The 55,613-nt window shown below is 66.8% G+C and carries 57 protein-coding genes, 4 tRNA genes and 3 pseudogenes (2 of these 64 running past the window's edge); 27 read left to right on the top strand and 37 right to left on the bottom strand.

Going from position 1 to position 55,613, the window contains the following annotated elements; genetic code table 11:
* A protein-coding gene (gene purD, locus EU513_RS04315) for a phosphoribosylamine--glycine ligase (RefSeq protein ID WP_129624653.1) crosses the window boundary here: on the top strand, positions 1–211 show its 3' portion. 1,049 nt of this gene lie to the left of the window's left edge; the window shows 211 of its 1,260 coding nt (coding positions 1,050–1,260); the start codon falls outside the window, past its left edge; the stop codon is at positions 209–211.
* Positions 212–273: 62 nt separating this feature from the next.
* Here purD and EU513_RS04310 read toward each other — a convergent pair whose 3' ends face one another.
* The gene (locus EU513_RS04310) at positions 274–471 is read right to left on the bottom strand and encodes a CsbD family protein (protein ID WP_129624652.1); all 198 of its coding nucleotides are present in this window, start codon (positions 469–471) and stop codon (positions 274–276) included.
* A gap of 129 nt (positions 472–600) precedes the next feature.
* Between EU513_RS04310 and EU513_RS04305 the strand changes: the two genes are divergently transcribed.
* Positions 601–1,485, top strand: a complete 885-nt coding sequence (locus tag EU513_RS04305) for a phosphoribosylaminoimidazolesuccinocarboxamide synthase (protein WP_129624651.1) — start codon at positions 601–603, stop codon at positions 1,483–1,485.
* 3 nt (positions 1,486–1,488) lie between these two features.
* On the opposite strand, the gene EU513_RS04300 is transcribed toward EU513_RS04305, so the two are convergent.
* Complete coding sequence (locus EU513_RS04300) at positions 1,489–2,301, bottom strand: spermidine synthase (RefSeq protein WP_129624650.1); 813 nt, start codon at positions 2,299–2,301, stop codon at positions 1,489–1,491.
* A 23-nt stretch (positions 2,302–2,324) separates the two neighbouring features.
* On the opposite strand from EU513_RS04300, the gene EU513_RS04295 reads away from it, so the two are divergent.
* Positions 2,325–2,696 carry a sterol carrier family protein gene (locus EU513_RS04295; protein WP_370447340.1) on the top strand — a complete coding sequence of 124 codons (372 nt, stop codon included), beginning with the start codon at positions 2,325–2,327 and terminating at the stop codon, positions 2,694–2,696.
* 137 nt (positions 2,697–2,833) lie between these two features.
* Here the strand turns inward: EU513_RS04295 and EU513_RS04290 are convergent, their stop codons facing one another.
* Entirely contained in the window at positions 2,834–4,792 is a 1,959-nt protein-coding gene (locus tag EU513_RS04290; RefSeq protein WP_129624648.1) for a hypothetical protein, read from the bottom strand.
* A 92-nt stretch (positions 4,793–4,884) separates the two neighbouring features.
* On the opposite strand from EU513_RS04290, the gene EU513_RS04285 reads away from it, so the two are divergent.
* The 3 genes from EU513_RS04285 to purM are packed head-to-tail and all read left to right on the top strand — an operon-like array spanning position 4,885 to position 8,011.
* Positions 4,885–5,220, top strand: a complete 336-nt coding sequence (locus tag EU513_RS04285) for a hypothetical protein (protein ID WP_129624647.1) — start codon at positions 4,885–4,887, stop codon at positions 5,218–5,220.
* A gap of 24 nt (positions 5,221–5,244) precedes the next feature.
* Complete coding sequence (purF, locus tag EU513_RS04280) at positions 5,245–6,858, top strand: amidophosphoribosyltransferase (protein ID WP_129624646.1); 1,614 nt, start codon at positions 5,245–5,247, stop codon at positions 6,856–6,858.
* A gap of 40 nt (positions 6,859–6,898) precedes the next feature.
* Positions 6,899–8,011 carry a phosphoribosylformylglycinamidine cyclo-ligase gene (gene purM / locus EU513_RS04275; RefSeq protein ID WP_129624645.1) on the top strand — a complete coding sequence of 371 codons (1,113 nt, stop codon included), beginning with the start codon at positions 6,899–6,901 and terminating at the stop codon, positions 8,009–8,011.
* A gap of 131 nt (positions 8,012–8,142) precedes the next feature.
* On the opposite strand, the gene EU513_RS04270 is transcribed toward purM, so the two are convergent.
* From EU513_RS04270 to EU513_RS04245, 6 genes are all read right to left on the bottom strand, one after another.
* Positions 8,143–8,349: a DUF3073 domain-containing protein gene (locus tag EU513_RS04270; protein WP_129624644.1), complete on the bottom strand. Its 207-nt coding sequence runs from the start codon at positions 8,347–8,349 to the stop codon at positions 8,143–8,145.
* A 146-nt stretch (positions 8,350–8,495) separates the two neighbouring features.
* On the bottom strand, positions 8,496–9,284 hold the full coding sequence (locus EU513_RS04265; RefSeq protein ID WP_129624643.1) for a copper resistance CopC family protein: 789 nt from the start codon (positions 9,282–9,284) through the stop codon (positions 8,496–8,498).
* Between the two features lie 112 nt (positions 9,285–9,396).
* Positions 9,397–9,469: transfer RNA gene (locus tag EU513_RS04260), tRNA-Phe, on the bottom strand.
* A 63-nt stretch (positions 9,470–9,532) separates the two neighbouring features.
* Positions 9,533–9,609 (bottom strand) — tRNA-Asp (locus EU513_RS04255).
* Between the two features lie 25 nt (positions 9,610–9,634).
* A tRNA-Glu gene (locus tag EU513_RS04250) sits at positions 9,635–9,707 on the bottom strand.
* Positions 9,708–9,839: 132 nt separating this feature from the next.
* A complete protein-coding gene (locus EU513_RS04245) occupies positions 9,840–10,874 on the bottom strand; it encodes a PHP domain-containing protein (RefSeq protein ID WP_129624642.1) in 1,035 nt (344 codons plus the stop codon).
* A 43-nt stretch (positions 10,875–10,917) separates the two neighbouring features.
* On the opposite strand from EU513_RS04245, the gene EU513_RS04240 reads away from it, so the two are divergent.
* Positions 10,918–11,382 (top strand): hypothetical protein, encoded by a 465-nt coding sequence (locus EU513_RS04240; RefSeq protein WP_129624641.1) that lies wholly within the window; start codon positions 10,918–10,920, stop codon positions 11,380–11,382.
* Here the strand turns inward: EU513_RS04240 and EU513_RS04235 are convergent, their stop codons facing one another.
* On the bottom strand, positions 11,383–12,432 hold the full coding sequence (locus EU513_RS04235) for a hypothetical protein (RefSeq protein WP_129624640.1): 1,050 nt from the start codon (positions 12,430–12,432) through the stop codon (positions 11,383–11,385).
* Positions 12,433–12,632: 200 nt separating this feature from the next.
* Here EU513_RS04235 and EU513_RS04230 point away from each other — a divergent pair, with 200 nt between their 5' ends.
* Positions 12,633–13,874 carry a hypothetical protein gene (locus tag EU513_RS04230; protein WP_129624639.1) on the top strand — a complete coding sequence of 414 codons (1,242 nt, stop codon included), beginning with the start codon at positions 12,633–12,635 and terminating at the stop codon, positions 13,872–13,874.
* A 33-nt stretch (positions 13,875–13,907) separates the two neighbouring features.
* Here EU513_RS04230 and EU513_RS04225 read toward each other — a convergent pair whose 3' ends face one another.
* The 4 genes from EU513_RS04225 to EU513_RS04210 form a co-directional block, all read right to left on the bottom strand.
* Positions 13,908–14,216 (bottom strand): DUF1330 domain-containing protein, encoded by a 309-nt coding sequence (locus tag EU513_RS04225; protein ID WP_129624638.1) that lies wholly within the window; start codon positions 14,214–14,216, stop codon positions 13,908–13,910.
* The gene (treZ, locus tag EU513_RS04220; RefSeq protein WP_129624637.1) at positions 14,213–16,000 is read right to left on the bottom strand and encodes a malto-oligosyltrehalose trehalohydrolase; all 1,788 of its coding nucleotides are present in this window, start codon (positions 15,998–16,000) and stop codon (positions 14,213–14,215) included. Before treZ ends, EU513_RS04225 begins: the two co-directional genes overlap by 4 nt.
* A complete protein-coding gene (gene treY / locus EU513_RS04215; protein ID WP_129624636.1) occupies positions 15,997–18,399 on the bottom strand; it encodes a malto-oligosyltrehalose synthase in 2,403 nt (800 codons plus the stop codon). Before treY ends, treZ begins: the two co-directional genes overlap by 4 nt.
* 164 nt (positions 18,400–18,563) lie before the next feature.
* Positions 18,564–18,842, bottom strand: coding sequence for an antitoxin (locus tag EU513_RS04210; protein WP_370447338.1), 279 nt, complete (start codon positions 18,840–18,842; stop codon positions 18,564–18,566).
* Positions 18,843–19,109: 267 nt separating this feature from the next.
* Here EU513_RS04210 and EU513_RS04205 point away from each other — a divergent pair, with 267 nt between their 5' ends.
* Positions 19,110–19,337, top strand: a complete 228-nt coding sequence (locus tag EU513_RS04205) for a helix-turn-helix domain-containing protein (RefSeq protein WP_240795914.1) — start codon at positions 19,110–19,112, stop codon at positions 19,335–19,337.
* A gap of 122 nt (positions 19,338–19,459) precedes the next feature.
* Here EU513_RS04205 and EU513_RS04200 read toward each other — a convergent pair whose 3' ends face one another.
* From EU513_RS04200 to EU513_RS04160, 11 genes are all read right to left on the bottom strand, one after another.
* A complete protein-coding gene (locus EU513_RS04200) occupies positions 19,460–21,979 on the bottom strand; it encodes an AAA family ATPase (RefSeq protein WP_129624635.1) in 2,520 nt (839 codons plus the stop codon).
* On the bottom strand, positions 21,976–22,143 hold the full coding sequence (locus EU513_RS15730) for a hypothetical protein (RefSeq protein ID WP_168990137.1): 168 nt from the start codon (positions 22,141–22,143) through the stop codon (positions 21,976–21,978). The genes EU513_RS04200 and EU513_RS15730 overlap by 4 nt, the downstream gene beginning before the upstream one ends.
* A gap of 167 nt (positions 22,144–22,310) precedes the next feature.
* Positions 22,311–22,547 (bottom strand): hypothetical protein, encoded by a 237-nt coding sequence (locus EU513_RS16625; RefSeq protein WP_370447337.1) that lies wholly within the window; start codon positions 22,545–22,547, stop codon positions 22,311–22,313.
* A 153-nt stretch (positions 22,548–22,700) separates the two neighbouring features.
* Positions 22,701–24,455 (bottom strand): ThiF family adenylyltransferase, encoded by a 1,755-nt coding sequence (locus EU513_RS04190; RefSeq protein ID WP_129624634.1) that lies wholly within the window; start codon positions 24,453–24,455, stop codon positions 22,701–22,703.
* The gene (locus EU513_RS04185) at positions 24,452–25,447 is read right to left on the bottom strand and encodes a cyclic GMP-AMP synthase DncV-like nucleotidyltransferase (protein ID WP_129624633.1); all 996 of its coding nucleotides are present in this window, start codon (positions 25,445–25,447) and stop codon (positions 24,452–24,454) included. The genes EU513_RS04190 and EU513_RS04185 overlap by 4 nt, the downstream gene beginning before the upstream one ends.
* A complete protein-coding gene (locus tag EU513_RS04180) occupies positions 25,444–26,541 on the bottom strand; it encodes a CBASS cGAMP-activated phospholipase (RefSeq protein WP_240795913.1) in 1,098 nt (365 codons plus the stop codon). The genes EU513_RS04185 and EU513_RS04180 overlap by 4 nt, the downstream gene beginning before the upstream one ends.
* Positions 26,542–26,641: 100 nt before the next feature.
* Positions 26,642–26,911, bottom strand: coding sequence for a hypothetical protein (locus tag EU513_RS04175; RefSeq protein WP_129624632.1), 270 nt, complete (start codon positions 26,909–26,911; stop codon positions 26,642–26,644).
* 61 nt (positions 26,912–26,972) lie between these two features.
* On the bottom strand, positions 26,973–27,128 hold the full coding sequence (locus EU513_RS15725; RefSeq protein ID WP_168990136.1) for a hypothetical protein: 156 nt from the start codon (positions 27,126–27,128) through the stop codon (positions 26,973–26,975).
* 86 nt (positions 27,129–27,214) lie between these two features.
* Positions 27,215–28,231: an ImmA/IrrE family metallo-endopeptidase gene (locus tag EU513_RS04170; protein WP_129624631.1), complete on the bottom strand. Its 1,017-nt coding sequence runs from the start codon at positions 28,229–28,231 to the stop codon at positions 27,215–27,217.
* 11 nt (positions 28,232–28,242) lie between these two features.
* Positions 28,243–28,908, bottom strand: a complete 666-nt coding sequence (locus EU513_RS04165) for a helix-turn-helix domain-containing protein (RefSeq protein WP_129624630.1) — start codon at positions 28,906–28,908, stop codon at positions 28,243–28,245.
* Positions 28,901–29,440, bottom strand: a complete 540-nt coding sequence (locus EU513_RS04160; protein ID WP_205744666.1) for a sigma-70 family RNA polymerase sigma factor — start codon at positions 29,438–29,440, stop codon at positions 28,901–28,903. Before EU513_RS04160 ends, EU513_RS04165 begins: the two co-directional genes overlap by 8 nt.
* Before the next feature lie 346 nt (positions 29,441–29,786).
* On the opposite strand from EU513_RS04160, the pseudogene EU513_RS04155 reads away from it, so the two are divergent.
* The 5 genes and pseudogenes from EU513_RS04155 to EU513_RS16305 form a co-directional block, all read left to right on the top strand.
* A pseudogene (locus EU513_RS04155) lies at positions 29,787–30,020 on the top strand (type VI secretion protein); the annotation flags it as partial.
* Positions 30,021–30,109: 89 nt separating this feature from the next.
* Positions 30,110–30,555, top strand: a pseudogene (locus EU513_RS16315) (single-stranded DNA-binding protein).
* Between the two features lie 18 nt (positions 30,556–30,573).
* Positions 30,574–31,203, top strand: coding sequence for a hypothetical protein (locus tag EU513_RS04145; protein WP_129624629.1), 630 nt, complete (start codon positions 30,574–30,576; stop codon positions 31,201–31,203).
* Entirely contained in the window at positions 31,200–31,637 is a 438-nt protein-coding gene (locus EU513_RS16310) for a hypothetical protein (RefSeq protein ID WP_240795912.1), read from the top strand. The genes EU513_RS04145 and EU513_RS16310 overlap by 4 nt, the downstream gene beginning before the upstream one ends.
* A gap of 58 nt (positions 31,638–31,695) precedes the next feature.
* A pseudogene (locus tag EU513_RS16305) lies at positions 31,696–32,487 on the top strand (recombinase family protein); the annotation flags it as partial.
* Positions 32,488–33,325: 838 nt separating this feature from the next.
* Here the strand turns inward: EU513_RS16305 and EU513_RS04130 are convergent.
* Positions 33,326–33,398: transfer RNA gene (locus EU513_RS04130), tRNA-Lys, on the bottom strand.
* Positions 33,399–33,510: 112 nt separating this feature from the next.
* Between EU513_RS04130 and EU513_RS04125 the strand changes: the two genes are divergently transcribed.
* The 3 genes from EU513_RS04125 (at position 33,511) to EU513_RS04115 (ending at position 37,068) form a co-directional block, all read left to right on the top strand.
* Entirely contained in the window at positions 33,511–36,075 is a 2,565-nt protein-coding gene (locus EU513_RS04125; RefSeq protein WP_129624628.1) for an RNA helicase, read from the top strand.
* A gap of 9 nt (positions 36,076–36,084) precedes the next feature.
* The gene (locus EU513_RS04120) at positions 36,085–36,720 is read left to right on the top strand and encodes a hypothetical protein (protein WP_129624627.1); all 636 of its coding nucleotides are present in this window, start codon (positions 36,085–36,087) and stop codon (positions 36,718–36,720) included.
* An 87-nt stretch (positions 36,721–36,807) separates the two neighbouring features.
* Entirely contained in the window at positions 36,808–37,068 is a 261-nt protein-coding gene (locus EU513_RS04115; RefSeq protein ID WP_205744665.1) for a hypothetical protein, read from the top strand.
* 238 nt (positions 37,069–37,306) lie between these two features.
* Here EU513_RS04115 and pstB read toward each other — a convergent pair whose 3' ends face one another.
* The 8 genes from pstB to EU513_RS04075 form a co-directional block, all read right to left on the bottom strand.
* Positions 37,307–38,083, bottom strand: a complete 777-nt coding sequence (gene pstB / locus EU513_RS04110; RefSeq protein WP_129624626.1) for a phosphate ABC transporter ATP-binding protein PstB — start codon at positions 38,081–38,083, stop codon at positions 37,307–37,309.
* Positions 38,084–38,116: 33 nt separating this feature from the next.
* The gene (gene pstA / locus EU513_RS04105) at positions 38,117–39,025 is read right to left on the bottom strand and encodes a phosphate ABC transporter permease PstA (RefSeq protein ID WP_129624625.1); all 909 of its coding nucleotides are present in this window, start codon (positions 39,023–39,025) and stop codon (positions 38,117–38,119) included.
* A complete protein-coding gene (pstC, locus tag EU513_RS04100; protein WP_129624624.1) occupies positions 39,022–40,035 on the bottom strand; it encodes a phosphate ABC transporter permease subunit PstC in 1,014 nt (337 codons plus the stop codon). Before pstC ends, pstA begins: the two co-directional genes overlap by 4 nt.
* 83 nt (positions 40,036–40,118) lie before the next feature.
* Positions 40,119–41,273: a phosphate ABC transporter substrate-binding protein PstS gene (gene pstS, locus EU513_RS04095; RefSeq protein WP_129624623.1), complete on the bottom strand. Its 1,155-nt coding sequence runs from the start codon at positions 41,271–41,273 to the stop codon at positions 40,119–40,121.
* Positions 41,274–41,494: 221 nt separating this feature from the next.
* A complete protein-coding gene (locus EU513_RS04090; RefSeq protein ID WP_129624622.1) occupies positions 41,495–42,445 on the bottom strand; it encodes an NUDIX hydrolase in 951 nt (316 codons plus the stop codon).
* A complete protein-coding gene (locus EU513_RS04085) occupies positions 42,442–44,748 on the bottom strand; it encodes an RNA degradosome polyphosphate kinase (protein ID WP_205744664.1) in 2,307 nt (768 codons plus the stop codon). The genes EU513_RS04090 and EU513_RS04085 overlap by 4 nt, the downstream gene beginning before the upstream one ends.
* A gap of 13 nt (positions 44,749–44,761) precedes the next feature.
* Positions 44,762–45,631 (bottom strand): mycothiol synthase, encoded by an 870-nt coding sequence (gene mshD, locus EU513_RS16090; RefSeq protein WP_129624620.1) that lies wholly within the window; start codon positions 45,629–45,631, stop codon positions 44,762–44,764.
* Positions 45,632–45,663: 32 nt separating this feature from the next.
* Positions 45,664–46,395, bottom strand: coding sequence for a response regulator transcription factor (locus tag EU513_RS04075; protein WP_129624619.1), 732 nt, complete (start codon positions 46,393–46,395; stop codon positions 45,664–45,666).
* Between the two features lie 122 nt (positions 46,396–46,517).
* On the opposite strand from EU513_RS04075, the gene EU513_RS04070 reads away from it, so the two are divergent.
* Entirely contained in the window at positions 46,518–46,751 is a 234-nt protein-coding gene (locus tag EU513_RS04070; RefSeq protein ID WP_129624618.1) for a MoaD/ThiS family protein, read from the top strand.
* A gap of 10 nt (positions 46,752–46,761) precedes the next feature.
* Entirely contained in the window at positions 46,762–47,583 is an 822-nt protein-coding gene (locus EU513_RS04065) for a hypothetical protein (RefSeq protein WP_129624617.1), read from the top strand.
* 22 nt (positions 47,584–47,605) lie between these two features.
* Here EU513_RS04065 and EU513_RS04060 read toward each other — a convergent pair whose 3' ends face one another.
* Complete coding sequence (locus EU513_RS04060) at positions 47,606–48,109, bottom strand: FABP family protein (protein ID WP_129624616.1); 504 nt, start codon at positions 48,107–48,109, stop codon at positions 47,606–47,608.
* A 45-nt stretch (positions 48,110–48,154) separates the two neighbouring features.
* Entirely contained in the window at positions 48,155–49,309 is a 1,155-nt protein-coding gene (locus tag EU513_RS04055) for an LCP family protein (protein ID WP_129624615.1), read from the bottom strand.
* Between the two features lie 43 nt (positions 49,310–49,352).
* On the opposite strand from EU513_RS04055, the gene EU513_RS04050 reads away from it, so the two are divergent.
* From EU513_RS04050 to manA, 8 genes are all read left to right on the top strand, one after another.
* Entirely contained in the window at positions 49,353–50,384 is a 1,032-nt protein-coding gene (locus EU513_RS04050; protein WP_240795911.1) for a folate-binding protein, read from the top strand.
* A 79-nt stretch (positions 50,385–50,463) separates the two neighbouring features.
* Positions 50,464–50,808: a helix-turn-helix domain-containing protein gene (locus tag EU513_RS04045; RefSeq protein WP_129624613.1), complete on the top strand. Its 345-nt coding sequence runs from the start codon at positions 50,464–50,466 to the stop codon at positions 50,806–50,808.
* A gap of 56 nt (positions 50,809–50,864) precedes the next feature.
* Positions 50,865–51,485: a hypothetical protein gene (locus tag EU513_RS15720; RefSeq protein WP_168990135.1), complete on the top strand. Its 621-nt coding sequence runs from the start codon at positions 50,865–50,867 to the stop codon at positions 51,483–51,485.
* Positions 51,486–51,569: 84 nt separating this feature from the next.
* The gene (locus EU513_RS04035) at positions 51,570–52,532 is read left to right on the top strand and encodes an asparaginase (RefSeq protein WP_129624612.1); all 963 of its coding nucleotides are present in this window, start codon (positions 51,570–51,572) and stop codon (positions 52,530–52,532) included.
* On the top strand, positions 52,532–52,957 hold the full coding sequence (gene dtd / locus EU513_RS04030; protein ID WP_129624611.1) for a D-aminoacyl-tRNA deacylase: 426 nt from the start codon (positions 52,532–52,534) through the stop codon (positions 52,955–52,957). Before EU513_RS04035 ends, dtd begins: the two co-directional genes overlap by 1 nt.
* A gap of 40 nt (positions 52,958–52,997) precedes the next feature.
* Complete coding sequence (locus EU513_RS04025; RefSeq protein WP_239701062.1) at positions 52,998–53,318, top strand: DUF2516 family protein; 321 nt, start codon at positions 52,998–53,000, stop codon at positions 53,316–53,318.
* Positions 53,315–54,103, top strand: a complete 789-nt coding sequence (locus tag EU513_RS04020) for an alpha/beta fold hydrolase (protein WP_370447336.1) — start codon at positions 53,315–53,317, stop codon at positions 54,101–54,103. The genes EU513_RS04025 and EU513_RS04020 overlap by 4 nt, the downstream gene beginning before the upstream one ends.
* Positions 54,100–55,236: a mannose-6-phosphate isomerase, class I gene (manA, locus tag EU513_RS04015; protein WP_129624609.1), complete on the top strand. Its 1,137-nt coding sequence runs from the start codon at positions 54,100–54,102 to the stop codon at positions 55,234–55,236. Before EU513_RS04020 ends, manA begins: the two co-directional genes overlap by 4 nt.
* On the opposite strand, the gene EU513_RS04010 is transcribed toward manA, so the two are convergent.
* Positions 55,237–55,613: the final stretch of a class I SAM-dependent methyltransferase gene (locus tag EU513_RS04010; protein WP_129624608.1), read on the bottom strand. The gene runs 418 nt beyond the window's last position; 377 of the gene's 795 nt are visible here — the last part of the coding sequence; its start codon lies beyond the right edge, outside the window — the gene reads right to left on this strand; it ends in the stop codon at positions 55,237–55,239.

Below are 55,613 nucleotides of genomic sequence, written 5' to 3'. Positions count from 1 at the left end.
CGATGCGTACGTCCTGCATGCCGGCACGTCGTCGGACGACGGTCGTCTGCTGTCGGCCGGAGGGCGCGTGCTCTCGGTCGTCGCCTTGGGTGACGGTCTGGCGCAGGCTCGGCACAACGCGTACGCAGCGATCGGCCGAATCGGCATGCGGGGCGGCCAGTTCCGTACCGACATCGCGCTGAAGGCCGAGCGCGGCGAGATCTCCGTCTGAGCGGTCAGGACACGACGAGGGCCCGGATCCGTGCGGATCCGGGCCCTCGTCACGTCTCCGGGTCAGTTGCCGGTGACGGAGTCCTTGGCGTCGCCGAGCGAGTCCTTGGCGTTCTCGCCGGCCTGCTTCATCTTGGCCCCCGACTGCTCGGCCTGGCCCTCGGCCTGCTGGCCCGGGTCGTTACGAGCGTCGCCGATCTTCTCCTGGGCTGCGCCCTTGAGCTCTTCGGCCTTGTTCGAGATCTTGTCTCCGATACCCATGCTCGGTCCTTTCCCTCTGACGACCTCACGGCGATTCCGTAGCCGTCGTTCCTTCCATCTTCACCCGCGGAATCGCAGATTTGGGCAGTCGGCGTCATCGGATTCGGTGGCCTCGGGAAGAATGTCGACATGAGTCTCGACCTGCCGGGATACGCCCACGCCTACTCGGGAAAGGTGCGCGATCTTTACACCCCCCTTGTGGGTGACATCGCCCGCGACGACCAGATCCTGCTGGTCGCCTCCGACCGCATCTCCGCCTACGACTTCGTGCTCGACTCCGTCATCCCCGACAAGGGAAAGGTGCTGACCCAGCTCTCGCTGTGGTGGTTCGAGCAGTTGGCCGATCTCGTGCCCAATCACGTGATTTCCACGAATGTGCCGGACGCCGTTGCCGGTCGGGCGGTGTTGGTGGAGCGGCTGGAGATGGCGCCGGTCGAGTGCGTGGCTCGCGGTTACCTCACCGGGAGCGGACTGGCTGACTATCAGCGCGCCGGTGTGGTCTCCGGTGTCTCGTTGCCGGATGGATTGGTCGACGGATCGCGTCTGCCCGATCCCATCTTCACGCCCTCGACCAAGGCGCCCCTCGGTGAGCACGACGAGCCGATCTCCTACGACGAGGTCGTGGCCGAGGTCGGAGCGCCACTCGCTCAGCAGTTGCGGGACTTGACGATCGCGATCCTCAAGCGAGGCAACGAGATTGCGGAGAAGCGCGGGATCATCCTCGCCGACACCAAGGTCGAGTTCGGGCAGCGCCCGGACGGCACGTTGGTGCTCGCCGACGAGGTGCTGACGCCCGACTCCTCGCGCTTCTGGCCGGCGGACTCCTACGCGCCCGGGGGGCCGCAGCCGTCCTATGACAAGCAGTTCGTCCGGGACTGGCTGACGTCGCCGGCGAGTGGCTGGGACAAGAGTTCCGGCGAAGCGCCTCCGCCGTTGCCCGATGAGGTCGTCGACAAGACGCGTGCCAAGTACGTCGAGGCGTACGAGTCTCTCACCGGACGCCGATTCGACTGACACTCAACGGAACCGGAGGGTGCCGCTCGTCTCGGGCGGTGGTGCTGGATCCTCGTCCGGGTCGGCGATCGGCTTCGCCGAGCGTGCCCAAGCCGCAGTCTCGCCGGCGCGGACGAAGGCTGTCGGGAAGTCGGACGCGGCAGCGCGGCGTCCGAGTGCGGCCTCGTCGAGCGTCGATGCCGCGATCAGGACGTAGTTGCCGAAGCGCTTCTTCTTCATGACCTCGGTGGTGGTCAGGAGTGCCATCGTGTCGAAAGCCGTTGCGGCAGTAGCCAACACCCGCTTGAGGAAGGCGCGCTCCGGTCGGTCGGCGATGTTGAAGAGCAGGACACCGTTCGGTTTCAACACGTGCGAACACCGGTGCAGTGAGGCGGTCGTCACCAGGTCGCCGGGTACCCGGCCTTCGTCGAAAGCGTCGATGACGACGGCGTCCGCGCTCGCGTCGGCCAGCTGCTGCAGACCGGTCCAGCCGTCCGTCGGGCGCACCCGAATGCGGTGGCCGCGGGGGAGCGGCAACTTCTCGCGCACGGCCTGAGTGAGCTCGGCGTCCGGCTCGAGGACGATCTGCGGTGAACCCGGTCGGGTGTGCTGGACATACCTGGGCACCGTGAGTGCTGCCCCGCCGACATGGGTCACAGCGAGCGGTCCGGCGGGTAGTAGGTCGAGGACGCTCGCGAAGTGCTGGACGTACTCGAACGCCAGGAGCCCCGGGTCGCCGACATCGACGTAGGACTGCGGGTGCCCGTCACGCAGCACGGTGACACCACCGCGTTCGTCGTCTCGGAACTCGATGCGAGCGCTGTCGTCGGAGGGCACGGTGAGAGCCTAAGGGGGTGGCAGTGCGACGAATCGACCCGAGTGCAGGTAGGCAGGCCGTCCAGGACTGGTGTGCTGACCCGCAGGTGCCGCGTCCGACGCTCGCCACGGCGGTCCGTTACACGCTGGAGGAACTCGGTCTGCAGGCGCCGGGGCGGTCGGTCGAGGTACGCGTCCCGCCGTTCGGTGCGGTGCAGGTGATCGAGGGAACGACGCACCGTCGGGGTACGCCGCCGAACGTCGTCGAGTTGTCCGCTGCGACCTGGCTGGCAATGGTCGTCGGTGATCTGGCCTGGGCGGATGCCGAGGAGAGTGGCGACTTGCGTGCGTCCGGTGGGCGAGCGGATCTCTCTGCCTACTTGCCTTTGCTTCCGCGTCGACCGGTGCGTTCGTAGAGCCCGGACGCAGGCGCCTCCGCTTGTCGGAGCCCACGCACGCGGGGTGAGACGGGCGAGTTTTCGGCGCCAGATGTGCCGAACCCCGCCCGGGGTCGTGGGCGGGGCTCGATCAACAACTCGATCGACGAACGCGGTCAGCGCTTGGACGCGTCCCAGTGGCGGAAGCCCGCCGACGCCGCGATCTGCTCGTCCTTGAAGTAGACCTCGGCCTCGGTGTCGGCGTACGCCGGGGAGTCGGTCGTGTGGAAGAGCATCGAGTCGGCGTTGCCCTTGATCCAGCCGGTCGGGCCCGATCCGTCCTCCTCGGGCATCGCAGAACCCGGACCGAAGGGACCGTCGGCGGGACCGTCGGCAACCTCGGTCGACGCGGGGTCGGCCGGCGCCGCGGTATCGGAAGCAAAGACGCCGTCCGACGGCAGGTTGGGCTGCGCCGCGCGGGGAGTTCCCTGAATCTCACCGCTGCGCTGGTCATCCCGCATCGGGGCGACCTTGCCGCTCGGGTGCTGCTCCTCGAAATCCCCCAACGGCAGCGCGGGGGTCGACCATTCGCCGTCCCGCGACGCGGATGCATCTCCGGCCGGGTCATGGGGGTCGACGGCCGGTGTGGCACTCGTCGACGACCTTTGCTCGGCAGGTGCTTCTGTCGCGGGGCCAGCATCCTCGGCCGCCTTCGACTCGGTCGGTTCCTTCGGTTCCGCGTCCGCCTGAGCTGCCTTCGGCTCCTCGACAGGACCGTCTACTGCGGATGCTGCGGGTGCGTCGTCCAAGGGCGGGGGCGGGGTGGCCCAGTCGTCGCCGCCGGTCGCTGCGGGTGCCTCGGTCGAGGTGGGCTCAGCCTGCTCGGACTCCGCGGCGGGTTCGGTTTCGGACTCCGTCTTGGGTGCCTCAGCCGGTTCGTCCTTCGGCGCCTTGGCGGCACGTTCTTCCGTCGCGTGGCTCTCCTGTGCGGATGCTCCGGTGTCTGCCGGTTCGGCAGACTTCGCCGGCTCCGTCTTTTCAGCGGCTGCGGCTTCGGGTGCGTCGTCCAGGGGCGGGGGCGGGGTGGCCCAGTCGTCGCCACCGGTCGCAGCCGGCGCCTCGGCGGGCTTGGGCTCAGCCTGCTCGGACTCAGCCTGCTCGGACTCAGCCTTGGTTGCTTCGGCAGGTTCGGTCGCCTTCGGCCCCTCGACGGGTTCCGCAGTCGTTGCCGGCGCGGTCGTCTCGGCGGCGGGGGCAGCAGGAGCGTCGTCGAGCGGCGGGGGAGGGGTGCCCCAGTCATCGCCACCGGACGCTGCCGGCGCCTCGGCCTGCTTCGGCTCATCGGCGGCCTTGTCGGTCTTCGCCGTTTCGGCGGGAGCCTTGGCCGACGCATCGTCCAACGCGGGTGGTTCGGAGTCCCAGTCGTCTGCGCCCGATGCGGCGGCGGGGGCCGCCTTCGGTTCGTCGGTCGTCGAGGTCTTGTCCGCTGTGTCGTCGGTGACGGGCGCGGGTTCGGTGTCCCAAGCATCACCGGACGTAGCAGCCGCCGCAGCAGGCTTGTCCTCCACGGCGGGAGGCTCGGCGTCCCAGTCGTCCCCCCCGGATGTGGCAGGAGCCTCGGCCGGCTTCTCGTCGGCCACGGGCGCAGGGTCGGCGTCCCAATCGTCACCGCCGGACGAAGCAGCCTGCTCTGCCGGCTTCTCGTCGGCGACCGGAGCAGGGTCGGCGTCCCAGTCGTCGGCCGCACCAGCAGCGGGCTCGGCGGGTTCGGACTTCGTGGGCTCATCCTTCGTGGCGGCGTCGTCCTTCGCGTCCGACGTCGCAGCAGCGACCGCTCCGGTGGCGCCGACGGCTCCTGCGGTGGCGGTGCCTCCGGCAGCGTTCGAGGGACCGGAGTCCTTCGCCGGCTGCTCGGTCTTCGCCGTGGCTTTCTGCGGAGCCTCGCTCTTACCCGCCGTGACCTCCTCGGCGGGGGTCTGCTCGGTCTCTTCGACCTCGGGCTCAGGCGAGCCGACCTTCTTGTCGGAGTCGACACCATGGATACCGACCGACCCGCCGCGCTTGGGATCGCGCAGCACGATGATCGCCAGCTGGATGAGGATGATGATGACCAGGACGAGAATGACCCACTTCATGGGCACTCCTTCGCAGTGCAGAGAACGTGCAGGAACAGTGCAGGAACAAGACCTGTCGGCAACCCTAGCCACCGGTCGCATACCGTAGGCACGTGTCACAGCAAGTGCCCGACGAATCCGACGACGTCACCGACGTGACTGCCGGCCCGGGGGTCACCCACCAAGCAGCCAGGGAAACCTCCGACGAACCTACCGGTGAGTCACCCCAGCTGATCCCGGTGCGGCGTCGCCCGAACGTCCTGATGTTCGTCCTGACCGGGGTCGTGCTCGGAATCATCGCCGCGGTCGTCGTCGCGAACCTTCCTACCGACGATGCCAACTACTCGATGATGACCACCTTCGGTTACTTCGCGGCCATCTTCGGTCTCCTCGGCGCCATGCTCGGCGGCATCGTCGGCGTCCTGCTCGACCGCCGCGCCGGACGCTGAACACCTGCGTGGGAGGATCGTGACGTGGCTCGCTCCGACGGACGTCTCTCCCATGATCTGATCCCCGGCGAGAAGGGCCCGCAGGACGCCTGCGGAGTCTTCGGCGTCTGGGCCCCCGGCGAGGAAGTCGCCAAGCTCACGTACTTCGGTCTGTATGCATTGCAGCACCGCGGCCAGGAGTCGGCCGGCATCGCGACCAGCGACGGGCGCAGCATCCTGGTCTACAAGGACATGGGTCTGGTGTCCCAGGTCTTCGACGAGTCGAGCCTGGGCAGCCTGCGCGGTCACATCGCGATCGGCCACACCCGTTACTCCACGACCGGCGGCAGCACCTGGGAGAACGCCCAGCCGACGCTCGGCGGCCACGCCGGCGGCACGGTCGCCCTCGCCCACAACGGCAACCTGATCAACACCGTCGAACTGCGCGAGATGGTCGACAGCGAGCACGCAGGCCGCACCGTCCGCGGCGAGATCGCCCGCGGTAACACCTCCGACACCGCGTTGGTGACCACGCTGCTCGCCGCTGACGAGGACAAGTCGCTCGAGGAAGCCGCGCTCGACGTGCTCCCGAACCTCGAAGGTGCCTTTTGCTTCGTCTTCATGGACGAACACACCCTGTACGCCGCCCGTGACCCGTACGGCGTTCGTCCGCTCGCGCTCGGACGCCTCGAGCGCGGCTGGGTGGTCGCGTCCGAGACCGCGGCGCTGCAGACCGTCGGTGCGAGCGTCGTCCGCGAGGTCGAGCCCGGCGAACTCATCGCGATCGACGAGAACGGCCTGCGCAGCCACAAGTTCGCTGAACCAAAGCGCAAGGGATGCGTCTTCGAGTACGTCTACCTCGCCCGTCCCGACGCCGTGATCAGCGGACGCGTGGTGCACGAGGCCCGCGTGGAGATGGGGCGCCAGTTGGCCCGCGAGCACCCCGTCGAGGCCGACATGGTGATCGGAGTACCGGAGTCGGGAGTTCCGGCAGCCACGGGTTACGCCCAGGAGAGCGGAATCCTGTTCGGACAGGGGTTCGTCAAGAACGCCTACGTCGGCCGTACCTTCATCCAGCCGAGCCAGACCCTGCGTCAGCTCGGAATTCGGTTGAAGCTCAACCCTCTGGAGCACTCGATCCGCGGGAAGCGCATCGTCGTCATCGACGACTCCATCGTGCGCGGCAACACCCAGCGGGCGCAGATCAGGATGTTGCGCGAGGCCGGCGCCACAGAGGTCCACGTCCGGATCTCCAGCCCGCCGGTGCAGTGGCCGTGCTTCTACGGGATCGACTTCGCAACCCGCGCCGAACTCATCGCGACCGGGCTCGGCGTCGAGGAGATCCGGGCATCGATCGGTGCCGACTCGCTCGGCTACATCTCCACCGAGGGCATGATCGCCGCGACGAATCAGCCGCCTTCCCAGTTGTGCGCGGCCTGCTTCACCGGCGAGTACCCGATCGAACTGCCCGAGGACGGCCGCATCGGCAAGCACGTCCTGGAGACCCTGCCGATCGAGATCGCGTCCGGCCACGACCGCAGCATCACCCTCGCTCCCGAGGACCGCGGCGATCGTTCAAGCCGCTCCGGTGGTTCGGACGCCGAAGGTGTCGGCACCGGGGTCAGCGGCGGCGGGTCGGGCGCCCTCGACCACCCGTGAGCCGCACTCACCTCCCACTCAGCGCGAACGAGAGCAGACGATGAGCGACACCCCGATGACCTACGCCGACGCCGGCGTCGATGTCCATGCCGGTGACAAGGCGGTCGAACTGATGAAGGCGTCCGTGCGCCGCGCGCAGCGCCCGGAGGTACTGGGCGGACTCGGCGGCTTCGCGGGCCTGTTCGACGCCTCGATGCTCACCCGTATGCAGCGTCCGGTCCTCGCCACTTCCACCGACGGTGTCGGGACGAAGGTCGCGGTCGCCCAGGCGATGGACAAGCACGACACGATCGGTTTCGACCTGGTCGGCATGGTCGTCGACGACATCGTCGTATGTGGCGCCGAGCCGCTGTTCATGACCGACTACATCGCCACCGGCAAGGTCGTGCCCGAGCGCGTCGCCGCGATCGTCGGTGGCATCGCGGCCGCCTGTGAGCAAGCGGGTGTCGCCCTGGTGGGCGGCGAGACGGCAGAGCACCCGGGCCTGCTGGAGCCTGACGAGTACGACGTGGCCGGTGCGGCCACCGGCGTGGTCGAGTACGCCGACCTGTTGACCTCCGACCGTGTCCGGGTCGGCGACGTCGTCCTGGGCATCCCGTCGTCCGGACTGCATTCCAACGGACTGTCGCTGGTGCGCAAGGTCGTGGCCGGCGCGGGATGGGGGTGGGATCGTGAGGTGCCGGAGTTCGGTCGCACGCTCGGCGAGGAGGTGCTGACCCCGACCCGGGTCTATGCCGCCGACCTGCTGCGCCTGATCCGCACCGACGGCGTCGACATGCACGCGCTCTCGCACGTCACCGGAGGAGGCCTGGCGGCGAATGTCGCCCGCGTGTTGCCGCAGGGCGTCACCGCTGTCATGGACCGCTCCACCTGGACACCAGCACCCGTCTTCACCGTCATCGGCGAACTCGGTCGCGTGCCGCAGGCCGACCTCGAAGCGACCCTGAACATGGGGGTGGGGTTCGTCGCGGTGCTTCCACAGGAGTCGGTGGAGACCGCCCTGGAGGTGCTGGAGTCGGTCGACCTGCCGGCGTGGCAGATGGGAACGGTCATGTCCGCCGAAGACGCAGACACGACCCGCGGTGAGGTCATCACCGGCGCGAAGGGTGTGGACGCCGGTGGCGCCCAACTGATCGGCACCTACGCACGCTGAGCGGACGTCGAACGCACACTGACACCGCCTCGAAGCATTCTTCGAGACGGTCACCGGTGGTCGGGACAGATCACCTGTGCGAGGTCAGCGATGCGTACTGCTGGTCACCGAGAATTCGGTCACCCGACGAATCAGCGGTTGTGGGAAGCCCAATCCGCGTAGTCGTCGTAATCGTCGTCATCACCCTTTTCGTCGTCTGCGGCGGAACTCTCCGCAGATCGGGTGGAAGACGAAGCGCGAAGTTCGCGCTCCAGAGCGGTGAGGTCGGTGTCGGGAGAGAAGTACTTCAACTCCCGGGCAACCTTCGTCTGCTTTGCTTTGGCCCGGCCGCGCCCCATGGCGAGACCCCCTCGTGTGTGTTGCCGGTGTGCCCGTAACGAAGAACCCTCGAGCCGAAGCCCGAGGATCGATCATCCGGAGACCCCGGGATCTTTGGTATCTGTCGTGGGGTCAACGGTACATCAGGGAACGACCCACCGATGCATCAGTCACGAGGATGCTCGTCCGAATGCTGGTCACGCGGTCCGGACTCGTCGTCATCGCCGGAATCGGGGGAGCTGGTGGAACCAGTGTCGGTGCCGGAATCCGCTTCTGCGCGGCCTGAATCAGCGATCTTCTCGTCGGGTTCGTTCGCCGCCTGGGTCGGGGAGGACTCATCAGCACTTGCTTCGTCGGTGCGCGTGTCGACGTCGTCGTCCTTGAGGCGTCCCTTGGTCAGGAAGGCGCCACCGGCGATCAGCAACAGGGCGAGGGCGGCAGCGGCGATGATCAGCGGTGCGTTGTTGTCGGTCTCGGACGTCGGCACCTCCTGGGCGGGCGGCGTCGGCTTCGAGGACGAAGGCGCGATCGTGGCCTCGGAACTGGCGTCGGCGCTGCGCGACGATGCGGCGGCGTCGGCGGGATCGCTCGCGCCCTCGACGGTGAAGTCGAACGTGCCCGAGATGGGGTGACCGTCGGACGAGACCACGCGCCAGACGACCCGGTAGCCACCGTTCGCGAGCGGCGTCTTCAGGTTCTGGGTCACGCGGGCACCGCTGACGGCCGGCGTTCCCTGCGCGACGGTGCCTGCGGGCCCGTCGACCCGGACCGCGGCGCCTGTGCCAAGCACAGCATTGTTGAAGACCAGCGAGACCGCGTCGATCGGTTCGGTGCGAGCGCCTGCCTTCGGGACCGAGTCGGTCAGCCTGTCATGAGCCATCGCCTGCCCCGGGTTGATCAGCAGCAGGGGCAATAGCAGCAGTGCGAAGGTGACTCGCGTCAGGATCCGGAGCATGGGTTCATTCTGCCCACCACAGGATTCGCGGCATGTTGCGGGTTCATCCGGCTCGCGCTGCCACTCAGCAGACGCAGAAACCCGCTGCCATGGGCAGCGGGTTTCATCGATGTGGCCAGAGACGGGGTCGAACCGCCGACCTAGCGATTTTCAGTCGCTCGCTCTACCAACTGAGCTATCTGGCCAACTCCGCCCGGTGAAAAAAGCCCCACCGAACCTTTCGGCTCGGCAGAGCCTCGTCACCGAACTGGCGACCCCGACGGGACTCGAACCCGCGACCTCCGCCGTGACAGGGCGGCGCGCTAACCAACTGCGCTACGGGGCCTTGCTGTTGCAAGACCTGACTTGCGTATCCCCAACGGGATTCGAACCCGTGCCGCCGCCGTGAAAGGGCGGTGTCCTAGGCCGCTAGACGATGGGGACCTGTCCTGGTCAGTTCCACCGCCGAGCGAACTCGGCTCGGATCCGTTGAGGACCTGCGCAACTATAGGGGAGTCTTCGGAGGATTTCCAAAACGACCCCGGACGCCGGCCGATTCGAACGCATTTGTGCAGGTCAGCGCCTCGCGGCCCACTCCACGAGCCGGTCACGTTCCCAGGTGTTCACGATGCGTTCGATCGGGATGTCGAACTGCTGCGCGCGGGCGCAGCCGAACTGCAACAGGTCGAGCTGACCGGGTGCGTGGGCGTCGCTGTCGATGCTGAACAGGCAGCCGGCATCCCGAGCCAGGACGATTAGGTCGTCGGGCGGGTCGCAACGCTCCGGGCGCGAATTGATCTCGACGGCGACATCGCTGTCAGCGCATGCCTCGAAGACTGCCTTCGCGTCGAAGCAGGACTGACCTCGCGTGCCACGTGAACCACCGGTGAGACGTCCGGTGCAGTGCCCGAGGACGTTCGTGCGCGGGTTCTGGACGGCGGCGATCATCCGACGGGTCATCGGCGCGGACGCCATAGCAAGCTTGGAGTGCACGGACGCGACGCGCAGGTCGAGCTGATCGAGCATCTCCTCGGTCTGGTCGAGTCCGCCGTCATCGAGGATGTCGACCTCGATCCCCTTCAGCAGGGTGAACGAGTCGGCGAGGTGGGCGTTGATGCGGTCGACGAGTTGCAACTGCTCGGCCAGGCGCGCCGCGGACAGTCCGTTCGCCACTCGAAGTCGCGGCGAATGATCAGTCAGCACGAGGTACTCGTGTCCGAGTTCCATTGCGGTAGCGACCATTTCGGGAATCGGTGATCCGCCATCGCTCCAGTCGGAGTGGCTGTGGCAGTCGCCGCGCAGCGCGGCCCGCACCTCTTCACCACCGTCCACCATCTTGTCCGGGTACTTCGCCTCGACGGTCGCCAGGTACTCCGGCCGCTCGCCCGCGAGCGCCTGCCGGATGACGGCTTCGGTCGACTTCCCGATCCCGGGAAGCTCGGCCAGGGTTCCGGCCTCCGCACGCTGTCGCAGTTCCTCGCGAGGCGTCGCCACCACCGTCGAAACCGCCTGACGGAAGGCCTTGACCCGGTAGGTGCCGGCTCGCGCACGCTCGAGCACGAAGGCGATCCGGCGTAGGGCGTCGACGGGTTCGATGACGGGTTCGGCCATACGGCGAGACTAAGGGGCGACGGGCGCCGCTATCGTCACCTGCGTGAGAGCCGGGCTATTCGTCGCACTGCTGGCCGTGTCGTTGGCCTGGATGCTGTGGGCCCAGGCGCGGATGCAGCACCGTGTCCTGTCGTTCCTGGTGGGGCGCGCGGGGGGGAGTTCATCGCGCGGAGCACGGGTGACCCACCTGGTCCAGGCGGCCGCCGCGTTCATCGCCGTCCTGGTCCTTGCTGCAGCAGTGCTTGTCGAACTGCGCTGGAACGCGGTCTACCTGCGGGTGCCGCTCGCCGCGTCCGTCCTGCTGGTCTACGTGCCCTTCGCGGCCACTCTGGGGCGCACCAAACTGCGCAAGGTGCGCAGGACCGTCGAACAACGGATGAAAGAACTGGGCGCCCCGCCGGACGTCACAACTGCGATCGCCCGGGCGGGACGCCCGTGGAGCCTGTTCGGCTCGCTGGTCATGCTCGCGGCGGTGCTGATCCTGACCTGGCACCACCTGCGTAACTGACTAGCTCTTCTCGTCCTCCGTGGACAGGTCGGCGGGGTTGGGCTCGTCGACATCGTCGACGGTCGTCTCGGCCAGCTGCTGCTCGAACAACGAGGGACGGTGACCCGAGGCGTCCGAACCGTCGGTGGCGCCGTTGTTGCCCGTACCGAACGCGTCCGAGCCGTGGTCGGCGTGCTGGGTGGACGGCCCGTCCGAGTTGTCACCTGCGGCCCGGTTCGAGCCCTCGTCGCTGTTGTCCGTCGACGCGCCGAGGTTGTCGGTGACGTTCTTCCAGATGGGGGTGTCCTCGACGTCGCCGGCCGGGGCAGCACCGGGAGCGTCCGATGCGCCCTCCGCAGTGGCGGAACCGGCAGCCGGACGTGACGCTTCGGCACGTAGGGCGTCAGAGCCACCTGTGCCGGTGGCCTCGTTCGAGGCCTTGTCGCTTCTGTCCTGGCCGTTGTTCGTGCTCTGGTCGGCGCTGCCCACGGTGGACTTGTTGTCCGAGGATGCGGACGCCGTGGTCGCAGGAGCGAACGAGGAACGCGCGACGGCCGGCTTGGCGGTGCCGGCAGTGACCTGGCCGGCCGAACCCTGCTTGCCGGCCTGCTTCTCAGCCAGCTTGGACGCTGCCGTGTCGGCCGTACGCGCGGCCGCATCCTGGAAGGACTTGATCGCGAAGACCAGGCCCACGGCGGCGACGGCCATCCAGATGCGCGGGTGCCGCACACCCTTCTTCAGCAGGTAGTTCTCGGCCTTGGCGTCGAGCTTGAGCCCGATGCCGGAGCTCAGCAGGCTCAGACTGCCGGCGGCCGCAGCGATCGCGGAGCCGGAGGTGACGGCGACGTCACGCTTGGTGTGGACCGGCTTGAGGCCGAGCGCGTCGGAGTTCTCGGCGGCCTTGTCGGTCATGAACAGCGAGCCGGCCGTGCCTGCGGTGTTCGCGACCGTGAGGCCCCGACGGGCCCAGGTGGGGATCCTGGCCGGGCGGGCAAGAACGCCCAGACCGGCGACGGCGGCAGCGAGCAGATTCTGGGCTGCGGGGGAGCGGAGAGCGGAGTTGTTCGGCATGGCTCCCACTCTAGGAGCCGACACCACCCGCGCGGCGGGCATCGGACGGTTCAAACAGAACCCAGGACTTGGCAAACGATCGGCAAACCCTGGCGTGGGGGCTTGGGTATGGCGCCGAGGGCTGGCACGGTGTTGAACGTCCAACCGGACGACGCACAGGGGCGTCCAGGGTTAGAACGCAGTTTCAGGGGGAATATCGAATGTCTCGCACCGTCCGCCGTCGATCCGTCATCGCAGCGGGGTTCGCGGCCAGCACGCTGGCCGCCTGCAGCGGGGAGGACAAGGCCGATCCCAAGCAGCCCGGCAAGAACCCGGACGCCGAATCGTCCAGCACGAGCGCCCCAGGCAAACCGTCGGGCAAGCCGAGTATCGACAACCCGCGGCTGATCGGTGACGGATCGACCGCGGACTGTGGTCCGCAGCCGCACCAGCCCGAACCGGAGAAGCTGAAGCCGGGACAGGCCCCGCCGCAGTTCGTGGTGATCTCCTGGGACGGCGCGGGCGAGAACCAGGACATGCCGCCGCTGTTCGAGCGCTTCCTCGAGGTCGGCAAGAAGTACAAGTGCCAGCAGACGTGGTTCCTCACCGGAATCTTCCTGCTCCCCGAGTCGAAGCGAACGCTCTACAAAGGTCCGGGCTTCAAGGCGGGTGCTTCCGATGTCGGATTCCAGAAGGACGCCGAGATCCGCCGGACCATCGAACTGCTGCGCCGGGCCTGGCTCGACGGCCACGAGATCGGCACCCACTTCAACGGCCACTTCTGTGGCGACAACGGTGTGGAGACCTGGTCCGAGGCGGACTGGCTGGACGAGATCCGCCAGGCCAAGAACGTCGTGCGGACCTGGAAGACGAACACCGGGTTCACCGACCTACCGCCGCTGCCATTCGATTACGAGAAGGAACTGGTCGGCGGACGCACTCCATGCCTGCAAGGGGTGAAGAACGTCCGTAAGGCGGCGAGCAAGCTCGGCTGGCGTTATGACACGAGTGCCGGGAACAACCAGGTGTGGCCGAAGAAGGACGGCACGCTGTGGGACCTGTCGCTGCAGTCGATCCCGTTCGCCGGCAAGGGCGGCACGGTGCTCTCGATGGATTACAACATCATGGTCAACCAGTCCGGCGGCACCAACGGCGATCCGGCGAAACGTCCGGGCTGGCGCAAGCAGGCGGCCGACACTTACGTCGCCGGCTTCGAGCGCGCCTACGACGGCAACCGGGCACCGCTGATCATCGGCAACCACTTGGAAGGCTGGAACGGCGGCATCTACATGGACGCCGTTGAGGACGCCATCGTCCGGATGGCGGCCAAGCCGGACACCCGTTTTGTCACCTTCCGGCAACTGTGCGACTGGCTCGACGCCCAGGAGCCGGCCACCCTGGACGCACTTCGGGCACTGAACGACGCCCCCGAATCCGGGTGGTCGGATTTCCTGGTGAAGTGACCGATACCGCTGTGATGCAGCGGTTTCGGGAAATCACTCGCCGGGCTGTGGCCCGTCGTAGCCCTCGATGACGAGCAGTTCGCCGTCGGAGGACGCCTGGCGGTACTTCTTCGCCTCGGCGTACTCCGGTGAGTGGTACGCCGCCAGGGCAGCCTCATAGCTGGGGTATTCGACGACCACGTTGCGGTCGCGTGCCTTGCCCTCGACCGCCTCGAAGGTGCCGCCGCGCACGAGCAGACGTCCGCCGTACTTCGCGTACACCGCACCGTTGCGGTCGGTGTACTGGGTGTAACCATCCGGGTCGTGCACCGAGATGTGTGCGATCCAGTAACCCTTGCTCATCGAACTGTCCCTTCGTTGTCGGTACGGGGCCCGAGCAGGACGACGCCGTCCGGCTCGACGACGACGTCTCCACCAGCGTCCATGGAGGTCTCGAACGCAGCCACGATGTGCTGGTCGTTGTCGATGCGCGCCGGTTCGCCACCGAGGTTCGCGACGACCCGGTGCTCACCTCGGTGCACGATCAGCAGATCGCCCGAGCGCTCGATGCGCGACGATTCCGGTGACGGGTTGTGCAGGTCGGCGACCTCCCGGCGCAGCGAGATCAGCGCACGGTACCACTCCAGCAGCGCGCGATGGGTCGGCTCGTCGAGCTCCCGCCACTGCAACACCGACGCGTCCCGCGTGGACCTCGCCTGCGGGTCGGGCACCTCGTCGCTCCAGCCGTGATCGGCGAACTCCTTGCGGCGTCCTTCTGAGACTGCTGTAGCCAGGTCGGACTCCTCGTGATCGGTGAAGTACGCCCACTTGGTCGAAGCGCCCCACTCCTCACCCATGAACAGCATCGGTGTGTACGGCGAGGTGAGCATCAATGCGGCACCGATCGCCAGACGGCCGGGGGAGACCAGGTGAGAGAGGCGGTCGCCGGTGGCCCGGTTGCCCACCTGGTCGTGGGTCTGCAGCGACACCACGAAACGGTCGCCGGGAGTGCTCGACCCGTCGACCGGACGGCCGTGGTGGCGCTGCCGGAAACTGCTCCAGGTGCCGTCGTGGAAGAACGGCGTGCGGGCGATCTTGGTGATCGCTTCTGGGTCGGCGAAGTCGGCGTAGTAGCCCTGCGTCTCGCCGGTGAGCAGCACGTGCCAGGTGTGGTGGACGTCGTCGGCCCACTGGGCGTGCAAGCCCTGTCCGCCCTCGCCACCCGGCGCTCGGTCGGTGACCGTCGCCGGGTCGTTTCGGTCGGACTCGGCGATCAGGAGCAGCGGCCGACCGAGCACGTCGGAGAGCGAATCCGTCTGTGCCGCAAGCTCTTCCAGGAAATGCACGGCGCGATCGTCGATCAGGGCGTGCACCGCGTCCAGGCGCAGCGCGTCGAGGTGGAAATCGCGGAACCACATTGTGGCGTTGTCGATGAGGTAGCGGCGGACCTCGTCGCTCTGTGGCCCGTCGAGGTTGACCGCCCAGCCCCACGGCGTGTGGTGACGGTCGGTGAAGTACGGGCCGAAGACCGGAAGGTAGTTGCCGCTCGGGCCGAGGTGGTTGTAGACGACGTCGAGGCACACCCCGAGGCCCTTGCTGTGGGCGGCGTCGACGAACCGCTGCAGCGCTGCGGGACCGCCGTAGGCCTGGTGGACGGCGTACGGGCTGACGCCGTCGTAACCCCAGCCACGCTCGCCCGGGAACGCGGCGACCGGCATCAACTCGATCAGGTTGACCCCGAGATCGACCAGGTGGTCGAGACGCTCGATGGCGGCGTCCAGCGTGCCCTCGTCGGTGAAGGTGCCGACGTGCAGTTCGTAGATGACCGCGTCGCTGCGTTCGATGCCCTCCCACCCCTCGTCGGTCCACCGGTGCCGGGCGAGGTCGACCACCTCGGAACGGGCGTGGGGTCCGTCGGGTTGCGACAGCGACCGCGGGTCGGGACGCTCGTCGGCGCCGTCGACCCGGTAGGCGTATCGCGATCCCGGACCGCCGGGGGCGTCGACCTGCCACCATCCGTCGTCCGCCGGGTGCATCGGCACGGACGTGTCGTCGACGCACAGCTCGACCTCGGTCTGCGCCAACGGTGCCCAGACACGGAAGGTGTGATTTCCCGGACTCACAGCGGTGTTCTCCTTGGTCGTCATGAGGCGGCGAGCTCCAGCAGCGCCACCGGCATCGTGGTGAAGAGGTCGGCACAACGCACGTGGCGGCCGCCGTCGTACAGGCGCCCGGACAGCAGGTTGGTCCAGGTGCCCTCCGGCAGTTCGACGGTGGCGTCGGCCCAACCGCCCTCGAGAGCGAGCCGACTCGGGGTGCGGGTGGCCAGAACGGCGACGGCGGCGGGCTGCTCGCGGCGCAGCACGCCGGACACCAGGCCGGGTGCGTAGTTACGCACGAACCCGAGCAGGTGCGGGCTGTCGGACTCGATCGGGGTGTACCCGCCGGAGTCACCGAAGACCTCGGGGTGCCGCTGGCGGGTCAGCAGCGCGCTCTGCACGACGAACTGTTTCTCGGAATCGAGGTCAGGAGTCTCGTGGGTGCCGAGGGTCTGCGCACGCTCGGAGTAGTCGACCGGACGCCGGTTGTCCGGGTCGACGAGCGACAGGTTGACGTACTCCGTGCCCTGATAGGTGTCGGGCACGCCGGGCAGCATCAGCTGAATCAGCTTGGTGCCCAACGTGATCGCCCGGATGGACTCCGCCAGGTCGGCTTCGATCCGGGTGCTGAGCGCGGAATGTCCGGCGTCGTCACGCAGGCGCTCGGCGAACGCGATCACCCGTGCCTCGTACTCGGCGTCTCCGTCGACCCAGGCGGTGTGTTCCTTACCCTCGCGCAAGGCCTTCTCCAGGTAACCGGTCAGCCGCTCGTCGTCGATCTCGCCGACGCCGAAGAGGGTCTGCCACACCAGGTGAGCCGTCGGTCCGTCGATGTGACCCTGCGCGAGTGCGGCTGCGGACGCGGACAGTTCCTGCCACGCGGACGGCTCGCCGGCGACCGCGAGAATCCGGGCTCGGACGTCCTCACTGCGCTTGGTGTCGTGGGTCGACAGGCTGGTCATGGTGCGCGGCCAGTTCCGCTGCTGGTAGACGGCCCACTGGTGCAGCAGGTCGGGGCTGGCGCCGGCGACCAGCGTGGGGTCGGAGCCGACCTCGTTGAGTGCAACGAGGCGGTGGTAGCGGTAGAAGGTGGTGTCCTCGATGCCCTTGGCCATCACCGGGCCCCAGGTCTGCTGCAGGCGAATGGCGAAATCCGTTGCGGATTCGTCGTCGTCGGCGAGCAACGTCACTGGGATGAGGGACTCGATCTCGTGCTGGAGTTGCGGACGCGCCTCGACCGCGGCCGTGAAGGCCTCCCGCAGTCGCGCCCGGGCGGCCGGCGTCAGACGCTGATCGGGCTGCACGTATGCGCGGTACACCTCACCGGCGACGAGCAGTTCCACGACCGCCTCGCGCAACCGCTCCGGGTCGAGATCGGGCAGCGCCTCGCGGGCGCGACGGGTCAGTCGGTCGACCTCCGGCGCGAGCGCATGCGTGACGATCCAGCGCTTGGAGTCCTGGACGATCGCGTGGAAGTCGGGATTGCCGCCCGCCGCGATCCAGGTTTCGTCCAGCACGTCGGCGCTCGCGGAATCCGTGAACGCGGCCTGCACGACCCGTAGTGCGTCGTACCCGGTGGTGCCGGCGCACTTCCAGTCCGTCGGCAGGCGCTCGTCACCCTCCAGGATCTTCTCGGTCCAGATCGGGGTGTCCTTCTTGCATGCGGACGTCAGGCGTTCCAGGTAGCCGGACGGGTCGGCGAGGCCGTCCGGGTGGTCGATCCGGAACCCGTCGATGAGGCCTTCGTGGTGCAGGCGCAGCAGCAGCTCATGGGTGGCGTCGAAGACCTCGGGCAGTTCGACCCGCACCGCGATGAGTCCGTCGACCTCGAAGAACCGGCGGTAGTTGAGCACCTCGTCCTTCTCGCGCCAGGACGCCAGGCGGTAGTGCTGCCGGTCCAGCACCTGGGCGACGTCGCCCTCCTCGGTGCCGAGGGCGACCGGCCAGACGTGCTCGTAGTAGCGCAGCACCGGTTCGCCGCTGTCGAAGGTGTCGAGGGTGAGTTCGCCGGCCTCGAGCACTTCAGCGAGTGACTGGCCGAGCACGGGCAGGCCGATGCGCCCGCCGCCCACCTTCCAGTCGATGTCGAACCATTGCTCGGTGGACGCGTCCCGCCCGTCCCGCAGCACCGCCCACAACGGACGGTTCAGGTACTCCGGGGCGACGAACGCCATGTGGTTGGGGACCACGTCGACGACGATGCCGAGGCCGAGCTCGTGTGTCTTCTCGGCGAGTTCGCGGAAACCGTCCTCGCCGCCGAGCTCGGGGTTGATCCGCGTGTGGTCGACGACGTCGTACCCGTGCATGGAGCCGGGGACGGCGGTCAGGATCGGGGAGAGGTAGAGGTGTGAGATGCCGAGTTCGGCGAGGTAGGGCACCTGCTGCGCCGCGTCCGCGAAGGTGAATCCGGAGTGCAACTGCAGGCGGTAGGTGCTGGTGAAGGGCATGCCTCCCATCTTGCCCACCCATGGCGTCCGGACGGGCGTTGCGGGGTGGCGATGCACATCACGCGGAGGGCCGAACAAGGAGACGGGCAAGCAGGTGAGCAAGGAGAACGGGGCGCGTCACCCGTGGTGACGCGCCCCGACATCCGCTGGATCGTGGTGCAGCGCTACTGTTGCTCGCCGTCCTGGCCGGCGCCCTGGTCGCCACCACCGAACTGGTCACGTGCGAAGTCCTGGCCCTTGTCGACGTGCTCGGCGTGCTGGCCGCCGGTCTTGTCGTCGACGAAGTCGCCGCCCTTTTCGATGCCCTGGTCGACCTTGTCGCTGTGCTGGCCGCCGAGGTCCTTGGCCTTGTCGCCGAGGCCACCCAAGTTGTCGCCGAGACCCATCACAATCAACTCCTTGTTGTCGGTTGGTTCGTGCCAGGTGACCCTCGTCGGGAGCACCTGACAACCAGGGAACCACTCCGGTCAGCGTGAGTGGGGCTTGACGGTCGACAGAAATCTGTGGACCTCCGTAGACAGTTCGAGAACCCCTGCCCGGCCTTGAAAACCGTGGCTTCTCGCAGTCGCGGGGCCTCTACCGGCGGGACCGGCGAGACCGGCGGCCGCTGGAGCCGTCTGTAGCGGACGAGCGGGGCCGGATGGTGCGTGCAGTTGGGATGACTCAAACCTTTCTGAGCCCGACACAGGTGGACGAGCTGGTGGCCTCGTATGAGCCGGGCGCGACACTCGTGCAGTTGGGCGAGCAGTTCAGCATTCATCGCCGCCCCGCGGCGGCACACCTTGCCCGCCGCTCAATCCCGATCCGCCGGCGCGGGTCTCGATGAGCGCCACCTCGCCGAAGCGGTCGAGTTGTACTCCGGCGGCTTGACGCTCATGGAGGTGGCGTTGCAGTTCGGGGTCAGCCAGCAGACGGCCGGGCGCGCGCTCGTCGCCTAGGAATCGCTCTCCGGCCGAGCGGGCGCAGGTCTCAGGGCACTGCTTAGCGGGCTTCTTAGCGGAAGGGCAATGACTAGGGCTCGCTCGCCCCGTCCTCCTATCCAGCGTGTCGCTAGCCGGAATCACGAGACCAGGCCGTTTGGCCAGTGCTCGCGATGTGTCTTCACGATCTTGCGCAGGTTGCCTCGGACAACCTTTAGTACTGCCGTCGACGGCACGTCGTCGTCATGGTTCCCGGGGTTCAGGACCGTTGCGAAGGTGTTCCACTGCCCCTTCTCCCCGTTATCGAGCGCGAAACCGCGGACGAGCGGGACGAGCTGCCCCAACATTGACGCCTCGGCATCGACGTCCGCAACCGAACAGGGTGTACCCGCCTCAGTACGCCCGGTGGCGATGATCTGCTTCGCAAGCCGCTCTGCTGCCGAACGAAAGCTCCCGCACGCGGCCCTGCGGCCGCGGGCAGTTGGCGCGTTGAGGTTGTCCTCAGCATCCAACATCAGTCGACTGAACATGTCGGATGTCTGTGTCGGCACAGTACCGACCCGGGGATCGACAAGGTTGAGTTCATACGCAATCAGTCCACGATGGTCGTGATTACTCATAGTCCAGTCAGCCAGTCTGCTGTCGTAAGTGGTCAAGATGACCTGCACGTCGGCATCAAGGAGCTTGGTGATGGTGTTCTGAACAAACGTCAGCCGGTGGTCAGGGTCGCTTCCAGGGATGGGGTCGTCGAGGACCACCACCGAAGAGTCAAGGAGTTCGGTGCGTGCCAAGAAGATCGACAAGCCGAGCGCGTTCAACTGTGAGTCGCTGTAAACGCCGAGGGCGTCGCGTACGACCGGCGATGTCCCCGCCTCGGCGTGAAGCGCGGCTATCAAGTTGACGAAGCGAGTGCCGCCAGCACGTGTTTGCACACCCATGAAGTCGACCAGCTCGTCAGGGCGGATCGTCAGCCACCAAGACTTGATGGTGTCGCTCATCTCAGCGAAGCGCGCGTCGAGCAGTTCAACCGAAGCATCCTGCAGGGCCTTCTCTGCCGCCTTCAGCCGGGTCAATGCGCGTTGTCGTTCCGATGAGCGGATCACATCGCCGGCTAGTCCTGCTACTCCGTCGAGCAGGGTCAGCAACTGCCGATGATCAGCGATCTCGGCACGTTCCTCGATGACCGGCGCGATGGCAGTCTCAAGCTCGGACACGGACTCCGCGTGCAACTCGCGCTTCCTGCGCACGGCCTCGAGGGCTGTACGCAGGGTGTCGAAGGCTGGTTCAGGGGCGGGCGGGCACTCTCGTCGCTCGACCGCGAGTCGCAGAGTGGCGAGCGCTTCGCGGACTTCGTGGCCCGCAGCGACGAGCGCCTTCGTCGAGTCGGTCAGAGCTACCGCAGCGGCATGAGCGTCTCGGACGAGGGTGGGTGGAAGGTTCCAGTCCTGAAGTTTCGCGGCCAGCCCGGTGAGCTCTGTCTCCGACAGGCTGCCAGCGGTCGGCAGTCCTGCACGCACAAACTCTACGAGGGCAGTGACCGCCTCACCTGCTCGGCCAATGGATGCGAGTGTCGTGGCGGCGGTCTGATCAAGATTCGAAGCGCGGGTCAGCTCGGCTCTCAGCGCGTCGACGCGCGCAGGTGTCAGCGCCTCCGGCGTTGCGCAGACCGGGCAGTCTACCGGGGCGGTGAGCTTCGCGAACTCGTCCACTCGCAGGACTGCCGCGAAGACGGGTAGCAGGCGTGCTGCCTCACCCTCGATGGAGGCAAGCGCCTCCCGGTAGGTGGTCGTGTCCGGCACCTCGACTTCGACCGAGGGAATCGGCGCTGCGACGAATCGAGCAGTCGGAAAAAGCGCCTCCGCCTTGGCGTTGGCGCGGGTCTCAAGTCCGGTCTTGGCGTCGGCGAGAGTCGAGTAGTGCTCTCCTGTAGCGGCGCCGGCGACCTCGCATAGCTCTCTGGACAACGCCTCCGTGACCGCCACTTCATCGGAGCGGGCGGTTCTGGCGATGGCTTGGAGACGATTCCGTGCGTCAGAGAGTTCCGTAGGTAGCGCCGCCACCCTTTGGAGCGATGGCCCATCTGGTTCTTGTTCCAGTTGCTTGCGTGCTTCGGCGACTCGTGTACGCAGCAGGTCGAGGTCGCTGAGGGACAGAAGTGACTTGAAGTAGCCGACTCGTTGCTTCGGTTCTGTCGAAAGGGCGTGGCGAAGGATGTGCTGCAACAGGACGGGAGCGCGTACCGGCGGGTCGGCCAGCATGAATCCGACATTCGACAGGTCGCAGACCTCGTTCCCGTCGACGAAGAGCCGACTCTCGCACTCCGATCCTCGCCCGAAGTCGCCGGTCAAGTTCCGCCGAACACGGTGGAGCGAACCGTCAGCGGTACGCACTACAGCTTCTACGAAGACCTCATCGTCGCCGTCAGGAAGATGGGCATTTCGAAGGCTGTCATTGTATTCAGCCTTCGCACCGCCAAGAAGCTCGCGCCGACTACTGCGACCCGACAGGAGGAACTCCACAGCCTCGGCCAGGCTGGTCTTACCTTGGCTGTTGCCGGCGTGAGCCACTGTCAAAGGCGCGTCCAGCTCGAAGTGGGCAGGCACCGTGCCGAAGGCTCTGAAACCGCGTACGTCAATCGAGACGATGCTGGTTCTTCTCATAGAGTTCGCCAGCCCTCGACAATCGTGCCGATAACCTCATCCAACTCATCGACCGACGCGGCCGCCGCGACCGCATCGAGGAGCGCATGAGCGTCTGCCTTCGCGGGCGTGGCATGCCCAAGCAACGCGGCCAGCGGCTCCAAGTTGGGCAACAGTTCGGACACCTACAACACTGTAGTGAACCAACCACCTCTCACCTGCGAAGCAACGGCTCGGCGGCGGCGTGGTTCACCGACTCGCCCGCATCGCCGCTCGCCGCGTCGCGCGCCAGCCTCGGTGATGCGCGCGCGTACCAGCAGGAGGAGGCTTACTGGTCCCATAATGATGAGCTTCAACGCGTTCCACACCGACCAGAGCACGTCCAGATGCAGCCAGCCTGGGGCACCCTGGTCGAGGCGTTGGTGCAGACGCTCGTAATCAGCAGGTAGGGAACGGCGAGGAGCATCGCGGGGATGCCCCACTTCAGGTTGGGTCGCCGTCGGATTGTGCCGAGCAGCCGGCTGGTGGGCACGTAGCGGCGCAGGTCGTAGCGGGTGTGGACGCTGAGCGTCCAGATCAGGTGGATCATGGCGGGCCTCTCGTCACACGTGTCTCTCCGTCGAGGAGGCAGTACATGTGTGAGCGCCCAAACTGGGCCGTCCCGAAGGACCCGCGATCGAGGAGAACCTGCCTCGGCACCCACTTTACGCCCGAGCTCGAACAGACGTAAGCCCGTGCTGTCTCATCCGCGAGTGTCCGACGCCGCGGGAAGGAAGTGATGCCGTGGTCCGGCTGGTGCGTGTGGCAGGGCGATGAGGTGGGTCCCTGAAACAGGTGCCTCTGCCTGTTGGAGGCGCAGACCGATCATGTTGACGAGTGTCGCGGCGACGGCAGCGATGTCCGCGGCCGAGCCGTGGAACGTGGGTACGGAGCATCCCCTCGTGGGAGTCAGTTCGTCGCCTTCGGCTGCTTCCTCCCAGAGACGGTGGTACAGCTCCAGCGCACCATCGGCCAGCACCGAGCGTCCTGCTTGGTCGTCGAGCTCAGATGGCGTACAGGGGGCACCTGGCGCGCAGATGTTGGCGATACCGAGCGTTCCCGTCCTGGCGTCGGTGGCGACCTGGGCGATGAGGGCCTTGCGGTCTTCGCCGGCGAGGGTGTCTAGGTAGGTGGTGATGCTGTGGCTGACGGTGGCGTCGATGATGAGGTCCGCGGCAAGAGAGACGGCTGGATCGGGGACGCTTCCTTCTGCGACGATGACGGTCAGGTCGTCGCGGATCGCGCGGAGGCGCGTGGCGAGGGCGTCGGCTTTCGTCTGGCCGATGTCGGCTTCGGTGTAGTTCTGTCGCACGAGCAGTCCCCCGGTGATGGTGCCGGGGTCGCAGACAGTGAGGGCGCTGGCTCCGGCGCGTGCGATGAACTCGGCGAGCCATGAGCCGAGTCCGCCGCAGCCCCAGACGTGAACGGTCTTTCCTTGGAAGCCGTTGACGGGACGGTTGTCGTCGCGCCGGGTCGTGACCTCTTGCCGTTCGTCGGACATGTTGCACCATTCGATGGGGATGTCGGTGTTGATGATCCCGGGATCGAGGTTGACCGCGGTTCCGTGCTTCTTGGCGAGGCGCCGGAGCGCGTCGGCGGCCGTTGCGGGGAGGCGTCCGCCGAGAAGATGATGCGGTCCCTCTGCGGGGTGCGGCACGGCGAGCACGAAGTACTGCTCGGTGCCGTCAGGGTTTCGTAGAGCGCTGGCGAGGAGCGACGTGAGGAACGCCGGCGACTGCGGTGAGACCTGTGGTGACCGTCCTTCGGCGCGGTCAAGGTGCGGGTCGTCCAGGAGCGTCAGAAACAGCGCGAAGGTGGATGCCGCGCCAAAGGGGAGGTCGCTCGCAACGGCAAAGACGGGCGTGCGGTGTCCGTCGTGGTCTGCCGAGTAGGTGAGGTCGTAGCGGTGCGGTGAGCGGGTGATCAGCCGGGCGATCTGATGCTGCTTCGGCGGGCCGGGTTCGCGGACGACGATGGTGGGCGTGCCGTCGGCGTGGTGGAGCACTCCTCCGACAGCGTGGTACATCGCGGTCGAGGGATCGAACGCTCCGGCGGAGGCATCGGTGAGCCACTCCCACAGTCGGCTGAGGAACCCGGCCATTCCGGCGGATGGGCGCCACTCGCGGGAGGGATCGAGGTAGATACAGAGCCGCTGCCCCTGGAGGACGTGCGGGAACCCGAGGAAGCGTGTGTGGTCAACCTCGGCGCTCGGCGGCGAGAACAGCGACGGGCGAATCTTGACGATGAACTCCTCGTCGTCTCCAAGTTCCAGGCCGCCCCAGCCGTGAGCGATCTCGGCGGTGTAGAGCCGGAGTCGGAGGATGGCGTCGCCGTCAGAGTCGAGCCGAGGCTGTTGAACTATCCGGACGTCGTGGGGGTGCTCCCTGGCGAGCGACCTCAGCTCGTCAACGAGATGCTTCTGCCAGGCCGAGAGCGTGGCCCGGTTGCGGCGGCTCATCCGGCGCGGCCAGACCGCCCCACGGTGGAAGCGGCCGCGGGAGCTGCTGCAGGGAACTTCGCGCTGCTGGATGAGGTGGCCGGGGCCTTGAAGCCGTCACCGAAGATGTCCTGCCACAGCTGGATGCTGCGTTCCTTGTTCTCCTCCTCGTATGCCTCCTCGATTTCGGCGGCATGGACATGGATGCGGTCTCGGAAGTAGCTGTAGGTCGACTGCTCCCACCGATGGTCGAAGGTGATCCCAGACCCGGACGGGTCTGGAATGGAGGGCTTGATCGGGCGCGCCTGGAGCCAGGCGTCGAGGTCCTTCACGAGGTGCAGGAGAGTAGTGGGGACGTCGCTGTAGTAGCCGGGGTCGAGCAGCGTACGCAGCTCGGTGACCTGCTCGCCGAGCAGTGTCGTCAGGAGGATGGACCGTGTGCCGGTGAAGGAGTTTTTGTGGTCGCGCAGGTACTTCATGAGTCGGATGACCTTGCGGAGGTTGCCCTTCGCGAGCGCGTCCTTGCTCTTCATCCAGTCCGTGAAGCCCTGGGGATCGGTCAATTCCCAGGCGTTGTCGTCGCGGTTGACGATGACTTCGCGGCCATCGGCGAGGTTGAGGTGCGGCACGATGTCAAGGTGCATGGAGTTCGCGTAGACGACTCGAACGCAACGGCACTTGCGTGAGTGCGGCATGTTGCCGTAGGTGCTGTGCCGGTGCAGAGCGGCGTAGACCTCCTCGATGTACTTCTCGGGATCGTCGGCCCAATCCGGGTTCTCGCTCATGTCGAGCATGAAGTCCGCGTCGAACTCGTTGCTGCCCACCGGGTTGATGATGGTCTTATGCGCCCACGAGCCTTGGGGCGTCTTGCCGAGGATCAGGTGTCCGATCTGCTCGTCGGCCTTCAACGCCTTGTAGACCGCCTCGACGCGAGAGTCGAGCGAGTCGAGCTTCACCTGGCCGAGGTTGACGGTGTCCTTGAGCAGGACGTTGAAGTAGTCAGTGAGCTTCATCGGGAGACCTCCGTGGTCGACGTGCTGGTCGGGCCGCCGCGGCGTTGGTCTCCGATCAACGGTGTGTAGTCGGCCGCGCGATGATCTGCGAACCGCGCGGTGTAAATAGGGCTGAGCTCGCGGCTCACGGACGCGGCAAGGCCTGCGACGTCGTTCGGGTCTGCCGAGTCGAGTGCGTACAGTCCGCCCGGCACGAGAGCGTCGAACCTAGTGAAAGCGGACTTGCCGATCAGATGCTCAGCGATGCCCTGTCCGCCACGGCTGCCGGCTGTGAGGATCAGTGGCGCGATCGGCTTCGCCCAGTTGAATAGCCCGCCACGGTCCAGGCGCTTGGGGTGGTTCGTGAGCTGATCAATGGTGCCGACGTTGAGCACCCTGATCGAGGCGAGCGGTACGTCGAGCATGCTCACGGCCTCGGCGATCGCGACGACAGAGGGGTTGTTCGCCCACATGCCGCCGTCGATGAGGCGGTGTCCATCGACACGCGCGGCAGGAAAGTAGAGCGGCGCCGCTGAGGTCGCCATCGCGATGTCCACCATCGGGATGCGCCAGTCACGGGCGAGCCGTGTGTGGTGCGGCGTCTTGAAGATGTGCACGGAGCCTCGTTGCACGTCCCACGCCGGGATGACCAGCCGTTTGGCGCTGTCGCCGAGCAGCCTGTCGCCGAGCACCTTCGTCAAGGCGGTGCGCAGCGCATCGTCGTCGTAGATGGGTGCAGTGAGTTGACGAGGCCGCCGCCACAGTCGCCGACGCGGGGCCGGGAAGACCGCCTCGACCAGTTCTTCGTAGTGTCCGACGATCTCGCTTGGGGTGAGACCGGCCCCCAATCCGAGCGCGACAATCCCACCCGCCGACGTCCCGGCAATCAAGTCGAATGAGTCCTTGATGCTGACGTCGAGGTCCTGTTCCAGCCGCGCCAGTACGTGGGCGGTGAACAGTGCCTTGGCTCCGCCGCCATCGAGGGCGAGAATCTGGAAGCGATCGACGGATGGGGGCCTTGGCTCGATCGTCGTGGATGGATGGTCCTGCCGTCCGGGCTCGTCGGCCCGCCCGGCCGGCATCTCGCCTCCGGGATCGGTCGAACGCCGCCGCACCGACACAACCTAGGCGCGAGACGGAGCCGTACCGGTGGTACTCATGCCCTTGCTCGCCGAGCAGTCGGCTCCGCAAGAGCGGCTTGTTGGCTTCCCCCGCCTAGACATGCTTACGGAGCCAATCCCAAGCCTTTTGTGGGAGCCAGCCCGAGTAACTGTCGCCCGAGATGTCAACGACGAGCACACTGTCGGAGTTGTCCAGCGCGGGCTTGAGACGGTCGAAGGCTTGGCTCGGGCTGAGGGACGAGACGACGATCCAGGTTGAGTCGAGATAGTGCCACCACGTGCCAAGCGCCTTGATCTTCTCGTAGAGATCATCGTACTTCTGTCCAGGTTTGTTGAGGTCATAACTGATGAGCAGTGCGCTCATGTTCTTCTCCTGACGTGTAATGGGTTAGGCCGGCGACACCGAGGCATCGCCGGCCCAGCGGCTACTTCTCGTTACGGACGCCCTTGTGCTGGTTGGGGTTGCCGTTGAGAATCCGGCCAGTGCCGGTGTCACGCTTGAACCATGTGGTGCCGCGCTTGAACTCGCTGCGGCTCTTCACGGCACCGACGCGGTGTCCTCGTCCGGTGTTCTTAGCCATCTCCTTCACCTCCGTCCCGACAGCCCAGGTCCGCCTCCGCGGGGGCTCTCACTGAGTAGTCGAGATAAGGCTGTGTGGAGTTAGCGTCAGGAACGGCAGTCCACGCAGAGGCCGTCGACGACGAGGTGCGGCTGGAACTGAAGGAAGCACTCGGTGCAGGTCAGTGCGCGCTTGGCATCTCGCTGACAGCGGCATACTCCGCAACGAGGACAGAACGGCTGGCCACAGTCCGAGCAGGGATAGCCACGGCGCTCGAAACTGGTCCCGCAGCATGACCCTGTGAGCAGGGGGCGGGTGTCAAAGTCGCGCTGGATGGGCGCATGAAACTGCTCGACCTCCCAGATGTCTCGGTCGCAGAACACGGCCATGACGCGCTTGTCGTCCCCGATTGCGTCGACGTAGAAGTCTGCTTGCGTGCCCCAGGGTGTGCGCCAGGACAGGCGCCGAGCCGCGGATGCTCCTGGTGCCAGGCGGAGTAGGGAGTGGCCTTCAGTGAGCTTCTGGTCACGCCAAGGGAAAACGGTGGGCCAGCCTTGCTCGGGTTCGGGCTTGACGCTGGCATGAGTGACGGTGCCGGTGTAGCGGTCGATGATCGCGATGGCCCCCAAGCCGGGCAGGTGCTTGGCGAGAGCGATCGCACACACCGGCCGGCTGGCCTGGGAGGCGTTATAGAGGTCGGTCATGTGCTGCGCTCTGATCGGCCCGTTGGCGATGACCGCTGTTGCCGCAGCCTCGGGCAAGAGCAATCGCTGGGCGATCCGGTCACAGACAGTTTCGAGAAGGCGGCCGGGCTCGTCCTGGTCGGCTATCCAGTCATAGATGTCCGGGGCCCTCTCGGCGAGCCAATGCCCAAGTTCGTGGGCGAGTGTGAAGTTCTCACGCCGACTCGCTGGCGTGGGTGCGTACAGGATCACACCGTCCTGGAGGAACGAGACGCCATCACACGCACCACCATCGTCACGGGCACTAGCTAGGTGTTCGACGGCTCTGACAGTCAGGTCAAGGTCGTCGCGGAGGACGCTGAACGGGTCCCCGGCGAAGCGGACTCGAACGTCATCCGTCAGCAGGGACAGTGCCTGGTCAACGCAACCTTCCAGTTTCATGCGGGTCTCACTCACCCTCGGTCGGCTTGCTCGACGGAGGCGACAAGGGCGTCGAGGGAGCGCAACAGTTGTTCTGTATCGGGGTGCTCCCCGCGGTGCACGGTCGCAAGCATCCGGCTTTCGAGCGTCGCAGCAGCCACGGCACGTGACACTCGTCGGGCCTGTGACCAGCGCGTGACGAGTTGTTCAAACAGCGGATGTGCGCGTACAGCGCCTACTTGATCGGGCAGAGAAGCCGTCGACGGAGCTGAGATTAGGTCGTCTACCGATGCTCCGAAGATGTCAGCGATTGCCTGGACCACGGCGGGAGATACGTCTGCCGCTGTACGAGTCTCCCACCTGAAAACGTCGCTCTTGTCGAACTGCCACCCTCGCTCATCCAAGCGTGCGGCAACGTCACTGACGCTCAGTCGCGCACGCTTTCTTACACGAGACAATGCGGCAGAGTCGAGACGACATTCTCTGTCAGGGAGTAGACCCAGCATTGCTGCCACGGGGTCATCTTCAAGTGCTGGCGCGCCTTGGGCGGCAAGCCAGAGTGCGTCCGCCGTCTCAACGATGCCATCAAGTTCTACGCGCTCTCGGTCGTTCAGCTCGACGTCACGCAAGATAAGTTCACGCTCTTGGGGCCGTTCGAGCAGCTCGGCGACAAGCCTGTCGCGTTCGTCGTCATTCATGGTTTCCTTCCTCCCTTCTGTGCATTTCCTCTCGAAGGAGCGCTAGCGATCGTGTCGCCATCTGGCTCACACGCGCCGGACTCACGTTCATTTCGGCTGCCACCTCAGATCGCCGCCGCCCCAACGCTGCGGTCTCCCACACCGCCTTTCGATGGCGTTCGTCCAGTATCGCGAGACAGTCCCATGCATGACCGGCTCGCTCTTGTTGGTCGATGGCTTCCGCGACGTCTTCTGCGAAGTCGGAATCATCGGCACGGTCATGGACGGCTTCGACGAACTCGGGCCCGGCGTGCCGTACCTCTGCTGATCTGATTCGATCCAGCGCCTTTCGCTTCGCCGCGGTCACGAGAAATGCTTCCCAGTTCCGCACATTCTCCGGCGGCGAAGCCATGATGGAGACGATCGCCTCTTGCACCGCGTCTGCCGCCTCAGAGGCGCGACCAGCTTCGCGCAGCACTGAGGCGGCAACCTTGTGCATAGCGTCTCGATGGCGGAGGTAGAGAGCACCGAGGTCTGGCGTCATGTTGGTCATCGCTGTCGCCTCGGCCCCTCGCTCCAGCGCCGGCACCAGCGAGGCTGTCTCATCATCGGCCTCGTCCTCCTCACCTCGTAGTCGAGATAGCACCTGACGCAGTTAGGCCATTCTGATGGAGACCTGTACCGCGCTCCTGACGATTGTCTCGCTTGCAGTCAGTTCCGTGACGCATCTCGACGTGTCGGATCTTGCGTGCGGCCCGGGTAGGGTCGCGTCACAGGCGCCGGTCGGGGGGGGAGCGGGCTCGACAGGTCGTCGCTCGGCGGCGGTCGGGCGCTGGCGAGCAGTGGCACGTGACCGTGCGAGCGCACTTCTTGCGCGGGCGAAGTCGATCTTCTGCGCCGTGTTCTCGGGCGATCACGGCACCCGGTCGAACAAGCGCTCCATCAGGCGGGTGCTGATCCTGCCGCCGGACCGCATCCGCACCTTGCCGTTCGGGACCGGCGTCACCCTCCTCCGTAGTGCGCCGCCGATTGTGACCGACCTGCGCGCCTGGCCGACCCGCCCCGACGCAACCCAGCTCGGCAGAGACCGCGGCGAGGTCGAGGCGCTGCTGCGTCGTCCCGCCGACACCTGAGCGGCAGTTTCGTGGTGCCAGCGGTGCACCTGCCTGACACGAGCGGCCCTAGACGACGCGGGCTGCCAGATGTCAGAAAGGCGCTTGTCATGGCTATTCACACGCAGGAGTCGTTGTCGGGGTTCATCGCCTCGGACCCGCAGCTCACCCAGACCTCGAAGGGGCACGCGAGGTTCTGCGCCTGGATCGGCAAGGAGCACTTCCGCCGGGAGGAGGACGGGTCGTTCACCCAGACCGAGACGACCTACCACCACATGGTGATGTTCGACCGCTCGGCCGAGCACGCCCACGCCCGGTTCGCCAAGGCGACAACTTCACAGCCGAGGGCTACACCCGCGAAGTCAACTACGAGCGGGACGGGCAGAACGTCGAGGGTGAGGAGTTCGTCGCCAAGAAGCTGGGCCACGACACCGCCCGCACCCGCTACGAGGTGGACCGCAGCCCGCGCCGTCCGGCGATCGAGCGGGAGGCGGCCGGGTCCGAGGCGCCGCAGCGGCCGGCGCCGGCGGCGCAGTCGGCGGCGCTGAGTCTGTGAGCGAAGGGGGCCGCGACGATGAGCGACCACGACGACCCCAACGTGGACGAGCCGGAGGTGGACAATGAGTCGGATGTCTTCGACGGCCCGCCGCGGGTGAGTGCAGCGGATGTGGCCGAGCCGCCGCATCCGGTGAACTGGAACCTGTTGACCGCGCACGAGCTGGAGACCGAATGGCTCGCGCTGAACCGGTGGGTGGACTGGCTGCGGCAAACCTACGGCCTCCCCGCGTCGGTGGTTCCGCCGTTCTGGCACCACCACCCCGAACTCATGTGGGAACTCAGCGCCTTGCATCTGCACTGGCTGTGCGCCTACGACCCCGAGCAGAACGGCAGCGCACCAGCGGGGTGGCATCGCGACTTCGCTGAGACCCGCAACCGGCTGCGCGAATGGGTTGCCGCCTGCGGCACTCGTCTGGACTGCGACCGCCCCACCCGGCAGACCACCTGGCCCGGAGAGGATGCAGCACCTCCGGTGGAGGACATCGTCAACGCCGACCGGGACGCCGAGTTCGTGGAATGGGTGCAGGCCGAGGTACGCCGCCGCCAGGAAGCCGAGGACGAGTTCTACGCCCAGCTCGACACCAGCGCCGACTTCGACGCCGATCTGGACATCGATCCGACGACCGGGGAGGTGCGGGACCGGTGAGCGCGTATGTGAAGAAAACCGGCCGGCGCCGCTACGCGGACCGCTCGTTCTCCGTGCGTGCGGTGCACCGGGACCGACCCGACCTGCACAAGCTCGCCGAAGTGCTGATCCAGCTGACCTTGCAGGAGACCGGCCGCACCCGCGCCGAACACCGCGCGACCGAACCACCCGACACCTACCGACCCACCACCGACGGCATCTTCGATACCGACGCGGCATCGGCGACTACCGGCCCGCGTCAGGCCAAGACTAGAATGAAGCCAGCAAGCCTCGCGTTACCGCGCGGGGTGTTGTGGTCCTCAACCTCGCCGATTGGCGGGGAACACGCAACGCGACCCATCGTGTCGCCACTACAGCCCTCCGGGCTGCTCTCACGATCAACACCACCGGTCCGAACCATCCGGTCCACGGGACGCGAGGGTCGATTCGCGTGAGAGAAGGACCACGATTACCACCGATGCCCACCAGGCCGGGTCTAGCCGCACCGATGCGGTGTCCAGCCTAATTGACCCGCCCGAGAGTGCCGCACTGGCGGTGTTCTATCTGCGGGTCTCGACCAAGGAGCAGGCGGAGAAGGGCGGCCGCGACGAGGGCTTCTCCATCCCCACACAACGGGAGGCCAACCGCCGCAAGGCCGAAGCGCTCGGCGCGGTGATCACCGAGGAGTTCATCGACGCTGGGGGGTCCGCACGCACCGCTGACCGGCCCGAGCTGATGCGGATGATCCGCTACGTCAAGGCCAACAAGGTCGCCTACTGCATCGTGCACAAGGTCGACCGGCTCGCGCGCAATCGCGCCGACGGCGTGACCATCCACCTCGCCCTCCAGCAAGCCAGCGTGCTGCTGGTCTCGGCGACGGAGAACATCGATGAGACGCCCTCGGGGATGCTGCTGCACGGGATCATGTCCACCATCGCGGAGTTCTACTCCCGCAACCTCGCCACCGAGGTCAGCAAGGGTATGACGCAGAAGGCCACCAATGGCGGCACTCTCGGCAAGGCGGCCATCGGCTACCTCAACGTCCGCGAACGTGACCAGAACGGTCGTGAGGTCCGCACCGTGCAGCTCGATCCCGAACGTGCTCCGCTGATCGAGTGGGCGTTCAAGGCCTACGCCTCGGGGAACTGGACCGTCAGCCAGCTCCACGACGAACTTACCTCCCGCGGACTCCTCAGCCTCCCTACACCGAAACGCCCGTCCAAGCCGCTCGCGGTGTCCTCGGTGCACCGGCTGCTGACCAACCCGTACTACAAGGGCGATGTCACCTACCGCGGCGTCAGCTATAAGGGCGCCCACGCACCGCTCGTGCCGGCCGAGGTCTGGTACCCGGTGCAGGCGGTGCTCACCGCGCACAAGCCTGCCGCCGAGGCTACGCAGGTCCACGACCACTACCTCAAAGGCACTATCCACCGCGGGCTGTGCGGGTCGAGGTTGATCGTGTCCAACGCGAAGAACCGGCACGGCAACGTCTACTGCTACTTCGTCTGCTCCGGCCGGCACTCCAAGCGCACCGACTGTGCCCGCGGGGCGGTCCTGATCGCCGACGTGGAGAAGCTGATCGAGGACTACTACCAGCGCATCCAGATCACCACTGCCCAGCGCGAAGCTCTCGCCGGGATGCTGCACCACGAGTTCGACCAGCTCATGGTCGCCGAGACCGACGAACTCGCCCGGCTCACCACTCGCCGTGACCGGCTCCAACACGAACAAGAACGACTGCTGCAAGCCCACTACGCCGACGCGATCCCGCTGTCCCTGCTCAAACGCGAACAAGACCGCATCCTCGCCGAACTGGACAGCATCAACCGCCGCATCGATGCCCACCACGGCGAGTACGCCGACGCCCGCGCCCACCTGGACGACGCGCTCAACCTGCTGGAGAACTGCGCCGACATCTACGCTCGGTGCGACGAAGCCAACCGGCGCCTGTGCAACCAAGCCTTCTTCACCAAGGTCAACATCGAGGAGGACGACGAACTCCGCGTCGAGAACAACCGGCCCTTCGAGATGCTGCTCGACCCCGAGGTCAACGCCAACGCCCTCAACTGGGCTCAGAACGCCGACAAGGCCCGAACCCAGCCCAATGATTCTTCGAGCAAGGGTTCGAGCCTTGTGCGCGGGGTGGGCCCTCCGGGGCTCGAACCCGGAACCAATGGATTAAAAGTCCACTGCTCTGCCAATTGAGCTAAAGGCCCTCGCTCGCGTGGCGAGCGGAGGTCAGCCTACCTACCGCACAGCGGACCCGAAAACCGGCGGAGCGAACCGGCGATTCGGACGGCCGAGCGAGTGTTGGCAGGATGGTCGCTGATGACCACCACCTCGCCGTCGAAGGCACCCGACCTCACCGCGCGTATCCCTGAGAGTCCCGACTCCGATGCGCTCTACGAGGCGTTCGCCGGGTGGGCCACGGACGGTGGGTTGTCGCTCTACCCGCACCAGGAAGAGTCGATCATCGAGATCCTCTCCGGGGCGAACGTGATCCTGGCGACGCCGACCGGCTCGGGAAAGTCGATGGTCGCGACGGCGGCGAGTTTCGTCGCGATGGCCGACGACCGCGTGAGCTTCTACACGGCTCCGATCAAGGCGCTGGTGTCGGAGAAGTTCTTCGCCCTCTGCGAGATTTTCGGCGCCGACAACGTCGGCATGCTCACCGGCGACGCGTCGGTCAACGCCGACGCCCCGATCATCTGCTGCACCGCCGAGATCCTCGCGAATATCGCTCTGCGCGAAGGCAGTTCGGCGGACGTCGGCATGGTGATCATGGACGAGTTCCACTTCTACTCCGATCCGGATCGCGGTTGGGCGTGGCAGGTACCCCTGCTGGAACTCCCGCAGGCCCAGTTCGTGCTGATGTCGGCGACTCTCGGCGATGTCAGCTTCTTCGCGCAGGACCTCACCCGCCGCACGGGTAGACCGACTGCAGTCGTCGCGAACGCCGAGCGCCCGGTGCCGTTGTCGTTCGAGTGGGCGATGACCCCACTGCACGAGACGCTCGAGGAACTGCTCACCACGCACCAGGCGCCGGTGTACGTCGTCCACTTCACCCAGGCCGCCGCGCTGGAACGAGCGCAATCACTGCTCTCGCTCAAGATCCTCACCGCCGACGAGCGGGCGCAGATCGGTGAGTTCATCGGTGGGTTCCGGTTCTCGGCCGGCTTCGGCAAGCAACTGAACAAGCTGATCCGACACGGCATCGGGGTGCACCACGCCGGCATGCTGCCCAAGTACCGCCGGTTGGTCGAGACCCTCGCCCAGCGTGGACTGCTCAAGGTCATCTGCGGCACCGACACCCTGGGCGTCGGAATCAACGTCCCCATCCGGACGGTGGTCTTCACGGGGCTCACCAAGTTCGACGGCACCAAGCAGCGGCTGCTCAAGTCGCGCGAGTTCCATCAGATCGCCGGTCGCGCGGGTCGGGCCGGGTTCGACTCCAGCGGAACCGTCGTCGTCCAGGCGCCCGACCATCAGATCGAGAACGCCCGCGCGCTGGCCAAGGCGGGTGACGACCCGAAGAAGCAGCGCAAGGTGCAGCGCAAGAAGCCGCCCGAGGGCTTCATCAACTACACCGAGGAGACCTTCGACAAACTGGTCGGTTCAGCCCCGGAGGCGCTGCAGTCCCGCATGCGGGTCACACACTCTATGATCCTGAATGTCGTTGCGCGCGAGGGGGATCCGTACGCAGCGATCAGCCGTCTGCTACGCGAGAACCACGAGGACGAGCGTCGTCAGCGGCGACTGTCGAAAAGGGCCATCGCCCTCTACCGGGAGCTTCTCGCAGCCGGAGTCGTGCGCCGACTGGACGCACCGCTGGACGACGGTCGTCAGGTCGAACTCACCGCGGACCTGCACGAGAGCTTCGCCCTCAACCAACCACTGTCACCGTTCGCACTCGCGGTGCTGGATGTGTTCGACCCGGAGTCACCCACCTACGCACTCGACGTCGTGTCTGTCGTGGAGGCGATTCTCGAGGACCCCTTCCCGGTCCTGCGGGCCCAGCAGTACCGGGCACGCGGCGAGGCCGTCGCCCAGATGAAGGCCGACGGAATCGAGTACGAGGAACGGATGGAACTGCTGGAGGAGGTCACCTGGCCCAAGCCGCTGGAGGAACTGCTCACGGCCGCCTTCGAGACCTACCGCAGCAACCAGCCGTGGGTGCCGCAGGAGGCGCTCTCGCCGAAGTCCGTCGTCCGGGAGATGTACGAGAACGCCTGGAGCTTCGGCGAATTGGTACGCCAATACGAGTTGTCCCGCTCCGAGGGGGTCGTGCTGCGCTATCTCACCGATGTCTACCGCACGATGCGTCAACTGCTGCCGGACACCCGCAAGAACGAGGAGATCGACGACATCGTCGAGTGGTTGGGGGAGTCGATCCGCCAGACGGACTCCAGCCTCATCGACGAGTGGGAAGCGCTCACCAACCCGACGCAACTGCTCACCGCGGAGGTGATCCCGCCGACGCCGCGCGGTGTCACCCGCAACGAACGGGCCTTCCGGGTGCAGATCCGCAATGCGATGTTCCGGCGCGTCCAACTCGCGTCGATCCGCCGCGTCGATCGGTTGGCCGCGCTTGACCGTGCGGCGAGCGAGTCGACCGACCCGCCCACGCAGATCGTGATGGATGAGGCCGCGTGGTCGCAGGACCTTTCGCACTACTTCGACGATCACGACGAGATGGTGCTTACCCCTGACGCACGGGGTCCACAGTTGTTGCGCATCGAGCAGCAGGCCGACCTGTGGCGGGTCCGTCAGGTCGTGCTCGACCCCGAGGGTGACCTGGACTGGGGCATCGATGCCGAGGTGCCGTTGGCAGCGTCCGATGAGGCGGGGGAGCCGGTCATCGTCGTGCTCGGTCTCAACCGCATGGACGCGTAACCTGGAGCAATGTCCGACGAGCAGCGTCGCCCCCGGCGTCCCCAACCGATGTCCCCGGAACAGATCGAGTCGCACGTCGGCAGCTTCGACCCGGCGCGGGCCAGCGAGATCGCGCACGAATCCGCCGCGATTCTGGTGCGCACCGGCCGCGCGGACGATGACCCGGCCCTGACGGCGCGACTGGTGAACCTGGTCGGCGAACTCGGGCTGTCGACGGTTGCCGACCTGTGGTCGAGGCAGCCGGCGGTGAGTCTTCCCGGTGCCCTGTGGCGCCTGTACGCCTTGCGTGAGTGGATCGTCCGGGACGCTGCGGGGGCGTCCGCCGACTTCGCCGAGGGCAGGTTGCGCGCCGACGTGCCCGCGGCCATCGCCGGCTCGGCCGAGCCCCCGTCACCGGATGCCATGCTGGCTCTCGGTGACGCGATTCTGACCGGCGTCTATCGCGGCGAACTCGACACCGCGCTCGAGCGTGCCGCTGCGTTTTGCGAGGTCGTCGCGACGGGTCGAGCACACCGCGCGGACTTCAGCGACGGCTACGACGACGAGGCGGCACGCACCCAGACAGTGTCCGCCTCCGCCATGCGAGGTACTGCGTCGGACCTGCGGCGAGCAGCGGCCGCCTGGCGGTCAGGCACATTGCATTGAGCTCAGTGCATCACGGCGTTATGAGGACGATCACAGTTCCTCTTGGACGGTTGTCCTACTTCGGGGGTGGGGGATACCGTTCCGGCCGTGGGTAAGAACAAATGGACCTCGGTCAAGCTGCGCCTCAAGCCGCCGATCGGGGGTCACAAGAAGCTGACCGTCGAGGTCAAGGAGAAGCACCTGACCGAGGACGTCGGCAGCTTCACCTTCGGGCTCTGCAAGAGCTGCGACTGGCGCGGCCCCGGGCGTCGATCCCGTGAGAAGGCCCGCGACGACGTCTCCCATCACCACGACAAGTGCGCCGGCAAGGGCAAGACCGTCATGGCCGAAGGTCAGCTCAAGAAGTAGCTCGTCACGATCACCCGGTCAGGGGAACAAACCCCGGTCGGGGCGGGTTAGGCTCTTACGTGTTCGGGCGGCGGCAGCCCCGGGTCCCAAAATCAGCCGCTACGAGCGGCCACGCGCCGTGAGGCGCTCCCCGCCCGGATACGACCAAGGCCCCGCACCACTTTTCGTGGTGCGGGGCCTTGTCGCGTCGGCGAATCCCCCTGATCGCCGCCGGCGGGCTCCGGCCCGAATCAGCCGATCAGCCGAAGCGGCCGGAGATGTAGTCCTCGGTCGCCTTGACCTTCGGGTTGTTGAAGATGGTCGTGGTGTCGTCCATCTCCACGAGCCGGCCGGGTTTGCCGGTGGCCGCGAGGTTGAAGAAGGCGGTCTTGTCCGAGACGCGCGCCGCCTGCTGCATGTTGTGGGTCACGATCACGATCGTGTAGTCCTCCTTCAACTCGTGAACCAGGTCCTCGATCGCGAGCGTGGAGATCGGGTCGAGCGCCGAACACGGCTCGTCCATCAGCAGCACCTGCGGCTGCACCGCGATCGCGCGGGCGATGCACAGACGCTGCTGCTGGCCACCGGACAGCCCCGCACCCGGCTTGTCGAGGCGGTCTTTGACCTCTTCCCAGAGGTTCGCACCGCGCAGCGCACGTTCGGTCCGCTCGGTGAGTTCCTCCTTGTTCTTCATGCCGTTGAGGCGAAGGCCCGCGGTGACGTTGTCACCGATCGACATGGTGGGGAAGGGGTTCGGACGTTGGAACACCATGCCGACCGTGCGGCGCACACCGACCGGGTCGACGCCGTTGGCGTAGAGATCCTGGTCATCCAGCAGCACCTTGCCCTCGACGCGTCCACCGGGGATGACCTCGTGCATCCGGTTCAGCGTCCGCAGGAAGGTGGACTTGCCGCAGCCGGACGGACCGATGAACGCGGTCACCGAGCGGGGCTCGACCGTCATCGTGACGTCCTCGACCGCCTTGAAGTCGCCGTAGTAGACGTTCAGGTCCTGGACGTCGATGCGCTTACCCATGTACGTGATTCCTTCTTGTGACGAAAACGGCGGTCAGCTCTTCACCTTGCTCATCCGGCTGACGAGCCGGCCGAGCAGGTTGAGCACGAGGATGAGCAGGATCAGGGTGAGCGAAGCCGCCCACACGCGCTCCTGGGTGGGCACGAGACCCATGTTGTCGCGACCGTCGTTGATCATCGTCGGCAGCGTGCCCATCAGGCCGTCGAACAGGTTGGTCGAGATCGAGCGGAAGTAGGGCGCCAGGATGATCAACGGTGCGGTCTCGCCCATGACCCGGGCGAGGCCCAGCAGGATGCCGGTGACGATGCCGGAGAACGCCGTCGGCAGCACGATCTTCACGATCGTCTTCCACTTCGGCACACCCAGGGCGTACGAGGCTTCACGCAGTTCGTTCGGGACGAGTTTGAGCATCTCCTCGGTGGAGCGGACGATCGTCGGCACCATGAGGATCGTGAGTGCGAGACAGACGGCGAACGGGATTCGGTTGAATCCGAAGGTGGTCACCCAGAGCGCGTAGATGAACAGCGCCGCGACCACCGAGGGGATGCCGGTGAGGATGTCGACCATGAAGCTGACCGCGCGGGCGAGCTTGCCGCGTCCGTACTCGACCAGGTAGACCGCGGTGAAGACACCGATCGGGACCGAGATGAGCGCGGTGACGAAGCCCTGCAGCAAGGTGCCCTGGATCGCGTGGACCGCACCGCCACCCTCGCGACGGTTGGTGATGCCCTGCTGGGAGTGGGTCCACCACTGCGATTCCAGCAGCAGGGAGCCACCCTTGACGATGACGGTGGCGAGGATCCAGACCAGCGGGATCATCGCGATGACGAAGGCCAGCCACATGACCGCCTGTGCGACCTTGTCCTTGGCCGCGCGTCCGGCGGACTTCGAGCCGAGATCGACGTGCTGGTTCGTGGCGGTGGCAGTGTCGACGGTGCTCATTCGGTGAAGGCCTTCCGGCGCTCGATGACGATACGGGCAATCGCGTTGACCACGAAGGTGAGGATGAACAGCACCAGACCCGCTGCGATGTAGGCGCCGGTCTTGCTGGGGCTGTCGAACTCACCGGCGTTGTTGGCGATCTTGGAGGCGAAGGTCTCGCCGCCGGCAAGCAACGAAAGGTTCCATTCCGAACCGCCGGCCAGGGCAGACACGATCAGCATGACCGCGAGGGTCTCGCCGAGGGCTCGGCCGAGTGCGAGCATCGCCGCCGAGATCACGCCCGGCTTGCCGAAGGGCAGCACGGCTGTACGGATCATCTCCCACTTGGTGGCACCGAGGGCGAGCGCGGCTTCCTTGTGGGCTGCCGGGGTCTGGGCGAACACCTCGCGGGACAGGGCGGTGACGATCGGCAGGATCATGATCGCGAGGACGATGGAGACGAACGCGATCGACGACCCGCGCGCATTGCTCGCATCTGCGAACAACGGGATCCAGCCGAAGTAAGTGTTGAGGAAGTCACCGACCGGCTTGAAGTACTGGCCGACGATGTTGGCGCCCCACAGGCCGTAGACGATCGACGGCACAGCTGCGAGCAGGTCGACCAGGGACGCGGCCGGCTTGGCCAGCCACTTGGGCGCGTACTGCGTCAGGAAGAGCGCGATGGCGACGCCCAGGGGCACCGCGATCAGCATGGCCACCACCGAGGAACTCACGGTCACCCAGAGCAGACGGGCGATGCCGAAGCGCATCTCGTCAGGGTTGGAGACGTCCCAGGCCTGTGAGGTGAGGAAGTTGTCCTTGTTCTTCAGCAGCGCCGGAATCGCCTGGGCGATCAGGAAGACGCCGATCAGGGTGACGATCAGGATGATGATCAGTCCGGCGGCGGTGGCGGCTCCGCCGAAGAGCTTGTCACCCAGACGTCCGGTGTTGGCGCGATCGCCCTCGAGTGGCGTGCGGCCGTCCGGGTCGGGACTGCTGTCCGCGGCCGAGACTCCGGTGATGGAGGTCATGCGTGCTACCTAACTCGCAGATGAAGAGAAAGTGCAAACGTCGGCGGCGGGCCGGCGATCGCCGACCCACCACCGACGGTGAATCACTTGATGGCGCCGATGGCGTTCTTGACCTTGCCGGCGATCTCGCCCGGCAGCGGTGCGTAGCCGATCTCCTCGATGGCCTTCTGCGCGTCGTCCGAGGCGAAGTGGTTCAGGAACGCCTTGACGCTCGCTCCGACCTTGGCGTCCGGGTACTTCGAGCAGACGATCTCGTAGGTGACCAGCAGGATCGGGTAGGCGCCGGCCTCCTTGGTCGCGTAGTCGAGCTTCAGTTTCAGGTCGTGGCCCTTGCCGTCGACCTTCGCGGCGGCGACGGCCTTACCGGCCGATTCGCCGGTCAGTTCGACAGCACCGGAACCGTTGTCGACCTGTGCGTACGACAGCTTGTTGTCCTTGGCTGCGCCCCACTCGACGTAGCCGATGGCTCCCTCGGTGCTCTTGACGGCGGATGCCACACCGGCGGTCTTGGCCTTGCCCTCACCCTTGCCGGACCACTTCTTGGCCGGCTCTGCGGTCCACTTGTCCTTCGCCGAGGCGGCGAGGTACTTGGTGAAGTTCTCGGTGGTGCCCGACTCGTCGGAGCGGAACATCGGCTTGATGTCGCTGTCCGGCAGCTTCGCGTCCTTGTTGAGGTCGGCGATCGCCTTGTCGTTCCACTTGGCGATCTTGCCGTTGAAGATGTCGGCCATCACGGCCGGGGTGAGGACGAGCTTGTCGACACCCGGGAGGTTGTAGGTGATGGCGATCGGGCCGGTGACCATCGGCAGGTTCCACGCCGGGGAGGCGCACGCCTTGTCGGCCTCGGCCTGCTCGATCTTGCCGTCCTTCTCCTTGGTCTTCAGCGCCGAGTCGGAGCCGGCGAAGTTGACCTGCTTGGCGATGAACTGCTTGATACCTGCACCCGAGCCGGTGCCGTTGTAGGTGACGCCGGCGTCGGCGCACTTCTCTCCGTAGGAAGCGATGACGTCCTGGATCGCGTTGTCCTGGGCGGTCGAACCCTCGGCGGTGATCTTGGTGGTGCCGCACTCGTCCTTGCCGCCCTCTGCACCGCCGGCGGCCGAGGAAGAGCTCGTGGAGCCGTTGTCCTTGGAGCTGTCGCTCGATCCGGGGGTGTTGCTGTCGCTGCCGCAAGCGGTGAGGGCAAAGGCGGCAACGAGTGCCACGCTGGCTGCGCGGCCGGAACGCGTGATCTTCACGGGGGAACCTCTCAGGTGTGACTACCAGATACGCCGGCAGATGCACCGACGATGCGAAGGTAGGCAGGGCACGTGACCGAATGACCCCCAGTCGGTGAACACACGGTGAACTGGCCACATCGAAATCCCACCGCCACCTGCGGTTCTGTTATTGACGCGGCCCTCGTGTGGCCCGAATCACAGCGTGGACCCGGACGGTTGACCAAGAAACGCCGGCGAGGTCAAGGTCGGTGGCGTTCGACGGCGACCACGCGCGCCGTGTCACCCGCCCCGGCAACGTGACAGACCAGTGCCTCGCCCTTGTCCATCCCGTTCTCGGCGAGGCCGCGCAAGGTCGTGCCGGCCAGTCCACCCGGAGTGCAGTAGCTGGCGATCTGCAGCAGCATCGAAGGCAGTACCGGACGGTGTGTGCAGAAGGCAACCGGGTCGGTCCTGGCGAACGCGCGGGCGACATGTTTGACCACCTTGCGCGGGTCGTCGGCGAAGCCCTCCTCCGACAGTCCGTCCTTGAAGATCGGCTCGATATCGGCATGCTCCACATAGGGCGCGACCGTGGCCGAGCAACGAACCGATGCCGAACTCAGGATGCGGGTGGGGGCGTAGGCGTCCAGCAACGGGACGAGTGTGCGGGAGCGTTCGACTCCGTCCGGGGTGAGCGGACGCTCGGAGTCCTCGCCGTCCCAGTCGACCCGGGGCACGGCGACCGCGTGCCGGACGACGACGAACGGCCAGGTGGCCAACCCGAACCGGCGCTCGGCTTCGACGATCGCTTGGAGCTGAATGGAATCGCGGGTATAGCTCAACCGTGCCAAGGCCTTGTCGACCGGCAACCATGCGACATCATCGATCTCGTTCTCAAGGGCGCCGTCGCCCGCGATCGCCTCGCCGGCCCAGTACTGGACGTGCTTGAGTTCGCCCGAGCGCAAGGGGTAGCTCGCGTCCGGCAGTGGGATGCCGACGCGGGCACGCAGCCCGGTCTCCTCCTGCACCTCGCGCACTGCCGCCTCGATCCATGACTCGCCGGGATCCAGCTTGCCCTTGGGCCACGACCAGTCGTCGTACTTGGCGCGGTGGACCAGCAGCACCTGCAACGCGCCGCGGTGCCGGCGCCACAGGACCACACCGCTCGCGCCGATCGTCGCCAACGGGGCCTGTCCGTTCGTCTGGCTCAACGGCGCTGTGCCTTCGTGCGGCGACGGGCGTAGGTGGCGATGAGATCGGCCTGGACGTCGATCAGCGGGTCGCCGGACGCGTCCTTGTGGTGGCGCTCCCAGTGTCCGTCGGCCTGCAGGTGCCACGACGCGGACGTGTCTGCCATGCCGAGGGCGAGCAGTTCGCCTAGGGCCCGGACGTGCTTGGGGTCGATGACCTGCACCAGCGCCTCGACACGACGGTCGAGGTTGCGGTGCATCATGTCGGCGCTGCCGATGTAGACGGTCTCGTCGCCGCCGTCGACGGCGAACCGGAACACTCGGGAGTGCTCGAGGAAGCGACCCAGGACGGATCGCACCCGGATGTTCTCCGACATCCCGGGCACGCCCGGGCGCAGCGCACAGATGCCGCGCACCCAGACGTCGACATGAGCGCCCGCCTGCGAGGCGCGGTAGAGCGCATCGATGATCTTCTCGTCGACCATCGAGTTGACCTTGATCTGCACGGTCGCCGAGCCGCCGGCGCGGGCTGCTTCGGCGACTTCCTCGATCCTCGCGATCAGGCCGGATCGGACCGAGCGCGGGGCGACCAAGAGCCGTCTGAACCGGGCGCGCGGGGCCATTCCGGAGAGTTGATTGAACAGGCGAGTGAGGTCCTCGCCGACCACGGGATCGCTGGTCAGCAGGCCGAGGTCCTCGTACAGCCGCGCGGTCTTCGGGTTGTAGTTGCCGGTGCCGACGTGGCAGTAACGACGAATCGTGTCGCCCTCCTGACGCACGACCAGACACAATTTCGCGTGCGTCTTCAGCCCGACCAGGCCGTACACGACGTGGACGCCCGCCCGCTCCAGCTTGCGGGCCCAGGAGATGTTGTTCTCCTCGTCGAACCTGGCCTTGATCTCGACGACCGCGAGCACCTGTTTGCCGGCTTCGGCTGCCTCGATGAGCGCCTGGATGATCGGGCTGTCACCGCTGGTGCGGTAGAGCGTCTGCTTGATGGCGAGCACCTGCGGGTCGGCCGCCGCCTGCTCGATGAACGCCTGGACGCTGGTGGAGAACGAGTCGTACGGGTGGTGGAGCAGAATGTCGCCGCCGCGCATCTCGCCCAGGATGTCGGCCTGCGTCGAGCGCTCGACCGGGGACAGCGCCGGGTGCGCCTTTGCCACGAAGGCCGGCCAGCGCAGTTCGGTGCGGGACAGGTCGGCGACCTGTGACAGGCCGCGCAGGTCGAGCGGCTCCGACAGTCGGTAGACCTCCTTGCGGTGCACGCCGAGTTCGCGGACCAGCATCTCCAGGACGTGATCGTCCATGTCGTCGGCGACCTCGAGTCGCACCGGCGGGCCGAACCGGCGCCGGGTGAGCTCCTTCTCCAGCGCGGTGAGGAGGTTCTCGGCGTCGTCCTCCTCGACCTCGAGGTCCTCGTTGCGGGTGACGCGGAAGGTGAAGTGTTCGGCGACCTGCATGCCGGGAAACAGCTCGCCGAGGTTCTTGGCGATGACGTCCTCGATCGACACGAAGCGGTCCTCGTACAACTCGTCGCTGGTCTCGTCGGCCGGCAGGTGGATCAGCCGGGGGAGCACCGAGGGCACCTTCACCCGGGCGAAGTGCTCGCGTCCGGTCTTCGGATTCACCAGCAGCACAGCGAGGTTCAGCGACAGGCCGGAGATATAGGGGAACGGGTGCGCCGGGTCGACCGCCAGCGGAGTGAGCACCGGGTAGATGCGTTCCTGGAAGTAGGTGTCGACGTGCGCGAGTTCGGGCTCGGTCAGCTGGTCCGGCCGCAGGATGCTGATGCCTTCGTCCAGCAGCGCCGTTCGGATCACCTCGTGGAAGGCGAAAGCATGCTGGTCCATCAATTCGTGGGCGGCCTGCGAGATCGCGTCGAGCACCTCGCGCGGCTCCAACCCGGAGGCCGAACGCACCGCGATACCAGCGGCGATCCGTCGCTTCAGCCCGGCGACGCGCACCATGAAGAACTCGTCGAGGTTGCTGGCGAAGATCGTCAGGAACCGGACCCGCTCCAGCAGTGGCACCTCGGGGTCGTTGGCGAGCTCGAGCACGCGCTCGTTGAACTGCAGCCAGGAGACCTCACGGTCCAGGAAGCGGTCGTCGGGCAACTCACCGGTGGCGTCGTCGGCGCCGGTCTCGGCCGAGCGGATGAACCGTCCGTTCGAGCCACGGGCACGTTGCGCACGCTCGGCCATGCGGGCGAGCGCGACGTCGCTGGCGGCCGGTGCGTGCGCATCTGTCTCGGCAGTCGCCGCCGGCGTGCTCTGCGCGTCCTGCTCGGCGTCGTGCTCCGTCTTCTGCTCCACCGCGTCCATGGCGCCCATGGTGTCAGGCCTGTCCGGGCCAGGCGTACATGACGTCCTGCGCAGACCGCTCGAATCCGCGACGGCGGTAGGTGGCGATCGCCGGCTCGTTGTCGCCCTCGACGTACAACTCGATCTCCCGAACTGCCTTGTCCCGCAGGTGTGCCAACCCGATCGAGGTGACGTAACCGCCGAGGCCGCGCCCCTGGAACTCGGGGTCGACGGCCACCACATACACCTCGCCGACGCCACTCGACGGCTCGGCGATCTTGGTCCAGTGGCTGGCCGCGAGCCGGCCGGTCGCGTCGTCGAAGACCAACAGCAGGCCGGACGGGTCGAACCACGGCTCCGCCATGCGCGCCTGCAGGTCGGGCAAGGTCATCCGTCCCTGCTCGGGGTGGTGCGCGAACGCGCGTGCGTTGACCGCGAGCCAGTCCTCCTCATCACCGGGCCGGAAGGAGCGGGTCGAAAAACCTTCGGGCACAACAGGATCCGTGATGCTGTCGTCGACCGGACGGGACATCACCCACAGGTCGCGGACGACCTGCATCCCTCGGTGTTTCGCGGTCTCCTGCGCGGCCGGAACATCACCGTGCGCCCACACCCGAATCTGCGGATTCTGGTTACGGACGAACTCCAGGAAACGACTCGCGTGGCCGTGGCGGCGGGCGCGAGGATGGACCACGATCTCGGCCCAGGCGGTGCCGTCATCCTCCAGCCGCAGGTGGGAGTAGGCGTCCAGGCCGCCCGCTCCCTGTACGTAGCCGTGCAGCTCCTGATCGGACGCAGGGGCGTCAAGGGCGAGGAAGGTGGCCTCCGACAGCGGGGCGACACCGTCGACGGCTTCGGCAGCGGCGGCAAGGGTCACGACGTCGGAAAGTGCTGGACGGTCCATGCTCCGATTCCACCACGTCCGGGTCAGAGCGGTCAGGTGTCGGCGTGCTCGCTCTGATCGATCTCGGAGGCCTTCTCGTCACTGCCGCGCGCCTCGCGCGGCCCGGCGAATCGATACCCGACGTTACGGACCGTCCCGATGAACGACTCGTTCTCCGGTCCGAGCTTGGCGCGCAGGCGACGCACGTGCACGTCGACTGTGCGGGTGCCCCCGAAGTAGTCGTATCCCCACACCTCCTGCAGCAACTGCGCGCGGGTGAACACGCGTCCCGGGTGGGCCGCCAACTGCTTCAGCAGCTCGAACTCCTTGTAAGTGAGATCGAGCATGGTGCGTCCGACGCGCACGGAGTACGCCTGTTCGTCGATGACCAGGTCGCCGACCACGATCTTGGTGAGGTTCTCGTCCTCCTGCTCGGGTCGGCTCGACAGTGCCAGACGCAGACGTGCCTCAACTTCGGCCGGACCTGCACTGTCGAGCAGCACGTCGTCGAGTTGCCAGTCGGCGTTGACAGCGGCCAGCCCGCCTTCGGTGAAGATACCGAGGACGGGATCGGTCGAGCCGGCTCCGCGCAGAAACCTGGCCATCGTCCGGGCCCCGACCAGATCGCGGCGAGCATCGACCAGCACGGCGTCACTCGGGGGTGGGTCGACCAGTACGTCGGTCACCGCGGGCAGGATCCGGACCCGGTGACCCAGCAGGGCCAAAGCCGGCAGCACCTCGACGCTCGCCCCGCGGGCGTCGGTGAGCAGCAGCAGGTTGGCCATGACAGACCAGAGTAGGTTCGACAGCGGCTGCGCGTCAGTAATCTGCGTCACTTCCGGCGCACTTTCGTCGGTGTGCCGGTGCGACACCAGGAGTAGCCGACCTCGGGCCGTACGCTGGGGTCATGCCGACGATGCGTTATTGGGCCGGTGCCAAGGCAGCGGCCGGGGTGGAGACCGAAGCGGTCGAGGCCGCCACCGTCGCCCAGGCCCTCGAACTCGTGATCCAGCAGCGTCCGGCGCTCGCCTCCGTCGTCCCGCACTGCGCGTTGCTCGTCGACGGTCGCCGGGTGGAGGCCTCCCATGAGGTCGGGCCGTCCGACGTCATCGAGGTGTTGCCGCCCTTCGCCGGCGGATGACACGCAGCCCATGAGTGAGTCAGCGGCCACCCGGGCTGCCATGATGTCCGCCGTGCGACACAGCGACCAGGAAGACGTCGAGGAACGCCCGAGCCCGGGCGCCCTGACCGTCGTCTCCGGACTCGCTGCCGGCGCGGCCGTCGCACTCGGCACCTACGGCGGTGCGCTCCCGTTGGCCCTCGCGCTGATCGCCTGCGGCGTTGCCGTCGCGTGGGGCTGGCCGATCCTGCTGGATCTGCCTCGCCCACCGGGCAGTTCGGCTGTCCTGCTCGCCGGACTGGTCGGGATCGGCGTCGTCGAACTGCTCGCGCCCCGTTCGCACGGCCTTCGTTGGCTGACGACGGCGCTCGCGATCGGTCTGATGGTGGCGTTCCTGCACGAACTCCTTCGCAGTGATGGTCGGCGTTCACTGACTCTCTCGATCGCAGGCGCGGTGTTCGGGCTTGCCGTGCTCGCCGTCGGCGCGTTCCACCTGAGCACCCTGGTCGAGTTCGACGCGAAGTTCGTCACCTACGCGGCCTGTCTCGGCGTGGCCGTCGGTGTGGTCGTCGATTTCTTCCTCGGCGGCCGGACGCTGGGTGAATGGTCGCTGCCGATCAGTCTCCTGCTGGCCGTGGCGGCCGGAGCCGCACTCGGCGTGCTCAGCGAAACCCCTTGGAACGCACCGATGCTCAGTGCGCTCGCCGCCTGTGGCATTGCACACGCCTTGCGTCGCGTGGTGGGCTCACTGCCACGCGCGTCCGAGGCGCCGGCCGCGGTCGCCCTCGGCGCAGGGAGCGTCCTGGTGGTCGGGATCGTGCCGTTCGCCGTGGTCTGGGCCCTGACCCGGTGAGCGGGCACCGGTCGGCGAAGGGTCAGTGGTTGGCGACCCGCTTGAGTTCGGCGGACACGTGGCTCTGCAACGGTTCACCCATCGCTGCCATGTCCATGGCCCACATCAGATTCGAGTTGACGTAGCCGTACATCCGGGCGCCCGCGGAGTACTCCTTGGCGCTCGGGCTGCGCAGCACACCGTCGGTGCGAAGTTCTATCTTCGCAGGGGACGTGCGGCCGTAGTACAGCTCGACGACGCCGAACGGGTGGGTGAGCACCAGCTCGACCTCGTTGTCAGGCAGCGGACGCCAGAATCCGAGCTCGGTCGCCAACGGACGCACTTTGTTGCCCTCCTGATCCAGCAGCCAGGTACGGCTGTGCCACTCCAGGAAAGGGCGGCCGTCGTGGAAGCAGTGGATCTCCTGGCCGAAGTTCGCGGACTCGATGGTCGGGTAGCCGACCACGCCGGCGCCCTCCCAGCGTCCGATCAGCCAGGCCAGGGGAGCCAGGTCGCGCGGCATGTCGGGGTCGATCTCGATCGGCATGAAGGTGCCTTCCTCGGTCGTGGGGTCTGAAGAGTGTTGCTGCAGTTACTGCAGCGCGTTGGTGGAGGCGCTGTAGTTGCTGAAGTCGTCGTTGGCGACGGCCGCCCCGAGGCGCTTGATCTTCGCCTCATCGGCGATCACGATCGACCCGGCCCTCGGGTCACTTCCCAGGCCGGTGAACGGCGCGGTGTAGAAGGTGACGCCGCTCATCCGTAGGTTGCGCAGACTGAGGCCGATGCTCTGCACCTGCATGTCCTCGTCGACCCGAAGGTTCTTGTCGGCGGTGAGGTCGTCGACCATCTTGTTGAGCTTGACCGGGTTCAGCAGGGTGCCGGCCTTCAGCGTCTTGGCCATCACGGCCTTGATCCAGGCCTGCTGGTTGCGTCCGCGGTCGATGTCGCCTTCTCGCAACTGGTAGCGCTGGCGCACGAAGCTGAGAGCCTGCTCGCCGTCCATGTGATGCCGGCCGACTGTCCAGGTCTGCCTGCCGTCGTTGTACTGCTGCGGCACGTAGACGTCGACACCACCGACGGTGTTCGTCAGTTTGCCGAATCCCTCGAAGCCGATCTGAGCGGCGTGGTCGATCTTGACGCCGAGCAGGTTCTGCAGGGTCAGGATGAGCAGCTTCTCGCCACCGTACGCGTACGCCGCGTTGATCTTGTTCTTGCCGTGCCCGGGGATGGACACGTAAAGGTCACGCGGGAAGTGGATGACCTGGACGCTCTTGCGGTCGTCGCTGATGTGCACCAGTTGGATGACATCGGACCGGCTGGAGTCGTTGAGGTCCTTACTGCGAGAGTCGGAACCCATCAGCAGGATGTTGAGGGCCTCGCCCGCCTCGGATTTGCGCGTCGGCTGGCCGGCATCGTCCGGGATCATGTCCGACCGCTGGATGTTGTTGTCGAGTTTCCAGTTCAGGTACGCGGCGAACCCACCCACGGCCAGCGCGCTGATCACGAACATCGTCAGCAGGGTCAGACAACCGACCTTCAGGCAGCCGGCCCTCTTCTTCGGCTCCTCGACGTCGTCCGGCTCGTCGTGAGCAGCGAGGTCCGCTTCGTCGGACGGGCCTTCACCGGTGCCTGCGGCCACCGCACGGTGGTGTCCCCGAGAGTCACGGGGCGTCAACCGGTCGTCGCGGTCGGCGTCGCCGGACGGGCGGTCGCTCGCGGGTCCGGTGGGCTCGTTCGGGTCAGTCATGGTCGCCAGTCTAGGCAGGCGCACGCGGACGTACGCTGATCACGTGAACGCTGCGAAGCTCGACGATTACCGCTCCCCGCTCCTGGATCGCCCGAAGGCGGTCGAGGCCGACGGGCTCGACGCCGGCGTGGCGGCGCACTACGGCGACCCGATGCGTGAACAGCGACTGTTGGAGGCGAGGCAGGCCCTGGTCGACCTGAGCAACCGGGGCGTGGTCACCGTGAGCGGGCCGGACCGTCGCAGTTGGTTGCACTCGATCACCACGCAGAAGCTGGACGACCTGCAGCCGGGAGTGAGTACCGAGTCGCTGGTGCTCAGTCCACACGGTCATGTCGAGCACGACCTGCACCTGATCGACGACGGGGAGACCATCTGGATCACCGTGGAGCCGGGCACCGCCGAGGCGCTGGTGACCTGGTTGCGGTCGATGCAGTTCATGCTCCGCGTCGAGGTGGCCGACCGCAGCGCCGATTTCGCGGTGCTCGGCGACCCGTCGACAGAGGCGGTCGAGATGCTTGCCTGGGTGGACCCGTGGCCCGACCTCGGCCCGGACACGGCTGCCTACTGCGACGTCGAGCCGCACCCGGCGTTCGGTCGCGCGTGGCGTGAACTGATCGTTCCGCGCGATGAACTGGGGTCCGTCGTGGGTGAACGTTCGCTCGCGGGCACCTGGGCGGCAGAGGCGTTGCGGGTGAGCCAGTGGCGTCCGCGGCACCTGGTCGACACCGACCACCGCACGATTCCGCACGAGTTGGATTGGCTACGCACTTCACTGCATCTGCACAAGGGGTGCTACCGCGGCCAGGAGACCGTCGCGCGGGTGCACAACCTCGGCAAGCCACCGCGCCGCCTCGTCTTCCTGCATCTCGACGGTTCGGGCCACGTATTGCCCGACCCGGGCGCCGAGTTGTTCGCGCCCGCGAACGAACGGGCCGTCGGACGACTGACCTCGGTGGCCCGTCATCACGTGGAAGGGCCGATCGCGCTGGCCGTCGTCAAGCGCAATGTGCCGGTGGAGGCCGTGCTGCGCGCGGGCGATGTGACTGCGGCGCAGACGCCGATCGTGCGGGCCTGACGACACAGTCCACCGGTGTGACTCGTCTCACGCTTGCTCTGGCTTGCAAAGTGCTAACTGCAGCAAGCATAATGAAGACATGACTCCGAACCCCGTCAGCGATCTCGGCGGTTACCTCAAGGACCAGCGCCAGCAGGCGCAGTTGTCCTTGCGGCAGCTGGCCGAACGCTCGGGAATCTCCAACCCCTACCTCAGCCAGATCGAGCGGGGACTGAAGAAGCCGAGCGCGGAGATACTCCAGGCGCTGGCCAAGGGTTTGCGGATCTCGGCCGAGCAGTTGTACGTGCAGGCCGGATTCTTGGACGAAGCAGGCGAGACCGAGACGCTGATCGACACCCGTGTGGCGATCAAGTCCGACCCGCTCCTTTCGGACAAGCAGCGCAAGGTTCTCCTCGATCTTTACGCATCGTTCACCGAGGACTGATCCGCCGGCCGCATCGGCAGCACATACTCCAGATAACCGAACCGGAAGGAGTGGCCATGGCCACCAAGTTCGACCTCAAGAAGTCCATCACCGGAGCCACCCCGCTGTACGCCGCCGTCGGCGCTGCGGACACGGTCTACACCACCGTCCGTGACCGTGCGCTGACCGTCGGTGCCGAGCTCAAGCCGTCCGCCGTGCAGGTTCGCTTCACCAAGCAGATCGCCGATGTCCGCGAACAGGTCGAGGCGCTGCCCGCGACCGCGACCAAGGTCATCGACGACGCCAGCATCGAGGCCGGCGACCAGTACGTCACCCTCGCCAAGCGCGGCGAGAAGGTCGTGAAGTCGCTGCGCAAGCAGGTCGACGGGATTGAGACCACCGCGCGCAAGCAGGCCAAGGACGTTCGCAGCACCGCTCGCAAGACCGCCAAGGACGCGCAGACCAACGCCGTCTCGACCCTCGCGGCCGGCCGCAAGGACGCCGCCAAGGTCGTCGCCGACGTCGCCGGCAAGGTCGAGGACGAGGCTCGCGCCGAGGTCCGCAGCAACGCCGCCAAGGAGGGCGCTGCCACCAAGCGTCCGGCGCGCAAGACCGTCGCCAAGAAGGCCACTGCTCGCAAGACCACGGCCCGCAAGGCTCCGGCCAAGAAGGCTGCTTCGGCGAACAGCAACGCCTGAAGACAACCGACCCTGCTCGACTGAGCAGAAACGACGAAGCCCCCACCTCGCCCCGGTGGGGGCTTCGTCGTTAGCCTCGCCTGCGTGACTCAACGATCGCAGCAAGCACTCTCCGAAGCCCCCATCGTCGCGGTCGTCGAACGCAGTGGATTCGTGGAGTCGGTGCACCGCGGCATCGTCGTGGCCGTCGACGCGCAGGGCTCGGTGCTGTTCGAACGAGGTGACGCGAGCGCGCCGCACTTTCCCCGCTCGTCGAACAAGCCGATCCAGGCGCTCGCGATGGTGCGGTCCGGACTCGACCTGCCCGCCGACCTGCTGGCGCTGGCGAGCGCCAGTCATTCGGGTGAGGATTTCCACCTCGACGGCGTGCGCCGCATCCTTGCCGGCGCCGGCCTTTCCGAGGACGACCTGCAGAACACCCCCGATCTGCCGTACGACGAGCAGGCCAGGCGCGAATGGCTCGCGGCCGGCCACGAACCGACGTCCATCGCCCAGAACTGTTCGGGCAAACACGCTGCGATGCTCGCCACGTGTGTGGTGAACGACTGGGACACCGCCACGTATCGGGACCCGTCCCATCCGTTGCAGGTCGCGATGGCGGACGCGCTCGCCGACCTGTGCGGCGAGTCCGTCGCCGCGACCGGGATCGACGGTTGCGGGGCTCCGGTGATGGCGGTTTCGCCGCTCGGTCTCGCGCGTGCGTTCGGCCGCCTTGCGGCCGCCACGGACGGCCCGGAACGTGTTGTCGCACAAGCGATCCGCGAGTTCCCCGAGTTTCTCGGTGGCACCCGACGCGATGTCACCGATCTGATCCGCAGCGTCCCGGGGCTGGTGGCCAAGGACGGTGCCGAGGCGGTCTACGCGATCGGGCTCCCGGACGGTCGTGGCGTGGTCGTCAAGATCGCGGACGGCGGCCAGCGGGCCCGTCCGGTGGTCGCCGCAGCGGCACTGCGCGAGTTGGGGGTGGAAGCAGAGGTGCTCGAACGTCTTGCGAGCGCGCCGATCCTCGGCCACGGGCAGCCGGTCGGTGCGGTGCGGGCGGTCTGATGCGGGCAGTGCTGCAGCGGGTCACCCACGCGGAAGTGACTGTCGAAGGGGAGACGGTCGGTGCCATCGATCGTCCCGGTCTGGTGGCGCTGGTCGGTGTCACCCACGAGGACGGTGCCGAACAGGTCGCCGCGATGGCTCGCAAGATCGGCGAGCTGCGCATCCTCGCCGACGAGCAGTCCGTGCTGGACGCCGGTGCGCCAGTGCTGGTGGTCTCGCAGTTCACCGTGTACGGCAGCACCCGCAAGGGTCGACGTCCCTCTTGGAGCGCAGCCGCCCCCGGCCCGGTCGCCGAACCCCTCATCGAGGATCTCGTCGCTGCGCTGGTTGCCGCCGGGGTCGAGGTCGCCACCGGACGTTTTGGCGCGATGATGCAGGTGTCGCTGGTCAACGACGGGCCGTTCACCGTCGTCGTCGACGTCTGAGCGGCGGACATCGGCGACGTTCGACGTTTAGGCTGGTGACGTGCTCGAACCTCTTTTTCGCATCCAGTCCACCGTCGCGCTGCTGCTCGGCCTCGCCCTGATGGCCACCACGGCCTTCGCGTTCGTCGATGCGCTGCGTCGCCGCGAGGATGCGTTCCGAGCCGCCGACAAGATGACCAAGCAACGCTGGTTGTTGATCACGGGCCTGGCTGCGGTGTTCGCGCTGCTGGTGATCCAGTCACCGCTCAACCTCTTCGGCATCATCGCGATCGTGGCTGCCGGGGTGTACCTCGCCGACGTCCGTCCGGCGTTGCGACAGGTCGAGTCCCGCCGCGGTGGCGGTTCCCGCGGACGATGGTGAGCACCCGCACCTGCATCCTGTCGACGTCCGAAGGCGGCATCGAGTACCTGCTGGTCGGACGTGACGAACCAGTCACCGTCTTCGCCCACGGGCTCGCAGGTTCGATATCGACCACGCGCCCTTTCGGCTCCGGCGTGCCCGGACGCCAGGCGTACTTCCACTTCCGCGGCCACGGTGCCTCGTCCTCGCCGGAATCGGCGTGGACCTACACCGCGCTGGCCGACGAACTCGACGCTGTGGCCACGCACGTCGACGCCACCCGGGCGTTGGGCGTCAGCATGGGAGCCGGCGCGATCGCTCACCTTCTCGAGCGGGTGCCCGACCGCTTCGAACGCATTGTGCTGGCGCTGCCTGCCGTGCTTGACACACCCCGCACCGACGTCGCCCTCGAGCGATTGCTGGAGATGGGCCGGTTCGCCGACGAGCACGACGTCGACGGTGTCTTCGAGTTGTTGCTGCTGGAACAGCCGGGGGAGCACCGGGACGATCCCGTCGTGCGTAACTGGTGTATGGACCAGGCACACACGATCGTCCGGACAGACGTGTCCCGTGCGTTGCGGACGATCCCACACGCGACCGCGGTGCACGACCGTCGATCACTGCAGGCGGTGCAGGCGCAGGTGCTCGTGCTCGGCCAGGAGGACGATCCCGCGCACCCGCTGTGGGTCTCGCGTGAGATCGCCGACCTGATCCCGAACGCCCGGCTCGAGGTGCTCCCAGCAGGCGGGATCCTGTGGAGTCATCGGGCTCGCGTACGAGAGCTCGTGCGAGACTTCCTCGCATGATCGTCCGGCTCGAACCACGCATCCGGGATTACGCGTGGGGGTCGCGCACGGCGCTGGCCGAACTGGCCGGACGGCCCTCGCCGACCGAGTCCCCCGAGGCCGAGATGTGGATGGGTGCACACGAGGCGTCGCCCTGCGTCGTCGGTCACCACGACGACCGCACAACGTTGGACAAGCTCATCGCTGCCGACCCGATCGGCATGCTCGGTGAGACGACCGTGACTCAGTTCCAGCGTCGACTGCCGTTCCTGCTCAAGCTGCTCGCACCGGAGCAGGCGTTGTCGATCCAGGCGCATCCCAGCCGTGAGGAAGCGCTGACCGCGCCCACCGGCACCTATGTCGACAACTGGCCGAAGCCGGAGGCCTGGCTCACGGTCACCGAGTTCGAGATGTTCGCCGGGACGCTCGCCTTCGACGAGATCCGTTCCGCGGCAGGGGAACTGCAGTGTCAACGGTTCGGGGAACTGATCGAGGCCGCGGCCGGCTCGGGCGTCAAGCAGTTGCTCCGGTCGATCCTGCAGGCCGAGGAGTCGGTTCAGCGCGAGCTCACCGAAGAGGTCGTCCGGGCATGTGGTGACCGACGAGACCACCCGCACTACGAGGCCATCCACCGCATTGCCGCCCAGTTCCCCGGCGACGTCGGCGCGGCGGTGCTGCTGACCATGAGGCACCACGTCGTGCCCGCGAACAGTTACGTGTTCCTGCCAGCAGGAGTGCTGCACGCCGCAGTGCACGGGGTGACGGTCGAGATCCTCGCCAATTCCGACAACGTCGTCCGAGCCGGCCTGACTCCCAAACGCATCGACATCACCGAACTGCTCCGTATCGTCGACGTCCACCGCCCCGTTGTGGTGGAGGAACCGCCGTCGGGTGTTCGAGTGCACAGCTTCCCGGTCGATGTGCCGTATTTCCAACTGCACCAAGTGAACCCGGGTACACAACCTGAAGAAGCACCAGGACGTAACAAGCCGCGCATCGTGCTCTGCATCGGAGGAAAGATCACGCTCGACGACGGTGTCGAGCAGATCGAGTTGGGTCCGGCACAGTCGTGTTTCGTTCCGGCATCCGTCGACCACCTGCACTGCTCGGGCGACGGCACCGCGTACGTGGCGACCACCGGACTCGTGGGCTGATCACCTCCGATTCGGGGCGACCGCAGACCATTCCACGCTGAGTTCGCCGAGCCTGTGGCGACTGCGCCCGTGCAGGACGGGCCAGCCGTCTGCACGGATGGTGTCGACCGCCGCCAGGAAGCGTTGCCGGGCACCGAACGAACCGTGCGGCGCAGCCGTCGCCCACGCACGGTCGAAGGTCCGCACAAACTCGTGGATCGGTTCACCCGGCACGTTGCGGTGGATCAGTGCCTTGGGCAGACGTTCGGCGATCACCGACGGTGTGTCCAGCCCCCCGAGCCGCCAGGAGAAGGTCAAGCTCAGCGGTAAGCGACGGTCGAGCGTCACCCAGGTGGCCAGTCGCCCGATCTCGTCGCAGGTCCCGTCGACGAAGATCC

Origin of the sequence: Yimella sp. RIT 621 (genome assembly GCF_004146205.1) — a bacterium.
GTDB lineage: Bacteria > Actinomycetota > Actinomycetes > Actinomycetales > Dermatophilaceae > Yimella > Yimella lutea.
This window is presented reverse-complemented; position numbering and strand designations above follow the sequence as displayed.

Excerpts from the sequence above, each read along its gene's own strand:
- EU513_RS04310 (WP_129624652.1), bottom strand. The coding sequence starts at position 471 with ATGGGTATCGGAGACAAGATCTCGAACAAGGCCGAAGAGCTCAAGGGC.
- EU513_RS04305 (WP_129624651.1), top strand. The coding sequence starts at position 601 with ATGAGTCTCGACCTGCCGGGATACGCCCACGCCTACTCGGGAAAGGTG.
- EU513_RS04290 (WP_129624648.1), bottom strand. The coding sequence starts at position 4,792 with ATGAAGTGGGTCATTCTCGTCCTGGTCATCATCATCCTCATCCAGCTG.
- purM (WP_129624645.1), top strand. The coding sequence starts at position 6,899 with ATGAGCGACACCCCGATGACCTACGCCGACGCCGGCGTCGATGTCCAT.
- EU513_RS04270 (WP_129624644.1), bottom strand. The coding sequence starts at position 8,349 with ATGGGGCGCGGCCGGGCCAAAGCAAAGCAGACGAAGGTTGCCCGGGAG.
- EU513_RS04265 (WP_129624643.1), bottom strand. The coding sequence starts at position 9,284 with ATGCTCCGGATCCTGACGCGAGTCACCTTCGCACTGCTGCTATTGCCC.
- EU513_RS04245 (WP_129624642.1), bottom strand. The coding sequence starts at position 10,874 with ATGGCCGAACCCGTCATCGAACCCGTCGACGCCCTACGCCGGATCGCC.
- EU513_RS04235 (WP_129624640.1), bottom strand. The coding sequence starts at position 12,432 with ATGCCGAACAACTCCGCTCTCCGCTCCCCCGCAGCCCAGAATCTGCTC.
- EU513_RS04230 (WP_129624639.1), top strand. The coding sequence starts at position 12,633 with ATGTCTCGCACCGTCCGCCGTCGATCCGTCATCGCAGCGGGGTTCGCG.
- EU513_RS04225 (WP_129624638.1), bottom strand. The coding sequence starts at position 14,216 with ATGAGCAAGGGTTACTGGATCGCACACATCTCGGTGCACGACCCGGAT.
- treZ (WP_129624637.1), bottom strand. The coding sequence starts at position 16,000 with ATGACGACCAAGGAGAACACCGCTGTGAGTCCGGGAAATCACACCTTC.
- treY (WP_129624636.1), bottom strand. The coding sequence starts at position 18,399 with ATGCCCTTCACCAGCACCTACCGCCTGCAGTTGCACTCCGGATTCACC.
- EU513_RS04205 (WP_240795914.1), top strand. The coding sequence starts at position 19,110 with ATGAGCCGGGCGCGACACTCGTGCAGTTGGGCGAGCAGTTCAGCATTC.
- EU513_RS04200 (WP_129624635.1), bottom strand. The coding sequence starts at position 21,979 with ATGAGAAGAACCAGCATCGTCTCGATTGACGTACGCGGTTTCAGAGCC.
- EU513_RS16625 (WP_370447337.1), bottom strand. The coding sequence starts at position 22,547 with ATGATCCACCTGATCTGGACGCTCAGCGTCCACACCCGCTACGACCTG.
- EU513_RS04190 (WP_129624634.1), bottom strand. The coding sequence starts at position 24,455 with ATGAGCCGCCGCAACCGGGCCACGCTCTCGGCCTGGCAGAAGCATCTC.
- EU513_RS04185 (WP_129624633.1), bottom strand. The coding sequence starts at position 25,447 with ATGAAGCTCACTGACTACTTCAACGTCCTGCTCAAGGACACCGTCAAC.
- EU513_RS04175 (WP_129624632.1), bottom strand. The coding sequence starts at position 26,911 with ATGAGCGCACTGCTCATCAGTTATGACCTCAACAAACCTGGACAGAAG.
- EU513_RS15725 (WP_168990136.1), bottom strand. The coding sequence starts at position 27,128 with ATGGCTAAGAACACCGGACGAGGACACCGCGTCGGTGCCGTGAAGAGC.
- EU513_RS04170 (WP_129624631.1), bottom strand. The coding sequence starts at position 28,231 with ATGAAACTGGAAGGTTGCGTTGACCAGGCACTGTCCCTGCTGACGGAT.
- EU513_RS04165 (WP_129624630.1), bottom strand. The coding sequence starts at position 28,908 with ATGAATGACGACGAACGCGACAGGCTTGTCGCCGAGCTGCTCGAACGG.
- EU513_RS04160 (WP_205744666.1), bottom strand. The coding sequence starts at position 29,440 with ATGACCAACATGACGCCAGACCTCGGTGCTCTCTACCTCCGCCATCGA.
- EU513_RS04145 (WP_129624629.1), top strand. The coding sequence starts at position 30,574 with ATGAGCGACCACGACGACCCCAACGTGGACGAGCCGGAGGTGGACAAT.
- EU513_RS04125 (WP_129624628.1), top strand. The coding sequence starts at position 33,511 with ATGACCACCACCTCGCCGTCGAAGGCACCCGACCTCACCGCGCGTATC.
- EU513_RS04120 (WP_129624627.1), top strand. The coding sequence starts at position 36,085 with ATGTCCGACGAGCAGCGTCGCCCCCGGCGTCCCCAACCGATGTCCCCG.
- pstB (WP_129624626.1), bottom strand. The coding sequence starts at position 38,083 with ATGGGTAAGCGCATCGACGTCCAGGACCTGAACGTCTACTACGGCGAC.
- pstA (WP_129624625.1), bottom strand. The coding sequence starts at position 39,025 with ATGAGCACCGTCGACACTGCCACCGCCACGAACCAGCACGTCGATCTC.
- pstC (WP_129624624.1), bottom strand. The coding sequence starts at position 40,035 with ATGACCTCCATCACCGGAGTCTCGGCCGCGGACAGCAGTCCCGACCCG.
- EU513_RS04085 (WP_205744664.1), bottom strand. The coding sequence starts at position 44,748 with ATGGACGCGGTGGAGCAGAAGACGGAGCACGACGCCGAGCAGGACGCG.
- mshD (WP_129624620.1), bottom strand. The coding sequence starts at position 45,631 with ATGGACCGTCCAGCACTTTCCGACGTCGTGACCCTTGCCGCCGCTGCC.
- EU513_RS04075 (WP_129624619.1), bottom strand. The coding sequence starts at position 46,395 with ATGGCCAACCTGCTGCTGCTCACCGACGCCCGCGGGGCGAGCGTCGAG.
- EU513_RS04070 (WP_129624618.1), top strand. The coding sequence starts at position 46,518 with ATGCCGACGATGCGTTATTGGGCCGGTGCCAAGGCAGCGGCCGGGGTG.
- EU513_RS04065 (WP_129624617.1), top strand. The coding sequence starts at position 46,762 with ATGAGTGAGTCAGCGGCCACCCGGGCTGCCATGATGTCCGCCGTGCGA.
- EU513_RS04060 (WP_129624616.1), bottom strand. The coding sequence starts at position 48,109 with ATGCCGATCGAGATCGACCCCGACATGCCGCGCGACCTGGCTCCCCTG.
- EU513_RS04055 (WP_129624615.1), bottom strand. The coding sequence starts at position 49,309 with ATGACTGACCCGAACGAGCCCACCGGACCCGCGAGCGACCGCCCGTCC.
- EU513_RS04045 (WP_129624613.1), top strand. The coding sequence starts at position 50,464 with ATGACTCCGAACCCCGTCAGCGATCTCGGCGGTTACCTCAAGGACCAG.
- EU513_RS15720 (WP_168990135.1), top strand. The coding sequence starts at position 50,865 with ATGGCCACCAAGTTCGACCTCAAGAAGTCCATCACCGGAGCCACCCCG.
- dtd (WP_129624611.1), top strand. The coding sequence starts at position 52,532 with ATGCGGGCAGTGCTGCAGCGGGTCACCCACGCGGAAGTGACTGTCGAA.
- manA (WP_129624609.1), top strand. The coding sequence starts at position 54,100 with ATGATCGTCCGGCTCGAACCACGCATCCGGGATTACGCGTGGGGGTCG.